The following is a 57671-nucleotide window of genomic DNA, read 5'->3' as shown; positions in this document are numbered from 1 at the left end:
TAACCCACCTCCTTCGCTTCAGCGGAGACAAACAGTGGTGGGTTACGCTGCGCTAACCCACCCTACGATCATCAGCCCGCGTTCGCCTTCAATCCTGCGGCCGAGATGCCGGCGACGGCGCAAGCTTCGTCATTGTCCGAGGTGTCGCCGGAGACGCCGACGGCACCGAGCAGGGTGGTGCCGTCCTGGATCAGCACGCCGCCGGGCACCGGCACCAGCGCCCCCTTGGCGATGGTGTTCACGGCGTCGATGAAATAGGCCTGCTCCTGGGCGCGCTGGTACAGGGCGCGCGAGCCCATCCCCATCGCGAGCGCGCCATAGGCCTTGCCGTGGGCGATCTCCGCGCGCATCAGGCTGGTGCCGTCCTGGGCAGCCGCGAGCTTGAGGACGCCGCGCGCATCCAGGATGGTGACGACGAGCGGCTTCAGCTTCAGCTCGGTTGCCTTCGCGAAGGCGGCATCGAGGATCTTGCGGGCGGTGTCGAGGGTGAGTTCAGCCATTTGGAATGTCCTTGTGTGATGAGGTCGTTGGATGGGCCTTGGCGCGATCGAGGCTCATGGCGAGCACGCGCGCGACATGCAGGGCGTCGCGCGCACTGCCGTCGTGGATCTGATGCCGGCATGAGGTGCCGTCGGCGACCACCAGCGTCGCCTGGTCCGCACCGCGCACGGCCGGCAGCAGCGACAACTCGGCCATCTCGATCGAGGCATCGTAGGTGTCCGCGCCGTAGCCGAAGGCGCCAGCCATGCCGCAGCAGCTCGACTCGATGGTCTCGACCTTCAGGCCGGGAACGAGGCGCAGGACCTGCTCGACCGGCTTGAAGGCGCCAAAGGATTTTTGGTGGCAATGGCCGTGTACGAGTGCCTTCTCGGCGATCGCGCCGAGCGGCAGTTGCAGGCGACCGGCTTCCGCCTCGCGCACCAGAAACTCCTCGAAGGTGAGGGCGTGGGCGCCGACCGCCTTGGCGTCATCGTCCTTGCGCAGCGACAACAGCTCGTCGCGCAGCGTCAAGAGGCAGCTCGGCTCGAGGCCGACGATCGACACGCCCCGCGCGGCAAACGGGGTGAAGCTCGCAACCAGACGGTCGAGCTCGGCCTTCGCTTCCTCGACGAGACCCGCGGACAGGAACGTCCGGCCGCAGCAGAGCGGCCGGGCGCCGCTGACGGGCTTTGGCAGATGCACGCGATAGCCGCCTGCGACGAGCACTCGCAGCGCTGCGTCCAGATTTTCGCGTTCGTAGATCCGATTGAACGTGTCGGTGAACAGCACGACCTCGCGGCCATCCACAGGTCCGATCGCCTCCGCGGGCGGCGCAAACACATCGCTGCGGAAGGCGGGCAAGGCGCGGCGCGCGCTGATGCCGGCAAAGCGCTCGAGCAACTTTCGCAGCAAAGCGCTGCGGTTGCGCAGGTTCGCAAGCGGCGCGAAGCGCGAGGCGATACCCGCATAGCGCGGCAAATAGCCGACCAACCTATCGCGCAGCGTCAAACCGTGAGAAGCGACGCGCGCTGCCAGCACCTCGATCTTCATCTTGGCCATGTCGACGCCGGTCGGGCATTCATGGCGGCAGGCCTTGCAGGAGACGCAGAGTTTCAGCGTCTCCATCATCTCGTCGGAGGAAAGCGCATCAGGGCCGAGCTGGCCGGAAATCGCCTGCCGCAGCGTGTTGGCGCGGCCGCGGGTGACGTCCTTCTCGTTGTGCGTTGCACGATAGGACGGGCACATCACGCCGCCCTCGAGCTTCCGGCAGGCGCCATTGTTGTTGCACATCTCGACCGCGCCCTGAAAACCGCCGCCCGCGCCGGGGTAAGCGGACCAGTCGAGCTTTGTTTTCAATTCAGTGACGCGATAGTCCGGCCGGTAGCGGAACAGCGAGCGGTCGTCCATCTTCGGTGCATCGACGATCTTGCCGGGATTGAGGACGTTGTCGGGATCGAACCGCTGTTTCACCTCCTTGAAATCCGCGACGAGACGCTCGCCGAACATGCTCGCGTGAAATTCCGAGCGCACGATGCCGTCGCCATGCTCACCGGAATGCGAGCCCTTGTACTCGCGCACCATGGCGAAGGCTTCTTCCGCGATGGCGCGCATCGCCTTGACGTCCTTCTCCAGCTTCAGGTTCAGGACGGGGCGCACGTGCAGGCAGCCTTCGGAGGCGTGCGCGTACATCGTGCCGCTGGTGCCGTGCCTGGCAAAAACCTCGTTCAGCCGCGCGGTGTAGTCGGCGAGGTGCGGCAGCGGCACGGCACAGTCCTCGACGAAGGAGACCGGCTTGCCCTCCTGCTTCATCGACATCATGACGTTGAGGCCGGCGGCGCGGAAATCGGCGATGCCGCTCTGCAAAGCAGGCTCGGTGATATCAATCACGCCGCCCCATTTGCGTTTGTCGTTCGTCCAGCCGAATCCGAGATCGCCCATCAGCTCGGTGAGCTGCTTCAGGCGCTGCAGATTGGTCGCCTGGTCCTCTTCGGCGAACTCCACCACCAGTACCGCATCGGGATCGCCCTTGATGGCGGCCCCGATGATGGGGCGAAACATCGCGATGTCGCGACCGAGCGCGATCATGGTGCGGTCGACGAGCTCGACCGCGATCGGCTTGAGCTTGACCAGATGCTGGGCGGCGTCCATCGCCTCGTAGAAGCTGCCGAAATGGCAGACGCCGAGCGCCTTGTTGCGGATCACCGGCCACAGTTTCAGCTCGACCTTGGTGGTGAAGGCGAGGGTGCCTTCGGAACCGACGAGCAGATGCGCCATGTTGTTCGGCGCGTTGCGCGGCGTGAGCGCATCGAGGTTGTAGCCGCCGACGCGGCGCTGCACCTTGGGAAACCTGTCCGCGATCTCGTCGGCCTCCCGCGCGCCGAGATCGAGCATATCGCGGAACAGCGCCAGCGCATCGTCGCCGGCCCTCACGCCGCTGAGGTCGCGCGGGACCTCGCCGAAGTCAGCTATCGTGCCATCTGCAAGCGCGGCTTCCATCGACAGCGTGTTGTCGCGCATCGTGCCGTAGCGTAGCGAGCGGCCACCGCAGGAATTGTTACCGGCCATGCCGCCAATGGTGGCACGTGACGCCGTCGAGACGTCGACCGGGAACCACAGGCCGTGCTTTTTGAGCTGGCGGTTGAGATCGTCGAGCACGATACCGGGCTCGACCACGCAAGTGCGGTTCTCGACGTCGAGCGAGAGGATCCGGTTCAGGTGTTTCGACACGTCGACAACGAGGCCGTCATTGATGGTCTGGCCGCATTGCGAGGTGCCGCCGCCGCGTGGGGTGACCTTCAGGCCCTCGTTGCGGGCAATGGCCAGCGCCCGCAGCGCCTCGTCCATGCTGCGTGGCACAACAACGCCCAAGGGCATGATCTGGTAGAAGGACGCATCCGTCGCGTAGCGGCCGCGGCTGAAGGCATCGAACAGGACATCGCCCGTGATTTCGCGGGCCAGGCGCGCGGCCAGGCCACCGTTTTGGGCCGATTTTCTGGTTTTTTCGGCCGCCTCAGCCGTCATGGGTCCGCTCTCGCTGTCTTCACCGGGACGTCTTGCCTAGGGTCCGCCGGCTTGGCAAGGCGAGCCCTGCTTCTTGCGCATTGACGGGCCTCCGCAGGCGGGGGACAAGCCGGGCGAATAGTGATATGCGAGCGGCTCGCCGAGGACCTCCAAGGCAGACTCTAAAGACCGGGAAGGACGCCCATGACCGTGCACACTGGAAGGCATTTTCTTCAAATTCCAGGACCGACCAACGTGCCCGACCGGGTGTTGCGGGCGATGGATATGCCGACGCTGGACCACCGGGGCCCGGAGTTCGCCGAGATCGGTTTTGCCGTCCTGGCCGCGATGCAGCGGGTTTTTCGCACCAAGCAGCCCGTGATCATCTATCCCTCGTCGGGAACCGGCGCCTGGGAAGCGGCGATGGTCAATGTGCTCTCGCCCGGCGACAAGGTTTTGATGTGCGAGACCGGCCAGTTCGCCGTGCTGTGGCGCGGCATCGCCGACAAATTCAAGCTCGACGTCGACTTCATCCCGGGCGACTGGCGCCATGGCGCCGATCTGGCCGAGATCGAACAGCGCCTGTCCGCCGACAAACAGCACAAGATCAAGGCAGTCTGCGTCGTGCATAACGAGACCTCGACCGGCTGCGTGACGCCGCCCTCGGAGGTGCGCAAGATCCTCGACCGCGTGAAGCATCCGGCATTGCTGATGGTCGATACCATCTCGGGCCTCGGCTCGATGGAGTATGAACACGACGCCTGGGGCGTCGACGTCTCGGTCGCAGGCTCCCAGAAGGGCCTGATGCTACCACCGGGCCTTGGCTTCAACGCTGTCTCCGAAAAGGCGCTGGCCGTAGCGAAAAGCAATCCCGGCATGCGCTCCTATTGGGACTGGCAGGAGGTCATCGCCTTCAACAAGGCCGGCACCTTCCCGTATACGCCCGCGACCAACCTGCTCTTCGGCCTGCGCGAGGCGGTCAAGATGCTGGAAGAGGAGGGGCTCGAGAACGTCTGGATCCGCCACAAGCGCCACAGCGCCGCGACGCGCGCGGCGATCAAGGTCTGGGGTCTGGAGACGCAGTGCGCCGATCCCAACGCGCATTCGCCGGCGCTCACGGGCGTGCGCATGCCCGAGGGCCATGACGCCGACAATTTCCGCAAAGTGGTGCTCGAGAACTTCGACATGTCGCTCGGCACGGGGTTGAACAAGGTGAAGGGCAAGGTATTCCGGATCGGCCATATCGGCCATTTCAACGACCTGATGCTGATGGGCACGCTGTCCGGCGTCGAGATGGGCTTGGATCTTGCACAGGTCCCGCATCGGAGCGGCGGCGTGCTGGCGGCCATGGACGTCCTCAAGGGACGCGACGTGGTGCCGATGACCAAGGCTCAAGTCGCCTGAACCAACTTGAGTGAAGTGAAGAAAGAGAGCGCGCGATGAACGCACCCGTGACTGAAGACCTGCTCTATTCCGTCACGGACGGCATTGCGCGCATCACCTTCAATCGCCCGCAGGCGCGCAACGCGCTGACCTTCGCCATGTATGAGCGCATGGCGGAGATCTGCCAGGCCATCAATGCAGATCGTTCGATCAAGGCGCTGATCCTGACCGGCGCCGGCGACAAGGCGTTCGCCTCGGGCACCGACATCTCGCAGTTCCGCGCCTTCAAGACCGCGCAGGACGCGCTCGACTACGAGGCGCGGATCGACCGCGTGCTCGGCACGCTCGAACAGTGCCGCGTCCCAGTTATCGCGGCAATCGCGGGGGCCTGCACCGGTGGCGGTGCCGGCATTGCGGCCTGCTGCGATATCCGCATCGGCACGGAATCCACGCGCATCGGCTTTCCGATTGCGCGCACGCTCGGCAACTGCCTGTCGATGTCGAACATCAGCCGCGTCGTCTCGCTGGTGGGACCGGCCCGCACCAAGGACCTGATCTTCAAGGCGCGCCTCGTCGAGGCACCGGAGGCCCTGGCGCTCGGCCTGCTCAACGAGGTCGTGCCTGACGTCGAGACGCTTCAGCGCCGCGCCGACGAGACTGCCAGGCTCGTCGCAAGCCACGCGCCGCTCACGCTGGAGGCGACCAAGGAGGCGGTGCGCCGCATCCGCCGCACGCTGTCGCGCGAGGAGGGCGAGGACCTGATCCTCAAGGCCTATATGAGCGAAGATTTTCGTGAAGGCATGGATGCCTTCCTCAACAAGCGCACGCCGAACTGGAAGGGCAAGTAGGGCGCCCCCTCGCGCCTTCCTCAGCCGAAAGTCATATGCGGCTGAATGCCCGCCTGCTTGAACTCGTCAGCATTCCTCCGCACAATGCGCCGATAATTCCCGGCATTACAAAGCCAAAAAGAAACAGGGGACGAAACTCGTGCGATTTCCAGTGAAGGCCGTCGGAGCTGCGGCGGCCCTGTTGTTGAGTGCGCCGGCCTTCGCCGGCTGGGAGCCGACCAAGCCGGTCGAGATCGTGGTCGCAGCCGGCGCGGGCGGCGCCTCCGACCAGATGGCGCGGATGATGCAGGCCGCGATCCAGAAGAACAATCTGATGAAGCAGCCGATGGTGGTGTCGCTCAAGGGTGGCGCCTCCGGTGCCGAAGCGCTGATGTACATGAAGTCCAGCGAGGGCGATCCGAACAAGGTGCTGATTGCCTATTCGCTGATCTACATGCTGCCGCTGTCTGCCAAGATCCCGTTCAACTGGCGCGAGCTGACGCCGGTCTCGGTGATCGCGCTCGACCAGTTCGTGCTGTGGGACAATGCTGCGGGACCGAAATCGGTGAAGGAGTTCATCGAGGCGGCGAAGGCCGCAAGCTCCCCGTTCAAGATGGGTGGTACCGGTTCCAAGCGCGAGGACCACGTGCTGACCGTCTTCCTCGAGCAGAAGACCAGCGCGAAATTCTCCTATCTGCCCTACAAATCGGGCGGCGAGGCCGCGACCCAGCTCGTCGGCAACCACACCGAATCCAACGTCAACAACCCAAGCGAAAATCTCGAAGTCTGGCGCGCAGGCCAGGTGCGGGCGCTCTGCGTATTCGACAAGGAACGCATCTCCTACACCACCAAGGTCACGGAGACGCAGTCATGGCACGACATCCCGACCTGCAAGGAGGAGGGGCTGGACATTCAGTACCTGATGCTGCGCGCGATGTTCTTGCCCGGCAAGGTCACGGCGGAGCAGCAGGCTTTCTACGCCGACCTCTTCCAGAAGGTGACGCAGACTCCCGAGTACAAGGACTACATGGAGAAGCAGGCGCTCAAGCCGATCTTCCTCACCGGCAAGGACATGGTGCAATTCCTCGAGGAGGACGACGCGCTGAACAAATCGCTGATGATGGAAGCGGGCTTTGTCGCGAAGTGACCACCTTCGATGCATGCCCCGCCACCGGGACCCGGCTTCGGCGAGCCCGATGACGACGCAATTTGATCAGGCAGAGTGATGTCTCAAACCGATATCGAGATTGTGGTCGACGATCCCACCGCGCCTGAAGACGACTCGCCGAGCGTCGTCAGTTCGCGAACGATCGAGATCGTCGTCTCGCTGCTTCTGCTCGCACTCGCGATCACACTCGGCTACGACAACTGGCGGACCGGCATTTCCTGGGATTCGACCGGGCCCGAGCCTGGTTACTTCCCGTTCTATCTGTCCGTCATCCTCGCCGGCGGAAGCCTCTATGGCCTCGTCGCGGCGCTAGGTGTGCGGCGCGCTCGAATCGAGCCTTTCGTCACCCGCGCGCAGGTGCGCCGCGTCTTGGCGGTGTTCGCGCCAACGCTTCTGTTCTGCCTGTTGACGCAATTCCTCGGCCTCTACGTAGCGAGCTTCCTTCTGATCGCGGGCTTCATGCGGTTGATCGGCAAGATCGCGTTGTGGAAGTCGCTGCTCACCGCTCTTGTGTTCTCGGCGATCATGTTCGTCACCTTCGACATCGCCTTCGACGTCATCATGCCGAAGGGACCGCTCGAAGCGGCCTTCGGTTTCTAGGGCGGGCCAACGATGGAAGCGTTCAGTCTCCTCGTCCACGGCTTTGCCGTCCTGCTCACCTGGAAAACGCTGGTCCTGATGATGGTCGGGCTCGTGCTCGGCATCTTCGTCGGCGTGCTGCCGGGCCTTGGCGGCCCCAACGGCGTCGCCATCCTGCTGCCGCTGACCTTCACGATGGATCCGACCTCAGCCATCGTGATGCTGTCTTGCATCTATTGGGGCGCGCTGTTCGGCGGCGCCATTACCTCGATCCTGTTCAATATCCCCGGCGAAGCCTGGTCGGTTGCGACCACCTTCGACGGCTACCCGATGGCGCAGCAGGGGAGGGCGGCCGAGGCACTCACCGCGGCCTTCACCTCATCCTTCATCGGCTCGCTGGTCGCGGTGCTGCTGATCACCTTTCTCGCACCGCTGATCTCGTCCTTCGCGCTCAAATTCGGCCCGCCTGAGTTCTTCGCGGTCTACCTCCTGACCTTCTGCTCCTTCGTCGGTCTCGGCCGCGAGGCCAAGCACAAGACCGTCATCTCGATGTCGCTCGGCCTTTTGCTCGCCGGTATCGGCATGGACACGGTCTCCGGCCAATTGCGGATGACGTTCGGCTCCGCCGAGCTGCTGCGCGGCATCAACTTCCTCGTCGCCGTCATCGGGCTGTTTGGCATCAGCGAGATCCTGCTGACCATGGAAGAACGGCTGGCGCTGCGCGGGCACGCCGCGAGCATCTCACTGCGCGTCGTGCTGTCGGTGTGGAAGGACCTGCCGAAATACTGGGTGACGCTGCTTCGCTCCTCCTTCATCGGCTGCTGGCTCGGCATCACGCCGGGCGGCGCGATCGCGGCTTCCTTCATGGGCTACAACCTTGCCAAGCGCTTCGCCAAGGACCCCCGAAGCTTTGGCAAGGGGCGCATCGAGGGCGTGTTCGCGCCGGAAACGGCCGCGCACGCCTCCGGCACCTCGGCGCTGCTGCCGATGCTCGCGCTCGGCATTCCCGGTTCAGGAACGGCGGCCATCCTGCTTGGCGGGTTGATGGTGTGGGGCCTCAATCCGGGGCCGTTGTTGTTCGTTGAGCACAAGGATTTCGTCTGGGGCCTGATCGCCTCGATGTATCTTGGCAATGTCGTCGGCCTCGTGCTGGTGCTGACCACAGTGCCGATCTTTGCTTCGATTTTGCGCGTGCCCTTCGCTGCGGTCGCGCCGATGATCGTGGTATCCTGCGCGATTGGCGCCTACGCCATCCAGAATGCGATGTTCGACATCTGGCTGATGCTGGGCTTTGGCGTCGTCGGCTACGTCTTCAAGAAGATCGGTATTCCCCTGGCGCCCTTCACGCTGGCGCTCGTGCTCGGCAACCGCGCCGAGGACGCCTTCCGCCTGTCGATGATCGGCGCCGGAGGCGACCTCAGGGTGTTCTGGTCGAACGGGCTGGTCGGCTCGATCACGACGCTGGCGATCCTGCTGCTGTTCTGGCCGCTGATCGATTCACTGTTCAACCGCATCCGACGGACGCCTCAGCCGACCCCCGCCTCAGGCTAGGTGCCGGCTGAGGAAAACCTAAATCACCTTCGCGTCCTTGAGCCTGGTGATCTCGGCGGCATCGAAGCCGAATTCGGCGAGCACCTCGCTTGTCTGCTCGCCGACTTCCGGCGGGCGCGCCACCATCGTGCTGGGCGTGCGCGACAGCGTGACGGGCTGGCCGACCAGGCGGATATGACGGTTCTCCGCGTTCGGCACGTCCTGCGCGATGCCGAGATGGCTGACCTGTGCATCTTCGAACATCTGGTCGATCGAATAGATCGGCCCGCAGGGAACGCCGGCCTCGTTGAGCTCTCTGACCCAGGTTTCGGTCGACTTGGCCATCGTACGCTTCTCGATCTCGGCGTTGAGCGTATCGCGATTCTTTGAGCGCGCGGGCGCCGTCGCGTAGTCCGGATTGGCGACGAGTTCAGGCGCGCCGATCGCCTGCGCGCAGCGTTCCCAGATCCGCCCGCCGGTGGTGGCTATATTGATGTAGCCGTCGGAGGTCCTGAATACGCCCGTCGGAATGCTGGTCGGATGATTGTTGCCGGCCTGCTTGGCGACTTCCTTCTCCATCAGCCAGCGTGCGGCCTGGAAATCGAGCATGAAGATCTGCGCCTGCAACAGCGAGGTCTGCACCCACTGGCCCTCGCCGGAGACGTCGCGCTCGAGCAGCGCGGTGAGAATGCCGATGGCGCAGAACAGCCCGGCGGTGAGATCGGCGACGGGAATACCCACCCGCATCGGACCGCCGCCCGGGGCCCCCGTGATCGACATCAACCCGCCCATGCCCTGCGCGATCTGATCGAAGCCCGGCCGCTTGTGGTAGGGGCCGTCCTGGCCGAAGCCAGAGATGCTGCCATAGACCAGGCGGGGGTTGATCGCGCGCAGGCTCTCATAGTCGATGCCGAGCTTCTTCTTCACGTCGGGACGGAAATTTTCGACCACGACGTCGGCCTGGGCGGCGAGGCGCTTGAATACCTCGAGTCCCCTCGGGTCCTTTAGATTGAGCGTCATCGCCCGCTTGTTGCGGTGCAAATTCTGGAAGTCCGCCCCATGCCTCGGTCCACCGGGCTGCTCGCCGCCGGCATCCTCAGTGAGGGCGTCGATCTTGATGACGTTGGCGCCCCAGTCTGCGAGCTGTCGCACGCAAGTGGGCCCGGACCGGACACGGGTCAGGTCGAGCACGGTAAAGCGCGACAGGGCCTGTGAGGCATGTGGGAAGGGCATATGAAAACGCTCCAAGAGGATGATCTCGGACCCACAATAAAGCTGAAGCAGGATCCAGCAAGTCAGCTCAATGCAGACCACGGTTTCTCGAATCCATTGAAAAAGCTCGCCGATATCGCCGGCCGTCCCAGGTTCTGAAAATTCAACGTTTCCAGCTCCGGAGCTGATGCTCGCGCTATAGATTCTGTCGTAGCCCCGGACTAGTTTGGTGGTTGAATGCAGGGGAACGGTGGAATGGAGACTGTCCGTACAGGCGATCGGAACCTAAAGCCCGCTGGCCATTGGCCGCGGTCACTTGGCTTGTTGCTAGCCACTAGATGCGGCCTCGCGGCGACTGCACTGCTAATAATGTCGATTGCTCCGATAAAAGCGCAATCGCTTGGTCAAGGGGTCGCCGCCTTCAAGCGGCAGAATTATGTCACGGCTTCGCGTGCTTTCATTCCGCTGGCCGAGCGCGGTAACGCGGCCGCGCAGTCCTATCTCGGCTACATGTTTGAGACCGGCCGTGGCGTGCCGCAGAACTATACGGAAGCTGCGATGTGGTACCGGCGGGCTGCCGAGCAAGGTGACAGCCTCGCACAATACTCCCTTGGGCTGCTTTATGATCGCGGGCTCGGCGTGCCGCGAAACATCATCGAAGCGTCCAAATGGCTCAACCTGTCGACCGCTGCCGCACCGCCACAGGCGCGCGACGCGAGGGCCCGGATCCGCGACGCCGTTACCACCAAGATGACGCGCGGAGAAATCGCCGAGGCGCGTCTGCGGGCTTTGGAATGGGCACCCAGCCGCGAGCGCTAAAGCGCGATGAGATTAGGATGAATCGTCATCGCTCTTTAGCTTGTTGTTTGAGCATGATCTTTTCGGAAAACCGCTCCACACTTTTCCGGATCAAGCTCTAGCCGGGCCAGAACACCAGCCGATCGGCCAGCCAGAATTGGTTAATCAAGCCCTGGCCGATCCAGCCGATCCAGATCGCCGGCGCGAAGAACAGGCCGAACGGCAGGTAAGCGGTTGCGCGCAACGGCTTCTTCTGCAGTGCTGCATTGGCAGCATAGGCTGCGATGGCGGATAACGCCGCCAGCTCTATTACCGCGACCACCGTAGTTAGTTCGAGCCAGGCGCCGGCGACGGCGGCGAGCTTGACGTCGCCGAGCCCAAGCCCGTCGCGGCCGCGCCAGCGCCGGTAGAGCAGCATCAGGAGCAGGAGTGGCAGCGCTGCGATAGCGGCACGAATGCCTGCCCAGAGCACGGCGCTGGCGCCGGCCCCGGCGTCGGACGGAAGCACTGCAGCGCGCAGCAAGGCGAGAGCCAAGGCCGCGGCCGTCAGCTCGTTGGGAATGATGTAGCGTTGCGCGTCGGTCGCTGCGATCGCCAGCATCAGGACGGCGAGATATGCGCCGCAGAGGCCTTCTTCGCCGGGGGCGGTGAGGAGGCTTATGATCACCGCGGCGCAGAGCGTCAGGCTGATGAGGAGCCGCAGGTCCCGCGGACCGTTCGCAAGTGATCCGGTCACGTCTTTCAGCGTGCCGTCTTCGGTGGAACGACGACGACAGGGTCGCTGGTGCCGACCAGGCGGCTGTTCATCTTGGTGCGCATCTCCTCAGCGATGACATGCGCGTCGACGCCGTCCTTGATGACGGTCGGCCGGATGAACAGGATCAGCTCGGTGCGGGCACGAGCGTTGGTCTGGTGCGAGAAGGCGTCGCCCATTCCCGGAATAGAGTCGAGGATCGGAAGGCCCTGGCGTTGCTTGTTTTCGGTCTCGCTGATCAGGCCGGCGAGGAGCACGGTCTGGCCGCTCGTCACCGCGATCGAGCTCTTGACCCGGCGCTGCGAGATTGTCGGTGTGAGCGTCGTGCTGCCCGCCGCCACGCTCGAGATCTCCTGCTCGATGTCCAGTACCACGTTGCCGTTGGCGTTGGAGCGCGGCAACACGCGCAAGATGATGCCGGTGTTCTTATAGTCGATGGTATTGACCACCGTGTTGTTCGCGGTCAGCACGGTCGCCGTGCCCGTCGAGAACGGCACCTGGTCGCCGACCTGCAACGTTGCCGTCTGATTGTCCAGAACCACCAGCGACGGATTGGACAGCACCTTCACGTCGGTGACGTTATGCAGCGCATCGAGCACAACGCGCGGCGAGTTCTCAGAGCCGATCAGAAAATTGAAGCCGGGCAACGCGCGCCCGAGCAGTGCGCCGGCGGCGGCATTGACGGCGTTGGTCTGCCCTTCGATGTTGCTGCCGATCGTGGCGCTGTTGCTGATGCCGGAGATGGTGTTGGAGACCGAACCTTTCTGACTCGCGAGGAAGAACTGCACGCCATAGTTCAGTTGGTTGTTCAGCGTCACCTCCGCGATCGTCGCCTCGATCGCGATCTGGCGTTGCGGCCGGTCGATCTGCCGGATGGTCTGCTCGACGACGCGCTGGGATTCCTGGTTGGCATAGACCAGCACGGCGTTGTTGGTAACATCGGCAGTTATCCGCACGTTTTGCAGGACGGCGCTCCCGGCCGGCTTCGAGCCGGAGCCGAGCAGCGAGCCGGAGTTGTTATCCTGGCCGGGCGCACCGCTGGCTGCGAGTGCGGGACGGGCGCTCAGCGAGGAGCCCGCAGGCCCGGTGACCGGGGTTGCTGCGCCTGCGGCAGCCGTCGGAAGCGCGCTCAGTGACGCCACTGGATTGGTGCCAAGACCCGATGAGGACATCGAAACGCCGGAGCCCGGCGAAATCTGGCTCGACGAATTGTCGAGCGAAGAGCTGCTCGTCCCGCCTTGGCTGAAAAGCATGTCGTTCAACAGCGCGACCACGACCTTCGCGTTGCCGTAGCGAAGCGGGTAGGCCTTCATGTTCACGCCGTCGGTGTCGGAACGATCTAGCCGCGCGATCCACACCTGGGCGCGCTTGAGATATTCCGGCTTCTGGCTGACCACGAGGATGGAGTTGAGGCGCGTCATCGGCTGGAACTTGATCATGCTCTGGCTCAGGCCGCCTTCGCCCGAATCCATGATCTTCTCCATCTCGCTGATGACTGGCTCAGGCGAGGAGTTGCGCACCGGGATGATGCCGACCGATTGTCCGCGCATCCAGTCGGCATCGAAGGAGAGAATGGTGTCGATCGCCGCCGCGCGATCCGTGCCGCTGCCGGTGACGATCAGCGTGTTGCGCGTATTGTCCGGGCGCATGGTCGACGCCTTCACGCCGAATGCGTCGAGTAGCTTGAAGATGTTCTGCGCCGAGACGTAGCGCAGCGGCACGACGCTGATACCCTGGCCGGCTTCTGCAGAAACCGAGCGGTCGATGCCACCGGGGCCTGCTTCCGGCGCGGGGATGAGGCGATAGCTCGCGCCGCGATCATGCACCAGCGCAACGCCGGACATCCGCAGCGCATTCTCCAGCACATAGAGCGCATCGGTCTTTGGAACGGGGCGCACCGAGGCCAGGGTGATGGTGCCCTGCACGCGCGGGTCGATCGTGTAGCCCACGTTGAGGACATCACCGAGGATGACCTTGGCGACGGTTGCGACCGGCGCGTTCTCGAAATTCAGATCGTAGCCGCCGCCACCATCGTCGCGCTCGGCAAGCGCCCCGCCTTGTGGCGTCGAGCCGTCGCTGAGATAGATCGCGGGCTTTGACGATTTGGTCTGAGCGATGCCGCTCGCGCCCGTGTCTGCGGGTTGGCGAGGTTCGAGATCGAGCGAACGAATCTTGTCAGTGATATCCTGGGCGCGCGGATCGCTGGGATTGCGTTCGATCGACTGATCGGCCGTGACGATGCACGCGGTCAACAGGAACGCAGATGACAAAAGGATGACAGTTCCAGGCAACGCTGAGCGGAGGCGCGAAAGCGGCTGGACCACTCTAAACAAAGGACGCCTACCAACAGCACGAGTGACTGGAAACGCATCCGATCTTCATGATCAGGACGCGCAACAATTTGCGCCACGAATATGTTTTTGCTACGTAGCAAGTCAAGGGCAAACGCCTTCCGTCACGTGCGGGTGCGGTGCTTTCACCTAACAAGGTAAGCTGTGACTGCGATGCGAGACCTATCCGCAGATAGCTTCCGGCAGCATCTTTTCGAAAAACATTCGTTGCCACCGCAGGCGCGCGCGCGCGCAGAGACGTTGAACAGTTCGGCGTTGAACCGACCTTTGCGCGAATTGTGGGAGGCGACCGACCTCTCCGCAGCCGAATTCGCCGACGAGGTCTCCGATTATTTTGGTTTGACTCGGCTGAGCCTTCCGCAGCTTCTGACGACGACGCCGTGCTTGAACGGTTTTTCGCGCCGCTTCCTGCGTGAATCGACAATCTTCCCGTTTCGTGCGCCCAATGATGGCTATCGATTGGCGATTGCCGACCCGTCGGATACTGCAGCCATTCGCGCCGCCGAAATTGTATTCGGCGCACCGGTCGACATCGTAGTTGCTTCATATGAAGATATTACGACAGTTCTCGACCAGCGTGCAGACGCGGAGGATGCGAGTGCGGATGACGCCTCAAAGGACGTGGTGCAGCAATCCGATGACGACATCGAGAGCCTGCGCGATCTCGCGAGCGGCGCGCCTGTGGTCCGCGCGCTCAATGATCTCCTCGAGCGCGCAGTGGAATTGCGCGCGAGCGACATTCATATCGAGCCGTTCCGCGCCGGGCTCGTGCTACGCCTGCGCGTCGATGGCCTCTTGCGCGCTCTGCCCTCGCCGCAGGGAATCCCGCCCCAGGCGTTGATCTCGCGGGTGAAAATTCTCGCCGGTCTCAATATCGCCGAGCGGCGATTGCCGCAGGATGGTGCGGCGCGCGTGCGCGTCGGACGCAGCGAACTCGACGTCCGCGTCGCGACCATGCCGACGCAACATGGCGAGAGCGCCGTTATCCGTCTGTTGCCGCGCGACCGCGGCCTGCTCGAGATGAGCAAGCTCGGTCTTGCCGCGCGCGATGAGAGCGTGATGACGCGGCTGCTTGCCATGCCGCACGGCATGATCGTGGTCACCGGGCCAACCGGCAGCGGCAAGACCACGACGCTTGCCACCATGCTGTCGATCCTGAACGAGCCGACGCGCAAGATCCTCACCATCGAGGACCCCGTTGAATACGAGATTCCCGGCATCAACCAGTCGCAGGTCAAGCCGTCGATCGGGCTGAGCTTTGCCTCCGCCATGCGTGCCTTCGTGCGCCAGGACCCTGACGTGATCATGGTCGGCGAAGTCCGCGACGCGGAGACCGCGCATATTGCGATCCATGCCTCGTTGACCGGCCACCTCGTGCTGACGACGCTGCACACCGAGACTGCGGCTGCCGCCGTGCCGCGCCTCATCGATCTCGGCATCGAAGGGTTTCTGCTGAAGTCGACGCTGCGTGCGGTGGTGGCGCAACGTCTCGTGCGCGTGTTGTGCGACCGCTGCAAGGTGCCGCACGCGCTGACCGAGACAGATCTTGCCAAGGATCCGCGCTTTGCCGTGATCGGCTTCAGGGCGGGCGAGGTCGTGCACGAGGCCGGTGGCTGCGAACGCTGCGGCGGCACCGGCTATCGCGGCCGCAACGGCGTGTTCGAGATCCTGGAAATGTCAGACGATATTCGCCGACTGATCGGGCCGCAGACCGATTCTCACTCCATCGACGCTGCGGCGATGCAGGGCGGTATGACGACGATGTTGGAGGATGCGGTCGCAAAATGCCGCGCCGGGCTGACGACCGTGCCCGAGGTCTTCCGCGTCACGACGGTCCGCTGATCCGATGCCGAACTATCGCTACCGCGCGCTCAATGCCAATGGCGAGCTGGTCTCCGGCGCCATCGCCGCACCCGCACCCGGCGACGTCGCGCAGCGGATCGAACGGCTCGGCCTCGTGCTGGTCGACAACGTCGCGCTGGAGGACGGCGGTTCGGCCCGCAGCGCCTTCAGCGTCTTCAACAAGCCCAAGCTCGCGGACGTCACGATCTTCACCGCTGACCTTGCGCTGCTGCTTCGCGCGGGCGCCCGCATCAATGACGGTTTGGAGCTGCTGGCAGCCGACCGCGATCTCGGACGGCTGCGGCCCGTGGTCGCCGACATCCGTTCGCGCGTGCTCGCCGGCGAGAGCTTTGCCGAGGCGCTGCTGCGGCACGGCACGTTGTTCCCACCGATGTATGTAGCGCTCGTTCGGGTGGGCGAAGCATCGGGGTCGCTCGACCAAGTGCTCGAGGTGCTGGCCAACGAGCGGACGCGAACCGAGGCGCTGAAGCGCAAGCTCAGCGATGCCATGCGCTATCCGGTCTTCGTGCTGGGCGCGGCCGCTTGCGTTCTCTTGTTCTTCCTGACGTTCGTACTGCCGCAATTCGCGAGCGTGTTGCAGGACTTCGGCGCCAAGGTCGACCCGATGCTACTGGTGTTCCTGAACCTGTCGACTTTCCTGCACGACAATTCGGATGCGGTGCTGGCGGGGCTTGCCGCGACGATCGCGATCCTGTGGCTGGTGTTGCGGCAGGAACGCATCCGTCGCGGCATTTCGAACGCGATCACGCGCCTACCGGCAATCCGGGGCATCGTGAGCTCGTATCGCACCGCGCTGTTCTGCCGGAACCTCGGCGTGCTGCTCGGCAGCGGGGTCAATCTGACGACCACGCTACGTATTCTCATCGACATGATGGCGACCGCTGGCCCCTCGACGGTGTGGAGCGAGGCCGCCGACCGCGTCCGCCACGGCACGAAACTATCCGATGCGCTGGCCGAGACCGACGCGCTGCCGGCAATGGCGGTGCGCATGCTCAGGCTCGGCGACGAGACCGGGCAGTTGCCGATGCTGTCTGGCCGCGTCGCCGATTTCTTCGAGGCCAAGCTGCAGCGCACGCTCGACCGCGCCGTCGGCATCGCAGGCCCTGCCGCAATCATCGTGATTTCGGTTGTGGTCGGCGGCCTGATTGTGTCTGTCATGACGGCGTTGATGTCGGTCAGTCAAATTGTCGGCTAGAGCATGATCCGGAAGAGTGCGAAGCGGCTTTCCGAAGAGACTGCACAAACAGTAGCCTGGCTACGGAGGGGGTTGAAGTGACTAGAAATTCAGTCGCACTCGCAAAGCGCGGGCGGCGCGCGCGACGAGGGGAGGCCGGCTTCACGCTGGTCGAGATCCTTGTCGTCATCACCATCATTGGCCTCATCATGGCGCTGGTCGGCCCGCGGGTTCTGAATTATCTCGGCGAGTCCAAGGCGAAGGCGGCCAAGATCCAGATTGAGAGTTTTTCGAGCGCGCTGGATCTCTATTATCTCGACCTGGGCCGTTATCCCTCCACCAACGAAGGGCTGGCCGCACTGGCGCGCAGCAACAATGTACCGGGCTGGAACGGGCCGTATCTGCGTGGCGGCGTCGTGCCAAACGATCCCTGGGGACACGGCTATGTCTACCGCGCGCCCGGCGAGCGCGCGCCCTATGACATCATCTCGCTCGGATCGGACGGTCAGGAAGGCGGCAGTGGAACGGCAGCCGATATTGCCAGCGGCGGGCGCTGAGACCGCGTTCGATGCGCGCGGCTTCGCGCTGATCGAGATCCTGTGCGTGCTCGCCATCATCGGCTTGCTCGCTGCGATCATCCTGCCGGCGATCCCGCGCACGACGACGCGCGCAAGGCTGGAGAGCTATGCGGTCGCGACCGCGGCGCTGCTGAAGGCCGATCGCAGCACGGCGCTGCGTCGTCAGGTCAGGGTTACGACGCAGGTGGATGCCGAGGCTCGCGCGATCCGCTCTGGCGTCACGGGGCGGGTCCTCCGCCTGCCGAACGACGTGACCGTACAGGCAATGCTGGCGGCACGCTGCGCCGACCGTGCCGCCGGGCGAACGATCGATTTCTTCCCGTCGGGTATGTCGTGCGGCGGCGTGATCGCGCTGGCACGGCCGGGCGTGGGCTATGAGGTGCGCGTCAACTGGCTGACCGGAGGCGTCGAAATTGTCGCGCAGAAGCTGCTCTAGAGGCGAGGCCGGCTTCACTTTGATCGAGGCGCTGGTGGCGCTTGCGATCATTGTGGCCGTGCTAGGTACGATCGGGACAGTCATCGCCACGACGGTGCAGGGGACCCGCTCGATCGATCAGCGCCTGGCGCTGGCCGGAGCGGCGGAGACGTTGCTGGCGCAATTGCCGCCGCGCGCGCTGCTCAAGCCGGGGCGGCAAAGCGGCGAGCTCGCGGGCAGCCGTTGGCGCATGGACGTCACGCCGATGAACGTGCCAGGCGGCGATCCCGCGACCGACCGCTTCGTGCCATTATCGGTCAATCTCCGACTCCAGCGTGCCGACGGCAGCGCGTTCCAAATCACGACCGTGAAGCTGGTGCCGAGGGCCGCGCAATGAGGGCGCTGCGCCGCGCATTGGCCGAGGAGGCGGGCTTTACGCTGCTCGAAGTGCTGCTGGCGACTCTGTTGATGACCGTCATCCTCGCGGCTCTGGCGACGGTTACCGCACAGTGGCTGCCGAACTGGAATCGCGGCATCGCGCGCGTGCAGCGGGCCGAGCGCGTTGCCACCGGGCTTGATCGCATCGTCGCGGACCTGTCGGTCGCCGAGCAGCTGCCGATGAACGCCGACAGCAGGACCCCGCTATTCGAGGCTTCCGAGCTGGCGGTGACCTTCGTGCGCACGGCGCTCGGTCCCAACGTGCACCCGGGACTCGAGATCGTGCGTCTGATCGAGAAGGCCGATGCGCGCGGGCTTGCGTTGGTGCGCGAGCGCGCGCCGTTCGCACCGATGCCGTCCGACGGCCAGATACGCTTCGTCGACCAGGTGGTGCTGCTGCGCGCGCCGTTCCGCGTGACCTTCTCCTATTCGGGGCCGGATCAGGTCTGGCAGCCGACCTGGCGCGACCAAGCGCAGCTGCCCGAGCGCATCCGAGTCACCGTGCGCGACAGTTCGACGGGACAGGTGTTGGCGGTTTCGGGGGCTGTGATGCCGCACATCACGACACCCGCCGAATGCGCGCGCGCCAAGAATCCCGCGACATGCGCCACCGCGCGTGCAAAGCCGGAACAGGCCGGGAAACAGGAGTAGCAGCTGTGATGCTCAAGGTCGTCGCGCGACGCCGCGGGAGCGCGGCCGGACAGACAGGCGGCTTCATCGTCGTCGCGGTGCTCTGGATGCTGGCCGCGCTGGCGGCACTCGTCCTGATCTACCTGACCTATGTGACGAACACGACTGTAACGGTGGCCGGCAACACTGATCATATCCAGGCCGACGCGCTGGTGAGCGCGGGCGTCGAACTTGCCGCCTATCAGCTGACGGCAAAAAGCGAGACGCGCCCGACCAGCGGCACGTTCAATGCCCGCATCGGTGCGGGACGGGTGTCCGTGACGTTCCGTTCCGAAGCCGCGCGCATCGATCTCAATGCCGCGCCGAAAGGGCTGCTCGCCGGATTGATGATCGGGCTTGGCATCAGCGAGACGGATGCGGCGAGCTATGCCGACCGCATCCTCGCCTGGCGCGCATCGACCGAGGCGGGCAGTGACGATCCGGAGAATTCCTACTATCGAACGCTCGGCTCGGACTATCTGCCGCGCCATGCGCCATTTCCGCACGTCGACGAGCTCTGGCTGGTGCGCGGCATCCCGTCCGCAGTAATCGAGCGCATGCTGCCCTTCGTTACCGTGTTCAGTAACATGCGGACCGTGAACTTGCTTGACGCGGCGCCCCAGGTGCTGGCGGCGCTGCCGGGCATGACGCCGGAGACATTGCAGCAGATGTTGCGCGACCGGGACGATCCCAACGTCAATCCGCGCTCCTTGCTCGGACTTGCCGGCGCCGGCAGCGCCACACTGGACGGCTCCAATGCGTACCGGCTGAGCGTCGCGGTCGAGTCGACCTCACGTCGGCGCAGCTCGGCCGAAATCGTCATTCTGCTTCTCGAGGGCACCGACGAACCTTATCGTGTATTGTCGTGGCACAACGACCTGGACGGCTCCGCCGGAAAGCCTCTGTGAGATGAATTTACTGCAATCGACACGCGCCATCCTCAACGCCTGGACCGGCACGGTCGCTGCGACCATCGTCGCCGGTTTCGAGCGGATGGTGTCGCCGCGTCTCGTCCGGCTTGTCGAAAGCGAGAGCGGAGAGTTTGCGCTGGAGGCCGCCAACAGGCCGGACAACGTTCCGGCCGGGATCGCTTTTCGTGACGGCGAGTTCGCCGCGGCCAATCTGGCACCGGTGCTTCGCGGAAGCCGCATCGAGATCGTGTTGCGGCCGACGCGCTTCCTATTCCGCCCGCTCGAATTGCCGGCCCGCGCCGCCGATTTCCTCGAAGGCATCGTGCGAGCGCAAATCGACCGGCTGACGCCGTGGAGCGCCGGGGATGCCGTATTCGGCTGCGGCGCGCCGTTTGCAAGCGGCAGCGAGGCCATCACGACCGTGATCGCCGCAGCGCCGCGCAAGCTCGCGATGGGCTATGTCGACGCGGTGTCAGCCTTCCATCCCTCCGCAATCGCGATCTGCACCGATGTGGCCGAACCGGGGCAGGCCCGGATCAAAGTGTTCGAACAGAAGTCCCGCGGCGCCATCGACCGGGCCCGCCTGAGCCGCATGCTACAGATCGTGCTCGGCGTCGCCGCCGTCGCAGCAGTCATCGCTTCCGTTCTCACGAGCTATCTGGCCGACAGCCTCAGCGTGCAGGAGAACGAGCTCGAGCGGCAGATCACCCAGCGCCGAGCCGCGCTGCGCACGGGAACCGATGGCGGCGAACGTTCGCCGCTCGCGCTTCTCGAGCGTCGCAAATACGAGACGGCGGCGAGCGTGATCGTGCTGGAGTCGTTGAGCCGCGTGCTGCCGGATCACACCTATGTCACCGAGATGCATCTCGCGGGCAATAAGCTGCAGATCGCGGGCATCACGCATGATGCGCCGTCGCTGATCCCGCTGATCGAGCAATCCCAGCATTTCACCCGCGCGACATTCTACGCCCCGACCACGCGCTCGCCCTCGGACCCCGGTGAGCGCTTCCATATCGAGGCGCAGATCGAGCCGAGGAACGTGCCATGAGCGCCCAAAGCACCATGACGCGCGCCCTGACTACCTCGCCGTTGATCGCGGTGACCCTTTATGTCGCCATGACCGGTGGTCTTCTGCTCATGGCGGGGCTCTCGGTCGCCGACGTCTTCGCCCATCGGCAGGCGTTGACGCAGACCTCCGATCTGCTCGACCAGTTGCGCGGCCGCAAGGCCGGCATCGGTGGAAAGGCCGCCTTGTCGGCCGACCATCCGGGCACGCCTTTCCTGGAAGGACCGACCGTGACGGTTGCGGGCGCCAATCTTCTGCAGCGCGTCGCCTCCGCGGTCGGTAACGTCGGCGGCTCGGTCCAGTCGTCGCAGGTCGACGTCTCCGGCGCCCAGACCAAGGATGGTCTTGTCGGTCTCGTAATCAGTTGCGAACTGGAGCAATCCAGTTTGCAGAAGCTGCTCTATGATCTCGAAGCCGGCATGCCGTTCCTGTTCGTCGACCAGCTCGATGTCCAGGTGCCGCAGACAACGACCCTGAACGATAGCGGCACCGGCCGCGTCAGGGTGATCCTCGGTGTTTCCGGCCAGTGGCAGGCGGAAAAGTAGGCTCATTCACCAGTTTGTCTGTGGAGCAAAGTGTTTCGGAACGGAGAGCGCAAGGCCGGCAGGTGGGACGTGTTCCCCGGTTCTCGTCGTCGTTTTGATTCGACGCGGGTTGATGGCGCACCGCATTGGAACTAGTTTGCCGACTTGGCCGCGCCACGCGGCGGTCGGTCGCAGGGGGACTGTCGATGATCGCACGGCTGGGACGGATCGGATTGGCCGCGCTATGGATCATCCCTGCCCTGAGCACAGGGGCGATGATGGCGGCGACCTCGTCCCGAATCGATATGCTGCCCGAGGATACCGTCAGCAATTCGACTGACACCGTCGACGTTGGCGCAATGCGCCCGATCGCAAAGCCGGCGCAATCCGCAAGCAAGCCGGTCCCCCGTGGTAACCCGCTCTGGGCTGTGCCGCTGTCGGCGCTTACCGCGACAGAGGAACGCCCGATCTTTTCGGCGACGCGCCGGCCGCCGCCGCGGGCCGTGGCGGCCTCGCCAGGCGAAGAAGCCCCTGCGCCGCCGCCCCCGAAGGCGACCGAGGCCCCGCTGCCGCTCGTTCTGGTCGGAGCCGTGGTCGGCGAGGGCGACGCCATTGCGATCCTCATGGATCGCAACGATCAGAAAGTGATCCGGATGCGCCTGGGTGAATCGCGGGCAGGCTGGTCATTGAGCTCCGTTCAGCCGCGCGAAGTTACTTTCAAGCACGGCGACCGCAGTGAGGTGCTGGCGTTGCAGCGGCTGGACGTGCGGCCCCCGCAGTCCGATCCGAGTGGCGCGGCTGCCATGCCCCCGGGGGCGGGCGGCAAGCTGACCACGCCAGTTACGGGCGGCACCGCGTCCTTCACGCCCCGCTCGACGTCGAAGGAGGGCGGGTCGGACGGTCTTTAAGCCGGGGTGTTCTGACCAAGCATGTCACAGGTCGACGTTAAGCTTCGCCAGACAGTAGCCGAGCAGGACTGCAAATCCGATAAAGGCGGCGCCGATTAGTCCCACGCCCAGCACGCTGATCCACAGACGACTTTTTGGGGTACGATCGGGAAAAGGTTCAAGCGAACGCAATGCGGGATCGCTGATCGACGAGGGCGACGCCATTGCGATTCCCATGGACCGCACCGTCCAGAGAAAGCGATCCGCATTCGTCAGGCTGAATCGCGGGCAGGCTGGTCATTGAGCTCCGTCACGCCGGCGGCGGCGACACCTCTTTCGTGCCCTTCGTGCCTGCCCCGGCAATTGCTACTGATTCCGCCGTTCCCGCATTTCTGGACCAGCGACGTACTCGCGGCTTGGCAAACCGGGACCCAAGCTTGATGCCATTGCCTAAGCCCTTCAATCGCCTTAAGACGCGCTTTCAAGGCCCAATCTGGTCGCCCGAAAACGTATGTTCCGTTGCTGAAATCGACCGGCGATCGAGCAAGGTCAGGCATGGCCTAACCGTTGGAATTGGTGTGAGAAAAAGTCCGCCCGATCTGCTCGGAAATTCGGCTTGGAACGCGATTGCGTTCGTGGTGGCGGTAGCACTCAATCTGGCCATCCTGCCGTTCGTCGTGCTCCGCCTTGGCCCAGCTTCTTTCGGCGTCGCAGGGCTGGTCACAGCCTGCATCGCACCGGCGCTCGTGTTCAGCAATTCGCTGGCGATGTCGACCGCACGCGAACTCGCACAACGATTGACGCCGTCCGATCGCGCTGATGCGCGAAGGTTGTTTGCAACGGCCATGGCGCTGGCAATCGGTGCAGGCACCCTGATCGCCGTCTTCTATGGCTTCGCCGGCGCGCCGCTCGCGCGCCACGGATTCCATCTCAGCGGACCGGTCGCCGATGATCTCGAGCGCGCCTTTGCATTGGCGAGCTTCGGCTGGCTGTGCCAATGTTTGTCGTCAGTTCTTCTCGCGCTGTTCACGGCCCGCCAGGATTATCGGCGGATTGCGTCGATCAGTATCGTCAGTACGGTTACCGCGACCGGATCCATGCTGCTCCTCGTCCCATCTGCGCCGCATGCGTCGACATTTCTCGGCTGTCAGGCATTAGGCTTTGCCAGCAGCCTGCTCGCGACGCTCGGCTGGTCGCGCCAGGCGATCGGCGATTGGTTGGCGCGACCGGCGGTTCATCGCGGTGCGCTGCAAAGTCTGGTGCACCTGGGTGGCTGGCAGCTGGTGGCCCAGGGCGGCGCGCTATTTGCCGCGCAGGCAGACCGCTATCTCCTCGGCGCACTCTTGCAGCCGCAATTCGTGGGTTTCTATGGCGTCGCTCAGCGCCTTGAGGAGGCTGTCTATATCGGGGTCCTGAAAATCGGCGAAACTCTGTTTCCGTTCTTCAGTTCGCTGCACAAGGAGGCGGAAGACCGCAAGGTCGATCTGCTGCTTCGCTCCTCCTGGATCCTCAACGTACTGGCCGCAAGCGCGCTGGGCGGGCTCATTCCGGTGGCCGGACCGCTGCTGCATTTGTGGACCGGTGCCGAGGTCGCGGCAGAAGGCGAGAGGGTGCTTGTGGTGCTGTCGATCGCCGGCATCCTGGGATCGAGCGCAAATGTCCTTGCATTCTATTTGCTGGCACAGGGACGATCCCGCGCCAATGCTCTGATCTCGCTTTGCACCGGCGGCGTCACACTCGCAACCAGCCTCATCGCGCTGCCGCGTTTCGGCTGGCAGGCCGCAGGCTGGAGCGCCTGTGTCGGTATGATCGCGCAGATGATCACGACGGTCCTCGTAGTGCGGCTCAGTATCAAGATTGCGGGTATTTGGTCACGCGTGCTCCATTTCATGCTGATGCCGCTCGGTGTCGGGATCCTGGCGGCGCTGGCACTTCGCCATGGGTTCGATCGCTTCGCGTTCGAGTCCGCGCCGGCATGGTGGTACGTCGGCGGCGTGGCGTCGCTGTCGGCTGCGACTATCTTTGTCGCCGCCGTCACCGCGTCGCAGCTTGGTCCCTATCGCGCCGTCTGCTGGCGCGACCTTCGCGCCGTCGTCGGCCGTTTCATCCCGATCAAGGCGGCCTAGGGAATGTGCGGAATTGCCGGCATATTGGACCTTCGCGGCAATGCCGTCGCACCGGCCGACATCAAGCGGCTGACAGACCTGCTCGCGCATCGAGGCCCCTTCGGCGAAGGCATCTGGTCCAGTGCGGACGGGAGCCTCGCGTTCGGCCACCGTCGCTTGGCGATCATCGATCCCAGTCAGGGCGGCTATCAGCCGATGGTGTCTGCCGACGGTCGCCACGTCATCGTCTTCAACGGCGAGATTTACAATTTCCTCGAGTTGCGCCGCGAGCTCACGGAGCGGGGAACGGTCTTCCGCAGCCAGTCCGATACCGAGGTGATCCTCGCGGCCTGGCAGGCCTGGCGCGAGGACATGCTGCTGCGCTTCAACGGCATGTGGGCGCTGGCGATCTTTGATACCATCAGCGGCGAGTTGTTTCTGGCGCGCGATCGCTTCGGCATCAAGCCGCTGTTGTATGCTCTGTCGCCCGAACGCTTCGTCTTCGCATCCGAGCAGCGTGCGCTGGCGCGGAGTGGATTGATCGATGCGTCGATCGATACCGAGGTAGCGCGGCGTATGCTGCTCGATGCGTTCGGCGTCGAGGGTAGTGAACGGACGCTATTCCGCAACGTCCGCCGGCTGCAGGCGGGCCACTGCATGTGGCTGCGCCATGGCGGGGTGGATGTCCGGCGCTGGTGGCGGACCGTCGACCATCTGCCGGACACCCCGCGCACCGAAGCCGGGCGCGTGGACCGTTTTCGCGAGTTGTTCCAGGATGCCGTGGCCTTGCGGATGCGGAGCGATGTCCCGATCGGGACGTGCTTGTCCGGAGGCTTCGATTCCTCGGCGGTGATTTGCGCCATGGCGGCGCATGAAAGTGCCGGCATGGGACCGCGCGACAGCACTGCATGGCGGCACGCCTTTGTTGCGACGTTCCCGGGCGCCGCGAACGACGAACGGCCGATGGCCGAGGTGGCGGCCGCCTGGGCCGGCGTCGCGCCCACGTTCCTTGAAATCGGGCGCGGCGATGCGTTGACCGATATCGACCAGATCCTGGACGACAATGACGACGTCTATATCGGGCTGCCCAGCGCCGCGTGGCTGATCTATCGGGAGCTGAGACGCCACGACGTGACGGTGTCGCTGGATGGCCACGGGGCAGACGAGCTGATGGGCGCATATCTGCAGGACGGACAAGCGGGCGCCTTCCGAATTCGGAATGCGGCGGCCGACCTTGCCTCACGCTCGGCGCTGGCACGGCGCGGCGTCGATCTCGTGCGGGCTTTGACGGTCAGGGCGAGGGGGCACTACTTCCTGCGCGGCGGCCTGTTGAACGTTCCCGACGAGCTGCCGCTGGTTGCCGAAAACGACGAGTTGCCGCGCGAATGGGGCGCCTTGAACCGCCGGCTCTACCGCATGTTCCACAGCACGGTGCTGCCCACCATTCTGCGCAACTTCGACCGCCTTTCGATGGCGCATGGCATCGAGGTCCGCATGCCGTTCATGGATTGGCGCCTCGTGACTTATACGATGACGCTGCCGGAATCGAGCAAGCTGTCGGACGGCTACACCAAGGCCGTCGCGCGACGGGCGATGGCCAACCTGATGCCGGAGCAGATCCGGACCGCGCGGCGTAAGGTCGGCTTCAATTCGCCGATGCCGGAATGGCTCAACGGACCGCTTGCCGGCTGGATCGCAGCCTTGCTCGACCGCAAGGTGCCGGCATTCGCCGAGCTGGTCGATGAAGCCCGCCTGTCTGCGACGGTCGGCCGCTTGACTGCGGCCAAGGCGTGGGACTGGGAGACGGCCGGCCGCATCTGGCCGTATCTCAACATGAAATGGATGCTGGCAAGGTACGCTTAGATATGCGGGTGTTCCAGAACTGCGGTCTCACTCCTTCCTACCTTACGCGCCTGAATCGCCTGGCATCACAAGGCTTGAGCTTTCATGAACGGCGCGATGTGTTTCTGCAAGATCGGTTCGGCGCGCTTCATTTTCTGCAGCCTGTGCTTGACCGTGATGCAAGTGCGTTCTTGACCTGTGCCAACGATAGCCGTCTACAAGGCCGGTGGGCACGCGAGCATGGTGTCCGCCAGGGAGCAGCGCCGGAGGACATTCTGCTCGCACAGATCGAGCACCACAGAACCGAAGTGCTCTACAACCTCGATCCTGTCGCTTTTCCGAGTTCCTTTGTTCGCAAGCTGCCCGGCTGCGTGAAGAAGACACTCTGTTGGCGTGCGGCGCCGTCGGGAAACGCAGACCTAAGGGCCTATGGTGCGGTGCTCGGAAACTTCCCGTCAATTCTACAGTCATGGCGCGACAAGGGGTGCCGGGCCGAGTGGTTTTCGCCTGCAATAGATCCCGCAATGAGCGAGTACGTGCAGGATGAGCGCCCCATCGACGTGCTGTTTGTCGGTGGCTACTCACGGCACCATTCAGCGCGAGCAAGAACGCTCGAGAAGGTGGCTGCTCTCGCCGGAAACCGACAGATCGTCTATTGTCTTGACTCGTCGCGTTTGACAAGGCTTGCGGAGAGTTGGATCGGCTACCTGCTGCCACTCCAGAAGCATCGGCGTCCGAAGATAGTTGCGGGGATCGCCAAGCCGCCGGTCTTTGGAAGAGAGCTCTACGAGTTGATCGGGCGATCCAAGATCGTCCTCAATGGGGCGATCGATATGGCGGGCCAGGATCGCGGTAACATGCGCTGCTTCGAAGCCATGGGATGCGGTGCGCTGCTGGTTTCGGACGCTGGCCACTATCCCGAGGGAATGGTCGCCGACGAAACGATGCTGGTCTATCACGATGAGAAGAGTTGTCTTGAGCAGATCGAGCGAGCTATCTCCGACTGGACCGATGTACGGCAAATAGCCACGAACGGTCGAATTCGAGTCAATGAAGTCCACACTAAGGCGCGTCAGTGGAGCCTCTTTCAGACTATCGTAGGGCGTCTCTAGCCATTTGACGCATCGCTGCGAATGTCGTCCATTGAAGGTCGAAGCCTGATTTTTGGGAAATGTCCTGTGCACTTTCGGGCGGAGACGTCGGCGCCATATAAGAGGAAACCTTGATGTCCAGCCCCGCCAGCCTTGCGCGCCACTGCGCAAGATTCATAGACGGGATCAATCTCCATTTGCTCGCCCAGCGGCTCATCGGGCGTGCCACCTGCCGTTTGCAAGAGGGGGCTTTTCTGGCTCACTGCGCAAGGATCAGAAACGCGCTTGGCGATAGCGACCAGATCGTCATCGGCCCCTATTCGCATATCAGGGGCGAACTGATGGTTCTTGGTCACGGCGGCCGGATATCAATTGGAGAATGGTGTTACGTGGGCGTGGGGACGCGGATTTGGTCGGGGGTGTCGATCCAAATTGGCAATCGGGTCCTGATCTCACATGCAGTGAATATTTTCGACAATCTCTCGCATCCAATCAAGGCTAGCGAGCGGCACGAGCAGGCCAGGCAGATTTTTTCGACGGGCCACCCCAGAAAGGTTTTTCTTGATGATCGTCCAGTTAAGATAAGCGATGACGCCTGGATCGGCGCCGGCGCGATGGTCATGCGCGGCGTGACGATTGGGGAGGGCGGGATCGTAGCCGCGGGAGCGGTTGTCACCAAGGACGTTCCGGCCTACGCGATTGTTGCCGGAAATCCCGCAACCGTCGTCAGGGAGTTGTCTCCGGATGAGCGATGAGACAATCAGCAAGGCATCGGATCGGCAGCCGATCCGGTTTGCCGTTCGGAATGCGGCTAGTTGAGCATAAGAAAGTTCGATGTCCATCTGGGTCACAGGCGCTAACGGGTTCATCGGCCGCCATCTCGTTCGCGAGCTGGCGCGGACCGGCAATGGCATTCATGGCGTCGGGCACGGTGCGCTCGACCCATCCGAAGCGCGCCGGCTCGGCCTGCAGACCTGGACCAATGGCGAAATCGATGCGGCTAACCTGAACATGCTTTCGGCCGCGCATGGGTCGCCCTCGCAGGTCTTTCACCTCGCGGGCGGCTCTTCCGTCGGGCTGTCGATCGAGCGACCCTTTGAGGACTTTTCCCGAACCGTGTCCAGCACGGCCCGCCTCCTGGAATGGCTGCGCGGTTTTGCACCTCAATGCCGGCTGGTCGTTGCCTCGAGCGCGGCGGTCTATGGCGCGGACCATGTCGGCCCGATCTCGGAGGACGCGACGCTGGCGCCGATGTCGCCCTATGGCGAGCACAAGCTGATGATGGAGCAGCTGTGCAGAAGCTACGCGCGCAGCTATGGAATAGGTTGCGCCGTCGTGCGCTTGTTCTCGGTCTACGGACCGAACCTGCGCAAGCAATTACTCTGGGACATCTGCTCACGGCTGAAGGCTGACGAGCCTGTCCTGACACTCGGCGGGACAGGAGCTGAAATCCGGGACTGGACCGACGTCCGCGACGTCGTCCGATTGCTGGCGTGGATCGGACAAAGCCCGCAACCGGACGGTCTTTGCGTGATCAATGGAGGCTCCGGGGTGGGAGCGAGCGTGGCCGAAATCGCCGTTCAACTGGTCAGGAACTGGGAAAGCAGCACCGTCGTCCGCTATTCCGGTATTGCGCGCCCGGGCGATCCTGCGAGCCTGCTCGCCGATCACCGACGTCTCGGCGAGATGAAATTCGACTGGCGGATTCCCCTCGAGCGCGGGCTCGCTGACTACGTGGATTGGTTCAAGGGTCAGGACCGTGACTGAACAAGCGGCGCTCCGGGTCGCTTTCACCAATATTCCCAGGCGCCTGTGGGCGGGGGGGTACAACTATCAGCGTAATCTGTTCGAGGTCTTGAACCGCCATCGTCCCGGCGCGATCACGCCGGTCCTGTTTGCAGGCGCGGCGGATGATGACGATGAGATCGCTGCCTTCGCGCGGATCCCGGGCGTGGAGGTGGTTCGCTCGCCGGTGTTCGATCGTGCAGGCGGCCATCTCTTCCGCGCGCTCGCCTTCGGACTCGATGCGCCCGCGTACGCGTTGTTCCACGATCACAACATCGACATGGTGTTCGAATCCGCTCGGTTCTTCGGTTGGCGCTTGCCATTTCCCGCGATCGCGTGGTTTCCGGATTTTCAGCATCGTCTGCTCCCGCATCTCTTCTCCAAGAGCGCGTATTGGCGGCGAGAGCTCGGCTTTCGCGTCCAGATCGCGTCCGGCCGGCACATTATGTTGAGCAGTGATAGCGCGCTTGGCGATCTCCGGAAATTCTATCCCGGAGTGTCGAACGGCGTCTCGGTGGTTCGGTTTGCGACCGAGCCGCCGGCCGGCCTGCTCGCCACCAACCCGTCCGACGTGATCGCGAAATACTGCCTGCCTCCGCGCTATTTCTATCTGCCAAATCAGTTCTGGCGGCACAAGAACCACCGACTCGTGATCGACGCACTCGACGTGCTGAAACGTCGTGGCATCGAGGTCGTCGTCGCGGCATCGGGGAGCACGCAGGACTTTCGTGAACCCGATTATTTTGAGAACACGATGAGGCAGGTCAAGGCGCGGGGCCTCGCGGTAAATTTTCAGCATCTCGGCATGATCCCGCTGGAACACGTCTATGCTCTCCTGCGCGCGTCGATGGCGCTCATCAATCCTTCGGAGTGCGAGGGTTGGAGCACCACCGTGGAAGAGGCAAAGTCGTTCGGCGTTCCGATGATCCTGTCCGACCTCGATGTTCATCGCGAACAGACCGACGGGGGGGCGCGATACTTCGGTATACGCAATCCCGAAGCGCTGGCCGATCAAATGTCAGATGTCGTGCAAAGAGCCGAGCCTGGGAACGTCCGTGATTTGTTGCCGAATCTGGAGGAGCGCGTAAAGGCGTTCGTTGCGGACTTCGTCCGACTTGCCCGAGGTGTCAAGCAAGCGTCGCGCGCCGAGCCTTCGATCAGGACAGGCGGGTGAGGGCAACGCGCCAGCAGAACGGCCCCGTCCGAGCTTGAGTTCAAGTCGGATCCCGCATCACTGATGATGCGGGAAAGGAATTTCATGCGAATAAGTAGTCTGCGAGCGATGGGAGTCGGCCGTGTTGAGCCCCGGCTTTCGCGAGGTAGTGCCATTGGATACGAACAGTTGCCGCGGTGTTAAGTACCAAAGCAGACATAGGAGGGCTGCACCATGAGTAGCAATGGCCACGGACAGCGGGACGTTCAGCAAGATTTGCGGCAGCATACCGGCCGAAACCAAGATAAAGCTGGGTGGCAAGCTGGCCGAAACTCGATTTGCAAACGAGACGATTACGCCGCAAACGAATGCTGAAACAGGGGCGAGCCACAGGCCAACTGACGCAATTCCTTCTGTTGCAAACAAGGACGCATTGAAGTGGCCCAGGTGGTACTCATTGTGCATGATGATCGAAAGCTGGTCACGGTAGGGGCAGGTCAAGATGGTCTTGAGCAATGAGACATGACAGAAATGCGTGAGCTCGTTGCGCGAAAAAAAGTCGTTGTAAACGTCCATGGCGAGTGCCGGGATCGCAAGCATGCGGAAATTTACAATCGAGAACGGTTGACCAGCAGCAGTGAATCCAAGAGGCAAAAGAAGAAGGCCGAAGGTCATCGGTAGAAGTAACGAGAGTACAACCACGTTTCTCGGAGATGTCCTTGCTGACAGCAGCTGAAGAAACGTAAGCCAAAGCGGAGCAAACAGAGCGGTCTTAGTCAAGGTGACGGGGAAAAGCAGGAGCTGCAGCAAGACGACGACGACCAAACGTCTGTACCACTGACGCGCCAGGGAATACGCAAAGGCAAATGGCAGGAGTGCGCTAGAACTAATCCAGACCAGATAGCCTATCGGTCTTGGAACCAAGATCGTCTCGCGGGCATCGGCGAGCCCTCCCGTGAGAGGGATAGAAAAGCTGTAGTAGGCTCCTGACGCAATAACGAATGCGGACAGGCATATGGCGAGAGAAACGATGCGATCAAAGGTTGTAATCGAGACCTCCAGGGAATGTTTCAACGACCTGCCCAGGAGGAGCGCAGGAAGCAGAAATGCTATGCAAGAGATCGCAGCCGACCAGCCAGCGAGCAAATGATTGTACGGAAACTCGCTGAAACAGATCAGCCAAAGAAAGCACGATGTCATGCTGAAAAAGTAAAAGCCGACGAAATAGCCTATGGAGAAAGGACAGAAGACAAATAGACCGCCCACGACTGAAAACAGGGTGACCGCCAGCAATGCGACCCACAGCGCATCAAGTCGGAAATGAATGTGATAGACGTTAGCGTCTATGAGAACCTTGGGAGTTGCGGTTGCGATTACAACTAGTGAGATGCAGCAGATCGCAACATGAAGAGCAATCAAGATGCTGAGCTGCTTTTCAGTCCTGCCGAACTGTGACATCTTGCGGGCCAATGCGAGTTCAATCGTAGGATGAGTATACATCGGGGCGCCAAACACTTGCTCTGACTAGATTGTCGACCTAAGAAGCTCAATGCAACTTGCAGTGTTGGTTTTAGGAACGTGAGATTCGGATGAAATGAGGTGTCAGGGCAAGAAAATTATCATTCTGATGGCGACGTACAACGGATCGGAACATATCGAGGAGCAGCTACAGTCGTTGGCCTCGCAAACCCATGCAAACTGGGAGCTTATTGTTTCGGATGATGGTTCCACGGATCAGACGCGCGAGATCGTTCATCATTTTTCGCAAGCAGTATCCCAGAAAATCACCATAATCAAAGGGCCGCAGCAAGGTTTTTGGAAGAACTTCCTTTGGCTTGTAAACCAGGCAGGCCAAGCGCAGGGGGATCTCTTTGCGTATTGCGATCAGGATGACGTTTGGTTGCCTGAAAAGCTTGAGAGGGCGACCGATTGGTTCGAGAAGACAGGGCAAGAGAGGCCGGCCCTCTACTTCGCAAGAACAGAGCTGATTGATGAGGCCGGAAAACCAATTGGTTTTTCGCCGTTATTCTCCCGCCAGCCGAGTTTTCAGAATGCCCTCGTGCAGAATATCGGGGGCGGGAATACGATGGTTATGAATAGGCCAGCGAGGGCTTTGCTTGCACAGACACCCAAGACCGTAAACCTCATCGCGCACGATTGGTGGACCTACCAACTGGTGACGGCAGCCGGTGGAAGTGCGTTCTATGATCCCTTACCGTCTGTGAGATATCGTCAGCATTCGCAAAATCTAATCGGGTCGAACAGAGGCATACGTCAGCGTTTGACTCGGACAATGGCCTTTGGAAGTGGACGCTGGAGGGGCTGGAATGACGTAAGCCTCGCGGCTCTTGGATCAATCAGGGGCTTGTTCACACCGTCGGCTTTGGCGACGCTTGACGACTTTTCGCTCGCACGACGAAGCAAATTGGCCGATCGGATACGGCTGCTGTGGCGTTCGGGCGTGTATCGTCAGAATGCGACTGAGACGATAGCGATGTATGTTGGCGCCATTTTCGGACGGATATAGCGCTTACGCGACGGCGGGTACATCCTCGGTATAAGGGTGAGCAGCTCGGGCTCCATATCGCCGAGCGTCCTTTCCCCGCGCTCCATCTAACGGCTTTGGTGCGCCGAACTTCCAGCAGAGACCTCGGTCATGGCTTCCCCATCCAGAAGCCGGGCGACAAAGCGCAGGCGCTCTTCCATCACAAAGCTCGCTTTCCACAGCATCCACACCGCCCGCAGAACAAAAGCGGAAAGTGTAACCCATGTGTGCGGTACGTTCCGTCGCCTCGCGCGGTGCCATCTTGGATGTGGCCGTCGATATCCGGGCTGGCTCGCCTACGCACGGTGCTCACGTGGGGGGTGAGCTGTCAGCAGCAAACTGGAAACAACTCTGGATTCCGCCGGGCTTTGCAGATAGAGATCGGCTGGGGCGTCTTGGCGCGGCTCTGGGAAAGAGCGCTTGTCGGCGATACGTCAGTTGACCTCGCTGAGGCCGTATGAGGCCCATCTTGTCGTCTCGTAACTCTCATCCATGATGTTTCGCAGATTCACTGGCAAGGACAGCGTCGTTCCGCGACAGGGGTCGACATTTGTCAGCGATTTGGCCGTCATCTATCTGGCGCGCTATGCTGAAGGAACAAGACCGGTCATGAACTTCATCGAGTCCTTCGAGCGTCATTCGCCCGGGATTGCGCATGATCGTGTGGTTATCCGAAAAGGTTTCCCATCTCGTAAAACTGCGCTCGACCATACCTTGGCGCGTGCATTTCCCCATTCCGTGTCGCTGTCGGACGACAGCTTCGATATCGCTGCCTATGCTGACGCTGCCGCCCAGCTTCCGCATCGTCGCGTGGTTTTCCTTAACACATTTTCGGAAATCGCGGCGGACGGCTGGCTGCGCAAGCTCGATTCGGCGTTTGCCGATAGCGAGGTCGGAATCGCCGGAGCCACCGGTTCCTATGAAAGCCCTCTGAGTAGCATGAAGCACGTTCAGAAGGGGTGGTGGCTGCTTCAGAGCAAGGGGATTCCAAATCCGGCCGGCACGCTGCGATTGCTGCAGGCGATCAGAAGGCGCTTACCGAAATGGTTGGCGACCAAACTGGTGTCTATCGCAATCTCCTATTTCTCCGCACGCTCGTCGCGCGCCAATTGCGACCAAACGCTGGATGACAGATTCGAAGCCTACTGGGCCAATCAGATCGGCCCCGGCGGCGCGCTGGCGCGCCTGAAGGACATGAAGGTGTTTCCAAATCCACACATCAGAACGAATGCTTTCATGATTGAACGAAAGCTCTTTCTCGATGTGCTGCCCGATTCGCTCGAAACCAAAAACGATTCATACCTGTTTGAGAACGGTCCGGACGGGCTCACACAGCAAATTCTTCGGCGTGGCATGAAAGCGGTGGTGGTGGGGGTTAACGGGCGCGCGTACGCGATGGAGGAATGGGGCGATAGCGGTACATTTCGCCTTGGAGACCAGCACAATCTTCTCGTCAAGGATAACCAGACTCGCGCATTCCAGAACATGAATGCGGCCGAGAGGCGTGCGTTCACGATAATGACTTGGGGCGACGGCAGAAGCCCACCTCAACCGGCAGGTCCCAGCCGAGTGCAATAGGGCAGATCTCTCAGGTACGATATTACCAACAATCTGTGCGCGATTGATTGTACAGCGTGGCGCACGTTGGTAAACAAGCCCCCTCGATCTGCCTCGGTGGGTTCCAACTGACATTCCAATAGCTTAATCGATCTGGAATCGATATTCGCAGTTTCCTGGAGAGATGAATGCACGTCGTTCGCGCGAACATTTGTCATGCGCAATTGCTATCACTCCCCACCGGTGCGACGGCCCCGGGATCGGGGTGCGCTAGTCGTGGCGTCGCAGGAAGCGGGCGGCCTGATGGAGCGCCGCGGCGTCTTCGGCGGTTCGGACAGCCTGCTCAGCAGGAATGCTTGAAAGCTGCGAGCCGATGCCGCAGCGGTTCTTGACCGATGCAAGATTTTTCAATTGTTCCACTGAACATGCTGACGAGCCTTTGGCGCAGGCGCGGCCTAATAGCCGCTCTGGTGCACCGGGAAGTGGTCGGACGTTATCGCGGATCGGTGCTTGGCCTCTTCTGGTCATTCTTCAATCCGATCCTGATGCTCGTCATCTACACCTTCGTGTTCAGCGTGGTTTTCAAGATGCGCTGGAATATCGCGAGCGACTCGAAGACTGAGTTTGCGATGGTGCTGTTTCCCGGACTGGTTGTATTCACGCTGTTCTCGGAATGCCTCAATCGCGCGCCTAGCCTAATCCTGAGCAACCCGAACTACGTGAAGAAGGTGATTTTCCCGCTGGAGATACTGCCTTGCGTCGCGCTCGGCTCGGCGATCTTCCATGGTGCGGTGAGCCTGTGCGTATGGTTGATTGCGTATTTGGTCTTGTTTGGGGTCCCGCACTTCACCATTGTGCTGATTCCGTTGGTCTTGCTGCCGCTGTTGCTTTTTATCCTTGGGGTGAGTTGGTTCCTTGCCTCACTGGGCGTCTATCTGCGCGACGTGGCGCAATTCATGAGCATGGTCACTACGGTTCTGATGTTTCTGTCGCCGATCTTCTATCCGGTGAATGCGTTTCCGGAGAACTATCGTAGTTTTCTGTTCCTCAATCCTATGACGCCCGCGATCGAGCAGGCGCGGGACGTGTTGTTCTGGGGGAAGGCGCCAGACTCGTCGATGTACCTGGTCTATCTTTTGGGCGGCGCCCTCGTCGCTTGGTGTGGTTTTGTGTGGTTTCAGAAGACTCGTCGAGGGTTCGCCGATGTCCTCTAGGGAAACTGCGATCAAGGTGGAGGATCTCAGCAAGTGCTACCAGATCTACGACAAGCCGCACGATCGTTTGAAGCAGTCCTTGCTTCCGCGGCTGCGAACGATGATTGGCAAGCCGCCGCAGCAGTATTTTCGTGAATTCTGGGCTCTGAGAAACGTTTCCTTTGAGGTCAAGAAGGGCGAAACCGTTGGCATTGTCGGGCGCAACGGCAGTGGAAAATCGACCCTGCTGCAGATGATCTGCGGAACCGTGAATCCTAGCGGCGGCATGATTAAGGTCAACGGTCGCGTAGCTGCTCTGTTGGAATTGGGTGCCGGTTTCCATCCGGAATTCACTGGGCGCGAGAATGTCTACATGGCCGCGACGCTCTACGGTCTGACCCAGGCCGAGATCGGCAGACGTTTCGATCGGATCGCCGCATTTGCCGATATTGGTGACTTCATCGAGCAGCCGGTCAAGACCTATTCGAGCGGCATGTATGTCCGTCTGGCGTTTGCGGTTATTGCGCATGTCGACGCCGACATTCTCCTGGTCGACGAAGCACTCGCAGTCGGGGATGCGGTGTTCACCCAAAAATGCATGCGGTTCATCAGGGAGTTTCAAAAGCGCGGAACCTTGCTGTTCGTCAGCCACGATACCGCTGCCGTACAGAACCTGTGTGAATCGGCAATCTGGCTATCGCACGGCCGGGTCCAGATGACCGGCAAGTCCAGAGAGGTTTCCGAAAGCTACCTCCAGTTCACGCTCCAGGAAGTCTACGGCGAAGAAGCCAAGTTGATCTCGGTTGCGTCAGACCAGCCGTCTCAAACATCGGTAGTGGACCCTCACACGGCCCCAATCGTGGATTATGGCGCCGTGGCCAGCGTACAGGACAATACCAAGGCAGCTACCGGCTGGAAGACCGGCCGCGCCGAAATTCAGTCGGTTTCTTTGACGAAATTGTCTGCCGGTCCCGAGGGGGTCTACGAGGGCGGCGAGCGTGTTCGCATGACTGTCCGCGCCAAAGCACATGGTCCGCTCGACAAGCCCGTCATTGGATTTTTGATCCGCGACCGTTTGGGGCAGGACCTATTCGGAGAGAATACCTTTCCGTTCACTGACCGGTTACCGGTACGCATCAAGCCGGACACGATCTTTGAAGGCGTGTTCGAGTTCCGGTTACCGATGCTCCCGAACGGGCAGTATGCCGTCATGGCGTCCCTCGCAGACGGGGACCGCCATGACAACATCCAGCATCATTGGATGCATGACGCGCTGATCGTCAACGTCGCTTCAAGCAAGGTTCGTTACGGACTCGTCGGCATTCCGTTCGAGCGGGTCGAGTTGCAGGTTAAGAATGATTAAACGGACGCTCCACGAACTCTACGCCAGCCACACCGGAAAGATGTCCGACAAGTGGTCGCTCTATCTCGATGAATATGATCGCCTATTCTCGTCGATACGGGATCGTCCCGTTCGGATGCTTGAGATTGGTGTCCAGAACGGCGGTTCGCTCGAGATCTGGTCTCAATTCTTTCCGAATGCAGAAGCGATCGTCGGCTGTGACATCAATCAGGATTGCAAGGTACTGACGTATGATGATCCGCGCATCGGCGTGGTCATCGGCGATGCGAATGATCCGCAGACGCAGCAGTCGATTCTGCAGCGGTCGGGACAGTTCGACATCGTGATCGACGACGGCTCACATCTGTCCACCGATATCGTCAAGACCTTCGCTCTCTATTTTCCGAATCTTTCGGAGGACGGCCTCTTCATCGCCGAAGATTTGCATTGCAGCTACTGGGATCGCTTCGAAGGCGGACTCTACCATCCCTTTTCCTCGATCCGTTTTTTCAAACGCCTTGCCGATGTCATCAACCATGAGCATTGGGGAGTGCCCGAGGCCCGTGGCGAAGTTTTGCGCGGCATATTCGAGGAATACGGCTGCGGGCTAGATGAAGAAACCTTAGCGCTGGTTCATTCGGTCGAATTTATCAATTCGATGTGCGTCGTGAGGAAATCGGCCGCTGCGAAGAACGGCCTCGGTCTGCGCGTCATTTCCGGCCGCGCGGAGCTGGTTCTTCCTGCCAACAAGGAATGGAACGGCACTCCGTACAAACTGGACCCGATCTTCGACCAGACCAAGAATATCTGGAGCAATCTATCTTCGTCGCCCGACCAGATGCTCCCTGAGATGGCGCGCGACCTGGCCGCGTCAACCGATATCATCTCGGGTCTCAAGCGCGATCTCGCCGCGTCAGCCGAGGTAATCTCGGATCTCACACAGAGAAGCGAACAGCTAAGTAATCGGCTGGATGAAATTCTAAGATCGACCAGTTGGCGGATGATGGCAGCACCACGGCGCCTTCTAAGTGGCGTGCGAAATCTGGACTTCGATGCCTCCCGGATCTCCAGTCTTCGTCCGATACTGGGCGCGCGCGTGAAGTCGCTCAGGCGCTCCCTTTCAAATGGCAATTCGGCGACAGCCGAACGTCTTCGTAAGTTCGTTCTGCGGCGCGGTTTGGCGTTTTATCAACAGCACATGAGGCAGACCCAGCTGGGTCGCGCTATCGGGCAATATATTCGTGACCGTGGGCTGATCAGTTCCTTCGACGTCTATTCAAGTGTGCTCCAGGATGGCAACCCGAAAGCCGCCCTCCACACCCTGGACGCTGAGCTCCTTTCGCAGGTGCCAGGCTATCATCTGAGCCCTCCGCTCAATTTCGAAGTGGCCGACGACCTCGCCGTTCGCCCCTCCGTCAACGTGCTGTTGCCGAGCCTCCGCCTCAAGCACATGTCCGGCGGTCCCATCACCGCGCTGCTGCTCGCATCCATGCTAGCGGAGCGCGGGGAACGCATTCGGCTGATTGCGTGCGATGCGCCGCTGGAGGGTGAAGATGCCGCCTTGTTCCCGTACATGGAGAGGTTACTAAACCGGCCGGTCGACAGGGATCGTATTGAGATCGTCGATGGATTCAACCGCACCAAACCGATCTCGATCGGCATTCGCGACGTATTTTTCGCAACTGCATGGTGGACTGCGCAGATTGCGACTTACGCTGTTGCTAAGACCGTCAACAGGACTTTCATTTACCTGATTCAGGATTTCGAGCCGATTTTACACGAAGGTTCCACCCTTCAGGCGCGCGCGTTCGAAACCTACGGTCTGCCGCATATCCCAGTGATCAATACTCGACTCCTGCTCGATCATTTGGTCCAGGAAGGCGCCGGACGCTTCGCAGATCCTGGGTTTGTGGCCGATGCGCTATGGTTCAATCCGGCTCTCGATCGCGGCCATTATTTTCCCGTCGCTTCTCCACCATCTGGCAAGAAAGTACTGTTGTTCTATGCGCGACCAAGCATAGCCCGCCGCAATCTGTTCGAACTTGGTCTAGTCGCGCTGCGTCGGGCGGTCGCGTCTGGCGCCATCGACAAAGACAACTGGGAAGTGTGGGCGATGGGCGAAAAGATTCCGCCGATTGCGCTCGGCGAAGGCGTCATGCTCAATCCGCTGCCATGGATGAGTTTTGATGAATATGCCCAACGCGTCCGTACCGCGGATCTTATGCTATCGCTAATGTTGTCGCCCCATCCGAGCTATCCGCCATTGGAAATGGCTGCTTCGGGGAAGCTGGTCGTCACCAACAGCTTTTCGGTGAAGACGGCGGAGCGCCTGCGGGCGTTCTCGCCTAATATCATCGTTGCGGAGCCTACTGCTGAAAGCGTCGGGCAGGCCGTTATAAATGCAGCAGGGCGGATTAATTGCGGATTACCGAGTTACGATCCCTCTGGCGCGATGGAACTACCAACTGACTGGGATCAGAGCCTAAGCGGAATAGCTTCGAAACTGATTGCGCGGCTCGAGGGCATCCGCGAGTCCGTGCAGGAAATGACGCAGTTTGCTGCGCCAGGCCTGCCGTACTCGCCGAAGAGCGACTATGAAGTATATCGCAAGACGAGCCTCGCTCGTCGTCGCTCGGATGGAACGTACCACCAGACGCCCGGCCTGATTTCGTTCGTAACCACGGCCTACAATACCGACCCTCGGTTTCTCGAAGAACTTGGCAATAGCGTTTTTCTTCAGGACGGGGGGGCGCATTTCGAATGGCTGATCCTTGACAACGGCTCCACAGAGGAGGGGACTCGCCACGCCCTCGCAAGGCTTGCGCGATATCCCGGCGTGCGGCTCGAGCGTGTTGATAACAATCTCGGCATCGTTGGTGGAATGCGGTACTGCCTCGAGCGGGCGTCCGGTCGTTATATTCTGCCGCTCGATTCCGACGATTTAATTGAGCCCGATTGCGTCCACGTTCTCACTCGATTCATCGAGGATCACAATTATCCCGCTCTGCTCTTCACCGATGAAGACAAGCTGGATTCCGGGCGATTTCCTTCGGCGTATTTCAAGCCGGATTGGGATCCCGTGCTGTTCGTTCACTCATGCTACATCGCCCACCTTTGTGCCATCGATCGGGAACTGGCAATCGAGCTTAGCTTGTACAGCGATAACTCTGCCGAAGGTTGTCACGACTGGGACAGCTTCATCCGTTTTATGCTCGCCGGCAAAGAGCCGAAGCATGTTCCGGAAGTGCTTTACAGTTGGCGGATGCACACTGCATCGACATCCGGAAACATCGAATCGAAGTCGTACATTACCGAGTCGCACCGTCGGACACTGCAGAGGTTTCTGGATCGCTCCGGCGCAACGAACATCGAACTCGTGAACAGTCCGCTGTTCCAGTACAATGTGGACTGGTGGTTTCGGCGAAAGCGAACGGATGAGCAATCGATCCAAACGATTGTGATTGGCGCAGCGAATGACGCGGTGAAGGCGGTAGAGGATCCAACCGCGATTGTGTTGGGGCGCGGAAGCCTTGCTGATCTCGCTGATGCCGTCGATGGGATCGGCAGTGATCTGATCCATTTGCGATGGCCCGACGTCTTGCCGCTCGACGATGAGTGGCGCTGGGACGCCATGGCGCTCCTTGAATTGTTCACCGATGCGGTGATGGTCGGCGGCCGGTTACATGATGGCTCCGTGATCGTCGATGGCCCACGCGTTTTCGGCTTCGGCGACGGCTGCGATTGTCCGGAGCGGGGACGCCCGCTGACCGACCCCGGCGAAGGCGCGCGCATGTGGAAGGCGCATTCGGTTTCGGCGGTTTCTACGGCGCATTGTGTGGTCAGGACATCGTTTCTAAGGCAGTGCCTGGTTGAAATGCGGCGCGAAGCCGTTGGGATGGAAATGCTCGGTCCCTGGCTCGGGGCGATGGCAGCAGAGGCAGGCAAGCGAGTGGTCTATTCGCCATTCATGGTTGGCCGCCTAGAGAGAGCCGACGCGGCGGTCGCTTCCAAGACTGATACCGCGCACTGGTTGTCGCGGTTCTGGTCACAGGTTCCTGAGACGCGGTTTTACTCGCGGCGACTCGGTTTGACCCACGACACGGCCTATGTCGCCGTTTCGGATCAGGAGCGCCTTGACCACCTGCGAGCCCTGCAGAAGCGCACACTCGGATATGAAGACTGGCTGACAACCGACTTGAGGATGCGCCACGCGCGCTACCCGACGCCGGCCAACCCAGCGACGGTTTCAATCGTGACGCCGGTTTACAGTGGCAGTGACCTTGATCTACTCGACGAGTTAGCGCGCTCGATCGGCCGACAGACTCTGAAACCCTCGCAATGGCTGTTGATCGTGAATGGACCGATGCCCGAGGCCGCGCTCGCGAGGATCCATCAGCGTGCCCAAAGCGATTGGGGTGCGCAGGTGATCGTCGAGCCCGAAGCAATCGGAATTGTTGCGGCGCTGCGCAGTGGGCTCGAGGCATCCACAAGCGACTATGTCGTTCCAGTCGATGCCGACGACCTAATCACTGATGATGCCATTCAGATCCTAGCTCACCAGATCGACGAGAAGGGGCGTCCCGATTTCCTGTTTTCGGACGAGGACGCTCTCATCGCGGGCCGGCCGGCTGCGCCCTATCTGCGGGGAGCTTATGATCCGTTGCTATCGCTGGACAATTCTACCATCTGGCATCTCTGCGCCATGAAGCGCGAAGCTGCTATTGCCGCCGAAGTCTATAGCGACGTGAGAGCGAATTGGTGCCAGGACTGGGACAGCGTTTCCCGTATCGCGAACATGGGCGGACGAATCGAACATGTTCCTGAAATTCTCTATCATTGGCGGCAGCACAGCGGCTCGACCACCAACAATTCCGAAGGTGACGCGCGTCAGCTGGAATCGGTCAGATACATTCTTGAAAGACAGATAGCGCACTGCGCGAACCCGCGGAATTTTGCGATTGCCGATTGGCCCGAGAGCCGCGGTGCGCGCGAACTCTATATCGAGCGGCGGCCAGGCGATCTGCCTGAGTTTATCTGGTATGGCGACGCACTTGCGGGCGGCCAGATATCTTGTGATCAAGATGCGATCATGGTGTTCGCCAGTGATGGTGTGTCCATCGATAGCAGAAGTGTCTTCATTGAGGCGACGCGTCTGTTTGAGCTGCACCCGCACGTAGGCGTGCTTGGCGGCAACGTCGTCAATGCAGACGACGTCATCGTCGATGGGTGCTATATGAGAAACACGAGCGGCGAACTGGAGGGACCCTGGATAGGCCGCACCGCCACAGACGGCGGGCCATATTCGTCGGCATTGAAGACGCAGGCGGTGGACCTGCCCGGCGCCGCGCTGGCGTTTTTCCGTGTCGCGGCCCTTAAACAGGCAGGGCTGTGGCCGTTGCCATCGGGAACAAATCACGCGACGATCGTGTGGCAGATGAGTGCGGGACTTGCAGCGGGAGGCTGGACTGCGGGCTTCTCGCCTCTGATTCGTGGTCGTACGCTAACAGCGTTGAAACTGCATTACGCGGCGAGGCAGCCGGCAGACCAAAACTCCGCCGCTTCCCGCGCGCTTGTCCGCTATGGCAGGTCTCGCAACTTCGGTCTTTGAAAGGCCGATGCGGGCCGTTCACCTGGAAACACTGACTGATGACCTCAAGATCTTTGGTATCTCCCAAAGCAGGATATTGGCTGCTCATATCTCTCAGCGCCGTGCCGGCGGTTTATCTGCTGTTAGCAATCCAGTATTCCGCGATCACTGTACCATTCTGGGATCATACCGAGCTCATTCATTGGATTGCCGCCTGGCGAGAGGGCAATTTTCACGTCTCAAGTCTTTGGGCGCCTCACAATCACACCAGACCGTTCGTCTATCGACTGGTGATGCTAATGAACGCTGTTGCGACAGATTGGGATGTCCGGTCGGAATACATCTATCTCTATCTGTCAATCTTTGGGACGTTTGCCAGTTTCGTTCTGTTGGCGCGCCGTCTGATCGGTGAAGCGAACGCGGTGTTTCCGGTCACGCTGCTGTCGGTTTCGCTCATCCTGTTTTCGCCAGTCGGCCACAATAATCACTGGTGGTCGATGATGTTTCAGCTCGACGCCACCAACTTCTTCATCGCGCTGAGCTTCTTATTGGTGTTTACGCGGCCAGAGATTTGGAGCAGCCATGTTGTTGCGGCGCTCAGTTGCTGGCTGGCGGCGTTTACGTTGACCAATGGCTTTTTTGCTTTCGTCGCTATCATCGTCACATTCCAGCTGTCCGCGGCGAAGTTAATGCGGCCAGACCGGTTCGCCGTGTTTTGGGTGGCCAATTTGCTCGTTGCATCGGCTTGCTATCTGCCGGGCATGCAAATGGAGAGTAGTCCGACGCACCCAAGCCTGTTGGAACTGCTGGAATTCTTTCTGACATATCTTGGTGCTCCCCTCGGCGGACTGCTTTGGTTTCCATATCGCAGTATGTTCCACTTGCCGATCTCGATCGCGACCAACGTAATCTGCGGCTGCATTCTGCTCGCGTCCTGCGCAGTGCTGAGCCTGGATGGGTTGCCGCGACTGCGCAAGCGCCATCCGGCTGCGATGGTTCTGTTTGGCTTCGCGGGTTTTGCGATGCTGTCGGCAGTCGCGACGGGCTGGGCGCGAGCCACTTTTGACGAGTACGGCGTGGCCAACGGAAATGCCAGCCGCTACACCATGTTCGGCTCTTATTTGTTGCTCGGTCAGGTTTATTATGTCGGCGCCGCTCTGGCGCATCGATGGTGGGGTGAACAAGCCCACTCGATACTTGCGCGCCGTATCGTCTTTGTGCTGGCAGGCCTCTTTGCCTGCGCGGCGTTCGTAAGCTACGGCCGGGCATGGCGAGTCTATGCCGACGCACACGAATTCAACCGCAGTCTAGCGCAGGCTTATGTCTGGGGACTCGATCCGGTTCCTGAGGATCGCTTCATACATCCTAACCCGGAAGCGGTGACCTACCTGAAACGCCAGCTTCAATTGCTCGAACTGGGGCCCTACGGCAATCGGGCCTATGTTAGAGCGCAATCTCCAGTAGGCCGATTCAGCAAGCCCGTGTATTTGTCGGCCGCGCGGACGGTCAAGCAGCGCTTCGTCGCCACCGATGACGGCCTCAAGCGGTTATCTTTGAAATTCGTCACGCCAAATGGCAAGGCGACAAGGGGCATCGTGAGTTGGCAGCTGTCGGAAGTCGGAAGCCAGGAGCCGCTCGCGCGCGGCGATATCGAAGCCGGCGGGGCGCGGGATTGGGAACCACTAATCCTCAAAATTCCCTATGTCGCGACCAGCAAGGGGCGGACCTACGAGTTGGCTTTGTCGGGCACCGGCGAAGCCTCTACCGCCCTCGGTTTGCCGCTCTATGAACCCGTCGAGAGCAGCGGTCAGCCAGTATTGCTATCAGATGATGGCGAAGCGCAGCATGGGCGTTTCGTCATGGAATTGACGACGGAGTATGCGAAGTGAACAACGATCGGCCGCTACCGCGCATTACGATTGCCTGCCCTGTCTATAATGAGGAAACTGTCGTTCCGTTGTTCTTCGCACGGATGCTGCCGGTCATCGAGCAGCTTTCGGCGCACTATCGCGTCGAGCTGCTGTTTCTCAACAATGCCTCAACGGATGGGACTTATGCCGAAATTTGCAAGCTGCGCGCTCAATATGACTTTGTCTATGTGATCACGCTGAGCGCCAATGTCGGCTACCAGCGTTCGCTGGAGTGCGGATTGCGCAACGCGCAGGGCGAGGTGATCGCTTTTATCGACGTCGATTGCGAAGACCCGCCCGAAATGCTGTTGGATTTTGTAAGCTATTATGAGAAGGGCTTCGACATCGTCTATGGCGCGCGAGTCGATCGCGAGGAGGCTCGACCGGTCAAGGCGCTACGCAAGTTTTTCTACCATGTCGTGCGGTTGCTGGCGGACGAAGATATCATCCTGTACATGGCCGAGTTCTCGTTGCTTACTTCCGAAGTTCGCGACGCCATTGTGAACGATCACAACTCGTTCCCGTTCATCCGTGCGTCGATCTCGCGGATCGGCTACAAACGGATCGGTCTACCGTACAAGCGACAACGCCGCATCGCCGGGAAGACAAACTACAATCTCGTGGGAATGACGATCTTTGCTATCGCCGGCATCCTGTCATCGACCACATTACCCTTGCGCTTGCCAATCTATGCGCTCCCGTGGTGGCTCCTGCTCACAGCTATATTGGGATCTGCATACATCTTGACCCAAAGCCCGTGGCTGCTGCTGCTAAACTTGTTGTGCGGCTGCACGTATTTCGGATTTACCGCGGCGTTCACGGCGCTTTACGTGGCCCGATCCTACAAGAATGGCCTCGGGCGGCCAAACTATGTCGTGAATCGCCGATACACGCACGTCCAAGGTTCGGTGGCAGTGTCGTGAACGAGAACGGCGCCGCGGGGGGCTGGTTGGTACCTGACGTCACGATTTCGCGCCGCGCCGGGCTCTCCTTTTGCGGCGGGGGTGGGGGTCTATCCAGTATGGCCCAGATTTCCTTGATTTTGGCCGGGCGTGCCGATAAGGGTTTTCGGCATTTGCCCCCAATAAAGGGACTTGCTTGGTCCATACATCTGGACGCAACGCCTTATGCCGCCGGCGCATTCGCGGTGGTTCCGCTCTCGAATTGACTGGGAGACAAGATGAAAGCGATCATTCTCGCCGGTGGATTGGGTACCCGGATCAGCGAAGAGTCCCACCTCAAGCCAAAGCCGATGATTGAAATCGGCGGCAAGCCAATTCTCTGGCACATCATGAAGATGTATTCGCAGCACGGAATCGATGATTTCGTGATCTGTCTTGGCTACAAGGGCTACGTCATCAAGGAGTATTTCTCCAACTACTTCCTGCATACGTCCGACGTTACGTTCAGCATGCGCGAAAATCGCATGGAGATACATCAAAAGTTCGCCGAGCCTTGGCGCGTGACGCTGGTTGATACCGGCGAACTCACCATGACCGGTGGTCGCCTGAAGCGGGTCGCGCCCTATCTGGGCAACGAGTCGTTCTGCTTTACCTACGGCGATGGTGTGGCGGACATAAATATTTCGGAACTCATCGCCAAGCATCGTGAGGCTGGGCGGCTGGCGACGGTGACTGCGATCCAGCCACCTGGCCGCTACGGTGCGCTGCTCATCGAAAACGAGACGGTTCACCATTTCCAAGAAAAACCGGCTGGCGACGGCGCTTGGATCAACGGCGGTTTTTTCGTGCTCGAGCCTGGTGTGCTTTCCTATCTCGACGGTGACAACACCGTATGGGAACAACAACCCCTGCAGCGGCTGGCTGCCGAGGGCCAATTGTCCGCCTATCGACACAGCGGCTTCTGGCAGGCAATGGACACGCTTCGCGATAAAAATCATCTCGAGGAATTGTGGTCGTCAGGAAAGGCGCCCTGGAAGATTTGGTGATGATGTTCGGCGATATCTACAACGGCCGCCATGTGCTGGTTACTGGACATACCGGCTTCAAGGGAAGCTGGCTGACCCTGTGGCTCAAGGAGCTAGGCGCAAAGGTCACGGGAATCGCACTTCCGCCGGAGACCGATCCCCACCACTTCGGCCAATTAAACCTCGATATCGAGTCGCATTTCATCGATATTCGCGATCAGAGACCGCTACGTGATCAGATACGGGAGTCTGATCCGGAGGTCGTGTTCCACATGGCCGCTCAGCCACTGGTGCGCCGCTCCTATCGCGCGCCCCTTGAGACTTGGGCCACCAATGTCATGGGGACCGCAAATGTGCTCGAGGCATGTCGTGAGGCTAAGCGCCTTGCCGCGATCATCGTCGTGACTACCGATAAGTGTTACGAGAACAACGAGTGGGTCTGGGGTTACCGAGAGACCGATCGTCTAGGAGGGCATGATCCCTACAGCGCGTCCAAGGCTGGGTGCGAACTGGTTGCCGCAAGCTACCGGAAATCATTCTTCAACTCGCCTGACGCACCACTGCTGGCCACGGCGCGCGCTGGCAATGTGATCGGCGGTGGCGACTGGTCGGAAGATCGTCTGATTCCGGACTTGGTTCGAGCGATCCAGCACGGTAGGCCCGTAGAGATCAGGTCGCCAACGGCAACGCGACCCTGGCAGCATGTGCTCGAGTGCCTATCGGGTTATCTCATGCTCGGACAGAAATTGATCGGACGCGATTCCACATTTGCCGAGGCCTGGAATTTCGGACCCGATCGGGAAGGCAACCGCCAAGTTCGGCAGGTCCTCGACACAATCAAGCGGCAATGGCCGGCCGCGGAATGGTGTGACCCCGGTCAGGCTCAAGCGCACGAAGCGCATCTGCTTCAGGTCGATAGCGACAAGGCCCGTCAGCGAATGCAATGGCAGCCAGTGTGGACCTTCGACGAAGGTGTAAGTGCCACTGCCGAATGGTATCGAGCCTGGCTCGAACGAGGCGACGTCCTCAGCCGTGCGCAACTCGCGCGCTATGTGGCACGCGCTAACGCTCGGAAGCTGGCGTGGGCCGAGGGGGAGGCCTCATGAAGCTCGAGCAGACCGGCATCGAGGGTGTCTGGGTTGCCGAGAGCATGGCCAACCAAGACCAGCGCGGAAGGTTCTCCAGGCTGTTCTGCGCGCGCGAGCAACAGGACATCATCGGATCGCGATCGATCGTTCAGATGAATCAATCCGTCACCCGAAGCGTGGGCGCGCTCAGGGGGCTTCATTTTCAATTCCCTCCACATGCGGAAATGAAGATTGTTCGCTGCCTTAGGGGGCGCGTGTTCGACGTTGCTGTCGATTTGCGTAAGGGTTCGGCAACGTTCCGAAGATGGACGTCGCTCGAACTCACGCCAGAAAATCGCCGTGCCTTGGTCATCCCGGAAGGATGTGCCCACGGCTTCCAGGTGCTAGAGCCGGATTCCGAACTGCTTTATCTGCATACCGCGTTTTACGCCCCTAAAGCAGAAGGCGGAGTTCGCTTCGATGATCCGATGATTGGCGTGGATTGGCCACTGACACCGACCGACCTGTCCGAGAGGGACCTCCATCATCCGCTTCTCGACAAGAATTTCGAAGGAATAGCGGTATGAAATGTCGTCATTGCCATCATGAACTCGAACACGTTTTTCTCGATCTCGGTCACGCTCCTCCATCGAACGCCTATCTCTCGGCGAGCCAGTTGCGAGCGCCAGAGATGACGTTCCCGCTGCGGCTCTACGTCTGCGACAAATGCTGGTTGGTCCAGACGGAGGACTATGCGGCGGCCGATGAATTGTTTTCTCGCGATTATGCCTATTTCTCCTCGACCTCGCGTAGTTGGTTGCAGCACGCGGCGCGTTACGTGGAGAAGATCACTGACATCCTCAAGTTGAACCGAGACAGTTTCGTAATCGAGGTCGCCTCCAATGACGGCTACCTGCTGAAGAATTTCGTTGCAGCCGGGATCCCATGCCTCGGTGTCGAGCCCACCAGCAGCACAGCCGACGCAGCGGAAAAAATTGGCGTTCCCGTGCTGCGCAAGTTCTTCGGCGTGGCGACGGCGACGGAGCTAGCGGAAGCGGGCAAACGGGCCGACCTGATATGCGGTAACAACGTCTACGCGCACGTGCCTGATATCAACGACTTCACGGATGGCCTTCGGATCGCACTCAAACAGGGCGGTACGATCAACCTCGAGTTTCCCCATCTGTTGAACCTGATCAGGTTCAACCAATTCGATACGGTCTATCATGAGCATTTTTCTTATCTTTCCTTAACCGCCGTCGTTGGCATATTTGCAAAGGCAGGGCTGCGTATTTTCGATCTGGAGGAGCTACCGACCCACGGCGGTAGCCTGCGCATCTACGGATGCCACGAAAGCGACCCGCGGAAGACACGGTCTGTCGTGATGGATACGCTGGAGAAGGAGAATGCTTATGGCTTGTGTGACCTAGCCATTTACAAGGGATTTCAGCAGAAGGCGGACAAGGTCAAAGATGATTTTGTCGAATTCTTGATTGCCCAAAAGCGCGCAGGTAAATCGGTCGCGGCGTATGGTGCTGCGGCGAAGGGGAATACGCTGATGAACTATGCGGGGGTCAAGCACGACCTCGTGAGTTTCGTCTGCGATGCCGCGATCTCAAAGCAAGGCAGCTATATGCCGGGCAATCATCTCGCTATTCTGCCGCCGTCCGAACTTGCAAAGGTTAGGCCCGATTGGGTTGTCATCTTTCCCTGGAACATCGCCGACGAGGTGGTCCAGCAGCAGAAGCAGGTTTTGGGAACAGGCAGCAAATTCGTCATCGCCGTTCCGGAACTTAAGGTTCTGCCGTGAAGGTTCTGGTGACGGGCGCAACTGGGTTTGTCGGGCGGCACGTCGTCAGCGCGCTGCTCGCCAAAGGTCATTCCGTCACCGCCGTCGCCCGCGATGCCGACAAAGCAAGATCGATGCCATGGTTTACGCAGGTCCACTTTGTCTCTTGCGACCTTCACCGCGACTTCCGACCACTACTTTCTGGGGATTCTCGGCCCGCTGCGCTGATCCATCTGGCTTGGCCCGGTCTACCGAACTATCGCGACTTCTTTCACCTCGGCCGCAATCTCCCTGCTGACTTGGCGTTTCTGGAAGCAGCCGTGGATGCGGGTGTGTCGCAAATCATGGTGGCGGGCACCTGCCTTGAATATGGCATGCAGTACGGGCCACTAACCGAAGAAGCCGCAACCGCGCCGATCACGGCGTATGGCTTTGCCAAGGACTCTCTGCGGAAATCTCTGCAGTTCTTGCAGCAGCAAAAGCCGTTCACCCTGCAATGGATGCGGCTGTTCTACATGTATGGCGAGGGACAAAACCCAAACAGCCTACTCGCGCACCTCGATCGCGCAATTGACGGAAGCGCGCCGTTCTTCAATATGTCCGCAGGCGATCAGCTCCGCGATTATCTGCCAATCAACGCGGTGGCCGAGAATTTCGCATTGGCTCTTGAGATGCCATTGGCCTGCAATGGTGTTATTAACTGCAGCAGTGGAACGCCGATCTCGGTGTTGGATCTGGTGTCACAGCATCGGCGCTTGCGATCAAGTCAGATTGAACTACGCCGCGGTCACTTCCCCTATCCCGATTACGAGCCGATGGCGTTTTGGGGCGTGCCGTCCAAGCTCAACGCGCTGAAGGCGCGGTCGTGGTGACTGGTCCGAGCGGGCAGGTCGCGCCATCCAAGGTATCCGACGCGCCGCGGGCGGACCAGGATTTCGTCAGTTTCGATGGTCGCATTCGTGCTCGGGGGCAGTTGCAGCAGCCAGATCGCTATCGCTATTGGCGGAGCGATTTGACGGAAACACCGCGCATTTCGCGAGGTTCTGGGCTTTCTTATGCAGCGGCAAGCTTCCTGCAAGATGGTTTATCGGTCTCGCACCGTTCTTTCGATCGCGTGACGGATTTCGATTCCGCGAGCCATGTCGTTGAGGTCGAGACAGGCATCTCGCTCTATGCACTGCACCGCTTCCTGTCCGCACATCGGCTCTATCTGCCGATTCAGCCGGGGCACGGCCGAATTTCGGTGGGAGGATGTATTGCCGCCGATGTACACGGCAAGAGCCAGAGTCGCGATGGCACGTTTATCAACCAGCTTGAGTCGATAACCTTGCTGCATCCGTCCCACGGGATGCTCGAGCTATCTCCGCTGAAAGATCCGGACCTGTTTCGGCTGACCTGCGGTGGTTACGGACTTACAGGACACATCATCCGGGCGCGGCTTCGTGCCTCACCGGCGCCGGCGACTTGGGTCGAAATGCGCGCCGTGCCGTTTGCCAATGCCGCAGAAGGATTCGATCGCCTTCGGCTCGCCGCGCGCGACGCCGATTTTGCCTATACATGGCACGATATGGCGTCATCGAAGGCCAGTTTTGGAAGCGGCTATTTGTTTGAGGGCAGGTTCGTCGACAAGGGTGGCGCATTGGCCGTGCCGGACGACGAACCGCCAGTGCTGTCATCCGAAAGCCGCGGTCGCTGGCCAGTTTCCTTGATCGGTGCGATCGCAGCCCGCGGCCTTAACCTGGAGTTTCGACGGCGGCAAAAGTCTACTTTACAGGGGCAGGTCATTTCCTTGCAGGATGCGCTTTTTCCGGCTCACAAAACGCAGCTATATTTTCAACTCTTCGGTGCCGCGGGCTTTCGGGAGTATCAGGCGATCCTTCCTGACGAGGCAATTGAGGACTATGTCGAATCAGTTCGAACTTACGTCCGTGAACGTCCTCTGCCGATCACATTGTCATCGGCGAAGGCATTCGTAGGAACGCGGGAGTTGCTCCGCTTTACCGGGACAGGCATTTGCCTCGCCTTGAATGTGCCAGCCGGTGAAGCCGCCGATCGGTTGATGGCTTTTCTCGACGAGCGGGTCATCGCGCTTCGCGGTCTGCCGAATATCATCAAGGATTCGCGCTTGCCCCGCGCTGTGGTCGACGCCTGCTATCCCGAAGCCGATCGATTCCGCAGCATGCTTCATGCGCTCGACCCTAAGCGCCTATTTCGTTCCATCCTGTCGGAAAGGTTGGGCCTGTGAGGGCGCTGGTAGTTGGAGCATCCGCGGGTGTAGGACGGGCGCTCTGCGACGCACTTGCGATGCGTGGTACAGCATTGCTTTTGGTGGCAACCGATGCGCAGGATCTCGATACGCTCGCCGCCCATCTTCGATTGGTCCACGGCGTCGAGGTGCAAACGGTCGCCACTGATGCCAGCGTTCCGCCGGATTGTGTGGACCGGATTGCGGCGGCCACTTCGAAGTTCGGTGAGATCAACGAGCTCTATTTTCCGATTGGAGCATCGCGGCGAGACGACGTCGGATTTCTGAATACGGAGGACACGCTGAGGATCGTGAATTCCAACCTGACCGTCGTGATGGCAGTTACGGCGTATTTTTTGCCACGGCTCTTGCAACAGAAACGAGCGCGCATTGTCGGTTTCGGTTCGATCGCCGCCAGTCGCGGAAGGAAGGCCAACGTGGTTTATTCGTCCGCGAAGCGGGGGCTCGAGAGCTACTTTGAAAGTCTACGCCATCTAACCGTCGGCACCGGCCTGCTCGTTCAGTTCGTTCGGCTTGGCTATGTCGAAAGTCAACAATCGTTTGGCCAGCGTCTCTTGTTCCCAACCGTTTCGCCTGCAAAAGTCGCAAATTATGTAATGGCGAACGCGCATAACGACATTGGAGCGCGTTTCTTTCCTGGGTTTTGGGCGGGAGTGGCTTTCGTCATTTCCCGTCTACCCTGGTTCATATTCAAGAAGCTGAATTTCTGAGGGGCAAGCGGCAGCTAGGTAATACCGCACTCTGTACTCCGGCGGACCTCGCGTCCATTCCTCAGCGCTCGCCCTGCGGTTGGCCCCCGAAGAGGGGCGCCATTCCAAGCTACCAGGTCAAATACTCTTCGACGTAGCCACGTCGTGTCCAATATGGGAAACGAGTTGCAGTTACGTCTGCATCTTTTGAATATAGATCGCGGACCGTAAAGTCATTGTGTTCGTGATTGATAGAAAGGACAGTGTTCGTGGCCGACCGCGCGAACTTCCAGTATGCCTCTGCGGTGTCGCGGGACATTTCGGTCCACGAATCGATGTTGACGATCAGGTCAAAGCGGCCGGCGCTTGGTCCGATATCGCCTGCAGACATGATCTTGATCTGCGCGCTTCCATGTTCGCCACTGAGCCGAATGGAATCCGGGCCAAGCACGCGTCCTAGGAAATAGGCCTGAGCTGCATTACTCAAGGGAATGTCGACGATCGTGTAGTCTTTGACACCAAGCAGGTTTGCGAAATAGGCCGTGCGCCCGAGGCCGGCGCCGATTTCCAAGACCCTAAAGTCTGGGCGTTGTTTTGCGATCTGCGCGATCCGCCATGCCTGATAAATGGCGTGAACGGAACGGAAGCCAACTACTCCCCGGCTCGACGGTAAGCCGAGTTCGCCAGGAAATGGGTTCGGAAACGCTAGATTGACGTTGAGGGCCGCCTCGATCTGATCAAGGATTTGGTCAGTCGTTCGTGCCGCCTTCTCGTGCACGCCCACGTGATCTGGCTCGGTTTCGAGGTAGGGAACGCGGCGAGTTCCGAGCGCTTCTGCAACAGATGTCAACCCGTTCATTAGCCACAACGAATAGAGCGACTTCCAATCTTCTGATTTGTTCAGTTGCTTGATTACGTTCTCGTGTGGCTCTACAGATCCAGGCGGTGCCTTTGCGATGGCGTCAAAGCCCCAGAAGAATGTGGTCTCGGCTGGATTGCGCAGAAGCTTTGCCGCTTCTTGAATATCCGATCCATTGAGCGCGTCATGAATTTCCTTCTTTATGATCGTAAGATCGCGCTCCCACATGGAATCTGTCGCCGGACGATGCCGATCAAACGCATGTTTATAGGATGCCATCACGCGCGCCACCAAGGGAAGATCGTTCCCATGATCTGCGGAGGGTGAGTGAACAAGCGGCATCGGCGGTGTGGACGGAGCGCTATTGAGAAGCCAAGCGAAATGCTCAAGGTTCGGTCTTGCCGGGGGCGCTTCTTCCGTTGAGGAGCGCGCCATCAAACGACGCATAAATTGCATATCCAAAGTTCCTTTACGAAGCCGTGCGCCTTCTCGCGTCCACACGATCCGACCAAGTGTGATCGGCACTCACGTGACAATAGTCAATTCTCCCGAAGTGGACAGGACTTATTCAGGGATCGCACGGCAGGCGCAAGGGCTGAGACAAAGCGGGAGGCCGAAGAACCTCCCGTCCCATTCAAATGATGAGCGCCGGCGCGGATCGCACAGGAACGGCAACCGCCAGGGGCTCATGGTGTGCGCCCGCCGATTGGGGCAGTAAAGTTACCGGCGCCGCAAATCGTAGTGTCAACACAATTCTACATCGATTGCATTCGCGGGTTTCGCAGTTATAAGCGGGTGGATCGCGGTCAGGAGATTTGTGTGATTGGTAGGGTGACAGCGGCTCTACTCGCTTTTGGATTGGTGGTCCTGTGCGTGGTCGGCCTTCCGCCCTGGCCACCTTTTAATCACCTGCTCGGCAATCTCGGGGATCTCTCCGACGATCTCGCCTTCGCGATGGCGCAGCCGGCACTCTTGCGGCAGGGGGCGCAGTGGGGACCCGAGGTTGTCTTCACTTACGGGCCGCTCGGCCTGCTAGCCTCGTTTCCGATCTATCCGGAGCACGTCAAGCCGCTGCTCGCCTTCTACGCCGTCTTCGCCGGCATAACGGCTACGCTCCTGATCGCCGTGGTGTGGCGCAGTTTCGATCGCGCCTGGTCCCGGGCGCTCGCCCTCATGCTCGCGCTCGCAAACGCCTCCGTATGGGCGATCGGCTGGACCGAGGCGCTGTGGATCGCGCCTGCGCTATGTGTGGGCGTAATCTCCCTTTCCGGACCGAAGCCATCGCGCTGGCTCACTGCGCTGCTCTACGCAGCGACCACGTTCCTCGGCGCCGCGGCGCTGGTCAAGTTCAGCCTGACGGCCATCTATGTCGGCGTCTTTGGACTGATCGGTTTGCGGGACGTCCGCTGCGGGAAGGTGCCGGCGCTGAGCCTGTTTTTCGCCGTGAGTGTTCTGGGCTGCTGGCTGCTCGCCGGGCAGCAGATCGGCAACCTGGCCGTGTGGCTGCAGGCATCGGCGGATCTGTCGGGCGGCTACAGCGACGCCATGTCAAAGGGGTTTTGGCAGCCCTACGGGCCCGCGACGGTGGCGGTGACGTACCTGGCCGCAGCCGGGCTCGTCGCCGTCGGCCTGCTCTCGCGCGGGCCGCTCTTCGACCGCCTGATGCTGACGGCGCTCGCCGCCGGCGTCTCGCTCGTCAATCTCAAGCATGCGTTCGGCGGTAATCAGATCGAGCAGTCCGTGATCATGGTCGTGCTTGCGGCGACGCTGATTGGATTTGTCGGCTCCGCCTGGTCGCGGGCCGCGGCGGCGCTGTCTGTTGGCGCCAGCTGCCTGGTATTGTGCTGGACCAACTTCCAGCCCCTGCACTCGATACGCGATCACGCGGCGTCGATGGTTGGCGCGCTCAGCGGCAACTACGACTACGCCGCCACGGGCGGCGAACGCCTGCGTGAGCAGATACGCCGGCTCGCCGATCTGCCGGAAGGCCTTGCCGGAACGGCCGACGTTTATCCCCGCAAGACGGGCGTCGTCCTCGCCGAGCCCGGCCTGACCTATGATCCACGCCCAGCCTATCTCTCGCTCAATGCCCATACCGAGAGGCTGGCCGAGCAGGACGCCGCCTTTCTGCGCTCTCAGCGAGCTCCGCGCCTCATCCTGTTCGAGATCCGGCCAGAGGAGCGTGTCAACGACCGCTACCCATCGACTGACGACGGTCGCTCCTGGCCGGAGATCTGGTCGCGTTATCGCCTGAAATCGACCGGTCGCTTCCTGGTCTACGAGCGCCGGGCAGCGCCGCTATCGTTTTCACTGCGGCCCATCAGGACAGGGCGGTTCGCTTTCGACCAGGTCCTCGAGATCGATCCCGCGGTGCGTACCTGGGCAACCGTCGACGTTCGGCCGACGTTGCTGGGGCGGCTGGTTGGCGCGCTTTACAAGTCCCCGCGGGTCATGCTGAACATCGTCTACGCCGACGGGTTGCCGGCCAGCTACCAGATCGTGCCCGCCCTCGGCCGTGCGGGTTTCCTGCTGTCACCCTCGATCACGACAACGGAGGAATTCGCGGAGATCTCCGGACGCCGCGTCCAGACGATCCGGATGACTGTCGAGGATGACAAGAGTTGGTTTTACGAGCGCGACTTCGGGCTCGAGCTGTCGGAGCTGCAGATCCCGGATGAGCCAAAGACGCAGGCGCAAGCCGGCCCGGATCACTAAGCGGGGCTTCAGTCCCGCGTCTTACCTTAACGGATCGACCTGGGTCGTTCTGCCTCCTACGGAGGCGGTTGCCTTTAAGCCGTGACGAGTGTCCCCTAGACGAAATGAAAATTGCCTTGATGCGCTAGTAACTGCGCAATTGCAGAATGCTGGAGGTTGATGGCGTCACCAGGAGCGTCCATGACGGACGTATCATCGTGAGTGATGGCCAATATGGATCGCAGATCAGCACCTTTATCGAATTGAAATGCATCCCTCGAGTCTCCGAGATGGAGGCCGCTTTGGTCAAGTGTCGGCGTGAACACGAAACTCTCGTGCGCAACACGATAGAGTGGTGAGCTATCGCTTTGGCCGGGCGGCGTAGCTGCGAGCGCCCCAGCGTTCAGGTCGTCGACAAAACGGAAATCATTCTGGAAATGCTGATCCAGCAATTGGGAAAGCGCATCCGCGGCGCTCGAGCTAGAAGTAGGGCCGATCGTACCGTCGCCGTTGAGGTCCTGATGGAAGATCGTCTCGAATGACTCCAGCGATCCGCTGTTTGGCGAGGCGTTCGCGAGGAGATCTGTGACATAGCTGCCGCTGCTGTTGACGCTCCAGATGTTGTAGAGGCCGGTGGCAGCATTCTTCCAGGCAACGTCGTAGCCGCCGCTGACAGCCTCTGCACCGAGGATGCTCCAATAGCTGCCAAACTGGCCGGCAGTGAGCGCCGCCCCGCCAAACGTCAGCACCGGTCCGCTGTTGCTCCCGACCGGCTCGAGATAATAGTTGGTCCCAACCTGTACCAGGCTGGTCGCGCCAAGTGCCTCGATCGTCGTCCCGACAAGGCCGATCGTACCATCGCCGTTGAGGTCCTGATGGAAGATCGTCTCGAATGACTCCAGCGATCCGCTGTTTGGCGAGGCGCTCGAGAGGAGATCTGTGACATAGTTGCCGGCGCTGTCGGTGCTCCAGATGTTGTCGAGACCGGTGGCGGTATTCTTCCAGGCGACGTCGTAGCCGCCGCTGACAGCCTCTGCACCTAGGATGGTCCAATAGCTGCCAAACTGGCCGGCCGTGAGCGCTGGCCCCCCAAACTTCAGCACCGGTCCGCTGTTGCTCCCGACCGGCTCAAGATAATAGTTGGCCCTAACTTGCACCAGGCTGGTCGCGCCAAGTGCCTCGATCGTCGTCCCGACAAGGCCGATCGTACCATCGCCGTTGAGGTCCTGATGGAAGATCGTCTCGAATGACTCCAGCGATCCGCTGTTTGGCGAGGCGCTCGAGAGGAGATCTGTGACGTAGTTGCCGCTGCTGTCGACGCTCCAGATGTTGTCGAGACCGGTGGCAGTATTCTTCCAGGCCACGTCGTAGCCGCCGCTGACAGCCTCTGCACCGAGGATGCTCCAATTGCTGCCAAACTGGCCGGCCGTGAGCGCCGCCCCCCCAAACTTCAGCTCCGGTCCGCTGTTGCTCCCGACCGGCTCGAGATCATAGTTGGCTCCAACCTGTACCAGGCTGGTCGCACCAAGTGCCTCGATCGTTGTCACGACAGGGCCGATCGTACCGTCGCCGTTGAGGTCTTGATGGAAGATCGTCTCGAATGACTCCAGCGATCCGCTGTTTGGCGAGGCGCTCGAGAGGAGATCTGTGACGTAGTTGCTGT

General features: G+C 60.9%; 45 protein-coding genes and 2 pseudogenes. 38 read left to right on the top strand and 9 right to left on the bottom strand.

The annotated features are described in order from the left end of the window. Positions 1–71: 71 nt before the first annotated feature. Positions 72–500 carry a GlcG/HbpS family heme-binding protein gene (locus SO156_RS24605; RefSeq protein WP_498536538.1) on the bottom strand — a complete coding sequence of 143 codons (429 nt, stop codon included), beginning with the start codon at positions 498–500 and terminating at the stop codon, positions 72–74. Further along, positions 493–3501 carry an FAD-binding and (Fe-S)-binding domain-containing protein gene (locus tag SO156_RS24600; protein ID WP_498536537.1) on the bottom strand — a complete coding sequence of 1003 codons (3009 nt, stop codon included), beginning with the start codon at positions 3499–3501 and terminating at the stop codon, positions 493–495. Before SO156_RS24600 ends, SO156_RS24605 begins: the two co-directional genes overlap by 8 nt. Before the next feature lie 183 nt (positions 3502–3684). Here SO156_RS24600 and SO156_RS24595 point away from each other — a divergent pair, with 183 nt between their 5' ends. From SO156_RS24595 to SO156_RS24575, 5 genes are all read left to right on the top strand, one after another. Further along, a complete protein-coding gene (locus SO156_RS24595) occupies positions 3685–4884 on the top strand; it encodes a pyridoxal-phosphate-dependent aminotransferase family protein (protein ID WP_458150691.1) in 1200 nt (399 codons plus the stop codon). A gap of 35 nt (positions 4885–4919) precedes the next feature. Beyond that, entirely contained in the window at positions 4920–5711 is a 792-nt protein-coding gene (locus tag SO156_RS24590) for an enoyl-CoA hydratase/isomerase family protein (protein ID WP_458150690.1), read from the top strand. Between the two features lie 139 nt (positions 5712–5850). Beyond that, positions 5851–6837 (top strand): tripartite tricarboxylate transporter substrate binding protein, encoded by a 987-nt coding sequence (locus tag SO156_RS24585; RefSeq protein ID WP_458150689.1) that lies wholly within the window; start codon positions 5851–5853, stop codon positions 6835–6837. A gap of 78 nt (positions 6838–6915) precedes the next feature. Further along, a complete protein-coding gene (locus tag SO156_RS24580) occupies positions 6916–7458 on the top strand; it encodes a tripartite tricarboxylate transporter TctB family protein (RefSeq protein ID WP_498536536.1) in 543 nt (180 codons plus the stop codon). A 12-nt stretch (positions 7459–7470) separates the two neighbouring features. Then, positions 7471–8988 (top strand): tripartite tricarboxylate transporter permease, encoded by a 1518-nt coding sequence (locus tag SO156_RS24575; protein ID WP_498536535.1) that lies wholly within the window; start codon positions 7471–7473, stop codon positions 8986–8988. Between the two features lie 18 nt (positions 8989–9006). Here SO156_RS24575 and SO156_RS24570 read toward each other — a convergent pair whose 3' ends face one another. Continuing rightward, positions 9007–10200: a CaiB/BaiF CoA transferase family protein gene (locus tag SO156_RS24570; RefSeq protein ID WP_498536534.1), complete on the bottom strand. Its 1194-nt coding sequence runs from the start codon at positions 10198–10200 to the stop codon at positions 9007–9009. A 348-nt stretch (positions 10201–10548) separates the two neighbouring features. On the opposite strand from SO156_RS24570, the gene SO156_RS24565 reads away from it, so the two are divergent. After that, positions 10549–10998, top strand: coding sequence for a tetratricopeptide repeat protein (locus SO156_RS24565; protein ID WP_498536533.1), 450 nt, complete (start codon positions 10549–10551; stop codon positions 10996–10998). A gap of 97 nt (positions 10999–11095) precedes the next feature. Here SO156_RS24565 and SO156_RS24560 read toward each other — a convergent pair whose 3' ends face one another. Together SO156_RS24560 and gspD are read right to left on the bottom strand one after the other, a co-directional pair. Beyond that, positions 11096–11713 carry a prepilin peptidase gene (locus tag SO156_RS24560; RefSeq protein WP_458150683.1) on the bottom strand — a complete coding sequence of 206 codons (618 nt, stop codon included), beginning with the start codon at positions 11711–11713 and terminating at the stop codon, positions 11096–11098. A gap of 5 nt (positions 11714–11718) precedes the next feature. Further along, positions 11719–14001: a type II secretion system secretin GspD gene (gene gspD / locus SO156_RS24555; protein ID WP_498536532.1), complete on the bottom strand. Its 2283-nt coding sequence runs from the start codon at positions 13999–14001 to the stop codon at positions 11719–11721. A gap of 234 nt (positions 14002–14235) precedes the next feature. Between gspD and SO156_RS24550 the strand changes: the two genes are divergently transcribed. The 10 genes from SO156_RS24550 to SO156_RS24505 all read left to right on the top strand — a co-directional run bounded on the left by SO156_RS24550 (position 14236) and on the right by SO156_RS24505 (position 22628). Next, positions 14236–15924: a GspE/PulE family protein gene (locus tag SO156_RS24550; protein WP_498536531.1), complete on the top strand. Its 1689-nt coding sequence runs from the start codon at positions 14236–14238 to the stop codon at positions 15922–15924. A 4-nt stretch (positions 15925–15928) separates the two neighbouring features. Beyond that, entirely contained in the window at positions 15929–17140 is a 1212-nt protein-coding gene (locus SO156_RS24545) for a type II secretion system F family protein (protein WP_498536530.1), read from the top strand. 77 nt (positions 17141–17217) lie between these two features. Then, the gene (gene gspG / locus SO156_RS24540; protein WP_498536529.1) at positions 17218–17676 is read left to right on the top strand and encodes a type II secretion system major pseudopilin GspG; all 459 of its coding nucleotides are present in this window, start codon (positions 17218–17220) and stop codon (positions 17674–17676) included. Next, complete coding sequence (locus SO156_RS24535) at positions 17639–18133, top strand: prepilin-type N-terminal cleavage/methylation domain-containing protein (protein ID WP_498536528.1); 495 nt, start codon at positions 17639–17641, stop codon at positions 18131–18133. Before gspG ends, SO156_RS24535 begins: the two co-directional genes overlap by 38 nt. Beyond that, complete coding sequence (locus SO156_RS24530) at positions 18111–18509, top strand: type IV pilus modification PilV family protein (RefSeq protein ID WP_498536527.1); 399 nt, start codon at positions 18111–18113, stop codon at positions 18507–18509. Before SO156_RS24535 ends, SO156_RS24530 begins: the two co-directional genes overlap by 23 nt. Then, entirely contained in the window at positions 18506–19201 is a 696-nt protein-coding gene (locus SO156_RS24525; protein WP_498536526.1) for a hypothetical protein, read from the top strand. The genes SO156_RS24530 and SO156_RS24525 overlap by 4 nt, the downstream gene beginning before the upstream one ends. Positions 19202–19209: 8 nt before the next feature. Continuing rightward, complete coding sequence (locus SO156_RS24520) at positions 19210–20127, top strand: type II secretion system minor pseudopilin (protein WP_498536525.1); 918 nt, start codon at positions 19210–19212, stop codon at positions 20125–20127. Position 20128: 1 nt separating this feature from the next. Then, the gene (locus SO156_RS24515; RefSeq protein WP_498536524.1) at positions 20129–21178 is read left to right on the top strand and encodes a PilN domain-containing protein; all 1050 of its coding nucleotides are present in this window, start codon (positions 20129–20131) and stop codon (positions 21176–21178) included. Continuing rightward, on the top strand, positions 21175–21741 hold the full coding sequence (gspM, locus tag SO156_RS24510) for a type II secretion system protein GspM (RefSeq protein ID WP_498536523.1): 567 nt from the start codon (positions 21175–21177) through the stop codon (positions 21739–21741). Before SO156_RS24515 ends, gspM begins: the two co-directional genes overlap by 4 nt. Before the next feature lie 185 nt (positions 21742–21926). Further along, positions 21927–22628, top strand: coding sequence for a hypothetical protein (locus SO156_RS24505; RefSeq protein ID WP_498536522.1), 702 nt, complete (start codon positions 21927–21929; stop codon positions 22626–22628). Between the two features lie 24 nt (positions 22629–22652). On the opposite strand, the gene SO156_RS24500 is transcribed toward SO156_RS24505, so the two are convergent. Further along, positions 22653–22844: a hypothetical protein gene (locus SO156_RS24500; RefSeq protein WP_458150670.1), complete on the bottom strand. Its 192-nt coding sequence runs from the start codon at positions 22842–22844 to the stop codon at positions 22653–22655. A 341-nt stretch (positions 22845–23185) separates the two neighbouring features. On the opposite strand from SO156_RS24500, the gene SO156_RS24495 reads away from it, so the two are divergent. From SO156_RS24495 to SO156_RS24470, 6 genes are all read left to right on the top strand, one after another. After that, positions 23186–24733 (top strand): lipopolysaccharide biosynthesis protein, encoded by a 1548-nt coding sequence (locus SO156_RS24495; protein ID WP_498536521.1) that lies wholly within the window; start codon positions 23186–23188, stop codon positions 24731–24733. Positions 24734–24736: 3 nt separating this feature from the next. Beyond that, on the top strand, positions 24737–26575 hold the full coding sequence (asnB, locus tag SO156_RS24490; protein WP_498536520.1) for an asparagine synthase (glutamine-hydrolyzing): 1839 nt from the start codon (positions 24737–24739) through the stop codon (positions 26573–26575). Further along, the gene (locus SO156_RS24485) at positions 26551–27666 is read left to right on the top strand and encodes a glycosyltransferase family protein (protein WP_498536519.1); all 1116 of its coding nucleotides are present in this window, start codon (positions 26551–26553) and stop codon (positions 27664–27666) included. Before asnB ends, SO156_RS24485 begins: the two co-directional genes overlap by 25 nt. A gap of 113 nt (positions 27667–27779) precedes the next feature. Beyond that, positions 27780–28400, top strand: a complete 621-nt coding sequence (locus SO156_RS24480) for an acyltransferase (RefSeq protein WP_458150666.1) — start codon at positions 27780–27782, stop codon at positions 28398–28400. 79 nt (positions 28401–28479) lie between these two features. Then, a complete protein-coding gene (locus SO156_RS24475) occupies positions 28480–29412 on the top strand; it encodes an NAD-dependent epimerase/dehydratase family protein (protein ID WP_458150665.1) in 933 nt (310 codons plus the stop codon). Then, positions 29405–30604, top strand: a complete 1200-nt coding sequence (locus SO156_RS24470) for a glycosyltransferase family 4 protein (RefSeq protein WP_458150664.1) — start codon at positions 29405–29407, stop codon at positions 30602–30604. Before SO156_RS24475 ends, SO156_RS24470 begins: the two co-directional genes overlap by 8 nt. A 57-nt stretch (positions 30605–30661) precedes the next feature. Here the strand turns inward: SO156_RS24470 and SO156_RS24465 are convergent, their stop codons facing one another. Then, positions 30662–32053 carry a hypothetical protein gene (locus SO156_RS24465; protein ID WP_498536518.1) on the bottom strand — a complete coding sequence of 464 codons (1392 nt, stop codon included), beginning with the start codon at positions 32051–32053 and terminating at the stop codon, positions 30662–30664. 157 nt (positions 32054–32210) lie between these two features. On the opposite strand from SO156_RS24465, the gene SO156_RS24460 reads away from it, so the two are divergent. From SO156_RS24460 to SO156_RS24390, 15 genes and pseudogenes are all read left to right on the top strand, one after another. Beyond that, a complete protein-coding gene (locus SO156_RS24460) occupies positions 32211–33110 on the top strand; it encodes a glycosyltransferase family 2 protein (RefSeq protein WP_498536517.1) in 900 nt (299 codons plus the stop codon). A 265-nt stretch (positions 33111–33375) separates the two neighbouring features. After that, positions 33376–33501: pseudogene (locus SO156_RS24455) on the top strand (dTDP-4-dehydrorhamnose 3,5-epimerase family protein); the annotation flags it as partial. Positions 33502–33737: 236 nt separating this feature from the next. Then, positions 33738–34706: a hypothetical protein gene (locus SO156_RS24450; protein WP_498536516.1), complete on the top strand. Its 969-nt coding sequence runs from the start codon at positions 33738–33740 to the stop codon at positions 34704–34706. A gap of 374 nt (positions 34707–35080) precedes the next feature. After that, complete coding sequence (locus SO156_RS24445) at positions 35081–35899, top strand: ABC transporter permease (protein WP_498536515.1); 819 nt, start codon at positions 35081–35083, stop codon at positions 35897–35899. Further along, positions 35889–37241, top strand: a complete 1353-nt coding sequence (locus tag SO156_RS24440) for an ABC transporter ATP-binding protein (protein ID WP_498536514.1) — start codon at positions 35889–35891, stop codon at positions 37239–37241. Before SO156_RS24445 ends, SO156_RS24440 begins: the two co-directional genes overlap by 11 nt. Continuing rightward, the gene (locus SO156_RS24435; protein WP_498536513.1) at positions 37234–42828 is read left to right on the top strand and encodes a rhamnosyltransferase WsaF family glycosyltransferase; all 5595 of its coding nucleotides are present in this window, start codon (positions 37234–37236) and stop codon (positions 42826–42828) included. Before SO156_RS24440 ends, SO156_RS24435 begins: the two co-directional genes overlap by 8 nt. A gap of 38 nt (positions 42829–42866) precedes the next feature. Continuing rightward, on the top strand, positions 42867–44696 hold the full coding sequence (locus SO156_RS24430) for a hypothetical protein (RefSeq protein WP_498536512.1): 1830 nt from the start codon (positions 42867–42869) through the stop codon (positions 44694–44696). Next, the gene (locus tag SO156_RS24425; protein ID WP_498536511.1) at positions 44693–45640 is read left to right on the top strand and encodes a glycosyltransferase family 2 protein; all 948 of its coding nucleotides are present in this window, start codon (positions 44693–44695) and stop codon (positions 45638–45640) included. Before SO156_RS24430 ends, SO156_RS24425 begins: the two co-directional genes overlap by 4 nt. A gap of 257 nt (positions 45641–45897) precedes the next feature. Continuing rightward, positions 45898–46665, top strand: a complete 768-nt coding sequence (gene rfbF, locus SO156_RS24420; protein ID WP_498536510.1) for a glucose-1-phosphate cytidylyltransferase — start codon at positions 45898–45900, stop codon at positions 46663–46665. Next, the gene (rfbG, locus tag SO156_RS24415; RefSeq protein ID WP_498536546.1) at positions 46665–47750 is read left to right on the top strand and encodes a CDP-glucose 4,6-dehydratase; all 1086 of its coding nucleotides are present in this window, start codon (positions 46665–46667) and stop codon (positions 47748–47750) included. Before rfbF ends, rfbG begins: the two co-directional genes overlap by 1 nt. Next, positions 47747–48298 carry a dTDP-4-dehydrorhamnose 3,5-epimerase gene (rfbC, locus tag SO156_RS24410; protein WP_458149485.1) on the top strand — a complete coding sequence of 184 codons (552 nt, stop codon included), beginning with the start codon at positions 47747–47749 and terminating at the stop codon, positions 48296–48298. Before rfbG ends, rfbC begins: the two co-directional genes overlap by 4 nt. Beyond that, on the top strand, positions 48295–49521 hold the full coding sequence (locus SO156_RS24405; RefSeq protein ID WP_498536509.1) for a methyltransferase domain-containing protein: 1227 nt from the start codon (positions 48295–48297) through the stop codon (positions 49519–49521). Before rfbC ends, SO156_RS24405 begins: the two co-directional genes overlap by 4 nt. Continuing rightward, complete coding sequence (locus SO156_RS24400) at positions 49518–50372, top strand: NAD-dependent epimerase/dehydratase family protein (protein ID WP_498536508.1); 855 nt, start codon at positions 49518–49520, stop codon at positions 50370–50372. The genes SO156_RS24405 and SO156_RS24400 overlap by 4 nt, the downstream gene beginning before the upstream one ends. After that, positions 50366–51745 (top strand): FAD-binding oxidoreductase, encoded by a 1380-nt coding sequence (locus tag SO156_RS24395; protein ID WP_498536507.1) that lies wholly within the window; start codon positions 50366–50368, stop codon positions 51743–51745. Before SO156_RS24400 ends, SO156_RS24395 begins: the two co-directional genes overlap by 7 nt. After that, entirely contained in the window at positions 51742–52476 is a 735-nt protein-coding gene (locus tag SO156_RS24390) for an SDR family NAD(P)-dependent oxidoreductase (RefSeq protein WP_498536506.1), read from the top strand. Before SO156_RS24395 ends, SO156_RS24390 begins: the two co-directional genes overlap by 4 nt. A 109-nt stretch (positions 52477–52585) precedes the next feature. Here SO156_RS24390 and SO156_RS24385 read toward each other — a convergent pair whose 3' ends face one another. Continuing rightward, positions 52586–53770: a putative sugar O-methyltransferase gene (locus SO156_RS24385; RefSeq protein WP_498536505.1), complete on the bottom strand. Its 1185-nt coding sequence runs from the start codon at positions 53768–53770 to the stop codon at positions 52586–52588. Between the two features lie 363 nt (positions 53771–54133). Here SO156_RS24385 and SO156_RS24380 point away from each other — a divergent pair, with 363 nt between their 5' ends. Continuing rightward, entirely contained in the window at positions 54134–56029 is a 1896-nt protein-coding gene (locus SO156_RS24380) for a hypothetical protein (RefSeq protein WP_498536504.1), read from the top strand. Positions 56030–56124: 95 nt separating this feature from the next. Here the strand turns inward: SO156_RS24380 and SO156_RS24375 are convergent. Then, a pseudogene (locus SO156_RS24375) lies at positions 56125–57671 on the bottom strand (NF038122 family metalloprotease); the annotation flags it as partial.

This window comes from Bradyrhizobium sp. UFLA05-125, from assembly GCF_059803515.1.
The sequence above is the reverse complement of the archived record's forward strand: the minus strand, read 5'-3'. Positions and strand labels throughout refer to the sequence as shown.

Coding starts and splice junctions, on each gene's coding strand:
- SO156_RS24605 (WP_498536538.1), bottom strand. CDS start 500: ATGGCTGAACTCACCCTCGACACCGCCCGCAAGATCCTCGATGCCGCC.
- SO156_RS24600 (WP_498536537.1), bottom strand. CDS start 3,501: ATGACGGCTGAGGCGGCCGAAAAAACCAGAAAATCGGCCCAAAACGGT.
- SO156_RS24595 (WP_458150691.1), top strand. CDS start 3,685: ATGACCGTGCACACTGGAAGGCATTTTCTTCAAATTCCAGGACCGACC.
- SO156_RS24590 (WP_458150690.1), top strand. CDS start 4,920: ATGAACGCACCCGTGACTGAAGACCTGCTCTATTCCGTCACGGACGGC.
- SO156_RS24580 (WP_498536536.1), top strand. CDS start 6,916: ATGTCTCAAACCGATATCGAGATTGTGGTCGACGATCCCACCGCGCCT.
- SO156_RS24575 (WP_498536535.1), top strand. CDS start 7,471: ATGGAAGCGTTCAGTCTCCTCGTCCACGGCTTTGCCGTCCTGCTCACC.
- SO156_RS24570 (WP_498536534.1), bottom strand. CDS start 10,200: ATGCCCTTCCCACATGCCTCACAGGCCCTGTCGCGCTTTACCGTGCTC.
- SO156_RS24565 (WP_498536533.1), top strand. CDS start 10,549: ATGTCGATTGCTCCGATAAAAGCGCAATCGCTTGGTCAAGGGGTCGCC.
- SO156_RS24550 (WP_498536531.1), top strand. CDS start 14,236: ATGCGAGACCTATCCGCAGATAGCTTCCGGCAGCATCTTTTCGAAAAA.
- SO156_RS24545 (WP_498536530.1), top strand. CDS start 15,929: ATGCCGAACTATCGCTACCGCGCGCTCAATGCCAATGGCGAGCTGGTC.
- SO156_RS24525 (WP_498536526.1), top strand. CDS start 18,506: ATGAGGGCGCTGCGCCGCGCATTGGCCGAGGAGGCGGGCTTTACGCTG.
- SO156_RS24520 (WP_498536525.1), top strand. CDS start 19,210: ATGCTCAAGGTCGTCGCGCGACGCCGCGGGAGCGCGGCCGGACAGACA.
- SO156_RS24515 (WP_498536524.1), top strand. CDS start 20,129: ATGAATTTACTGCAATCGACACGCGCCATCCTCAACGCCTGGACCGGC.
- gspM (WP_498536523.1), top strand. CDS start 21,175: ATGAGCGCCCAAAGCACCATGACGCGCGCCCTGACTACCTCGCCGTTG.
- SO156_RS24505 (WP_498536522.1), top strand. CDS start 21,927: ATGATCGCACGGCTGGGACGGATCGGATTGGCCGCGCTATGGATCATC.
- SO156_RS24500 (WP_458150670.1), bottom strand. CDS start 22,844: ATGGGAATCGCAATGGCGTCGCCCTCGTCGATCAGCGATCCCGCATTG.
- asnB (WP_498536520.1), top strand. CDS start 24,737: ATGTGCGGAATTGCCGGCATATTGGACCTTCGCGGCAATGCCGTCGCA.
- SO156_RS24485 (WP_498536519.1), top strand. CDS start 26,551: ATGGATGCTGGCAAGGTACGCTTAGATATGCGGGTGTTCCAGAACTGC.
- SO156_RS24480 (WP_458150666.1), top strand. CDS start 27,780: ATGTCCAGCCCCGCCAGCCTTGCGCGCCACTGCGCAAGATTCATAGAC.
- SO156_RS24475 (WP_458150665.1), top strand. CDS start 28,480: ATGTCCATCTGGGTCACAGGCGCTAACGGGTTCATCGGCCGCCATCTC.
- SO156_RS24460 (WP_498536517.1), top strand. CDS start 32,211: ATGGCGACGTACAACGGATCGGAACATATCGAGGAGCAGCTACAGTCG.
- SO156_RS24450 (WP_498536516.1), top strand. CDS start 33,738: ATGAACTTCATCGAGTCCTTCGAGCGTCATTCGCCCGGGATTGCGCAT.
- SO156_RS24445 (WP_498536515.1), top strand. CDS start 35,081: ATGCAAGATTTTTCAATTGTTCCACTGAACATGCTGACGAGCCTTTGG.
- SO156_RS24440 (WP_498536514.1), top strand. CDS start 35,889: ATGTCCTCTAGGGAAACTGCGATCAAGGTGGAGGATCTCAGCAAGTGC.
- SO156_RS24435 (WP_498536513.1), top strand. CDS start 37,234: ATGATTAAACGGACGCTCCACGAACTCTACGCCAGCCACACCGGAAAG.
- SO156_RS24430 (WP_498536512.1), top strand. CDS start 42,867: ATGACCTCAAGATCTTTGGTATCTCCCAAAGCAGGATATTGGCTGCTC.
- rfbF (WP_498536510.1), top strand. CDS start 45,898: ATGAAAGCGATCATTCTCGCCGGTGGATTGGGTACCCGGATCAGCGAA.
- rfbG (WP_498536546.1), top strand. CDS start 46,665: ATGATGTTCGGCGATATCTACAACGGCCGCCATGTGCTGGTTACTGGA.
- rfbC (WP_458149485.1), top strand. CDS start 47,747: ATGAAGCTCGAGCAGACCGGCATCGAGGGTGTCTGGGTTGCCGAGAGC.
- SO156_RS24405 (WP_498536509.1), top strand. CDS start 48,295: ATGAAATGTCGTCATTGCCATCATGAACTCGAACACGTTTTTCTCGAT.
- SO156_RS24385 (WP_498536505.1), bottom strand. CDS start 53,770: ATGCAATTTATGCGTCGTTTGATGGCGCGCTCCTCAACGGAAGAAGCG.